Source organism: Rhizobium sp. BK112, from assembly GCF_014193215.1.
Classification (GTDB): Bacteria; Pseudomonadota; Alphaproteobacteria; order Rhizobiales; family Rhizobiaceae; genus Rhizobium; species Rhizobium anhuiense.
In genome coordinates this window covers 286870-343982 of record NZ_JACHYZ010000007.1, presented here as the reverse complement: position 1 = coordinate 343982, position 57113 = coordinate 286870, and the positions used below count along the sequence as shown (strand labels likewise).

Sequence of the window (57113 nt, the reverse complement as noted above, 5' to 3'; positions counted from 1 at the left end):
CACATTGACGGCGAACATGGCGTCGAAGAGCTCCGGGCTGGTATCGAGAATGGTGCCGCGATCGGTAATGGCGGCGGCATTGACCAGCGCGTCGACACGGCCGAAGGCCTCATCGCAGGCGCGCACGACATTCTGCGCCTCCTCGACCTTGCCGAGGTCGGCCTTCACATAAACGACCCTGGCGCCGGTCACGTCCGAAATCTCCGCGGCCTTCGCATTACCTTTGGCTTCGTTGCGGCCGCAGATGACGATGCCCTTTGCGCCGCGCTCGGCGAAGAGGCGGGCGATGGTGGCGCCCAAGCCTTGCGTGCCGCCCGTAATGATGGCGATCTTGCCGTCGAGACGGCCGTGGTCTGTGCTCATGTGGTTCCTCCGTTGTGATGATGTGCGAATGGCCTCCCGCGGATGCGGGAGGCTTGTGTCAGTACGGATACAAGAGACTTACGCTTCCAATCAGCTCAGCTTCTTCTGCGCCTGCGCCGCAAGTGCTGCGGTAAAGGCCTCGTCGCTCCAGCCTTCCTTCAGCGCCTCGTGCATCAGTTGCGCCTGTGTCTTCGGCGCCAGTCCGCCGAGCGGCGGGTCGCGGTCGAGATTGGTCGGGAAGGAATAACCTTCGGCGCAGGCGGCGACGGCGTTGGCGATTTCATCAGGCGAGAGCTTTTCCTGCAAGCTCTTCAAGGCGGGAAACAGCCTGGCGCTCATCTTCTCGCGGTTGACGGTTTCCATCGCCCGGCCGAAGGCGGAGGAGACTTGCAGGAGGTTGGCGACACGCTTGATGTCGGCCGAGCGGTTGGTGCCGGCGGCATGGAAAAGGGCGGGATTGAAGAAGACGACGTCGCCTTTTTCGAGCGGCATCTGGACATGATGGGTTTCGAAATAATCGCGGAACTCCTGCCGTTTCAGCGCGAGATAACCGGGCACATAGGTTTGGCTGTGCGGCAGAAAGAGCGTCGGGCCGCTTTCGAGCGGCATGTCGCAATGGGCGACCGCGCCCTGCAGTGTCAGTACCGGCGAGAGCCGATGCACATGCGCCGGAAACTGCTCGATCACCGCAGACGACTGAAAGCCGAGATGGTAATCGCGATGCGCCGACTGCGCCGCGCCGCCCGGATTGACGCGATTGACCTGCGCCGTCATCTGGTAGCTCGGGCCGAGCCAGGCTTCGCTTGCCAGCACGATGATGGGATTGCCGTAATATTCGGCGAAATTTGCCGGATCGGCGAGGCAATGTTTTTCCAGCGAATTCCAGATGCGATCGTTGGCGCCAGGCTTGGCGAAGTGATCGCCGCCGCCGGTCGCGGTGCGGTGCTGCTCCTCGATGATCGCATCGAAGATCGTGCTGGCGCGGTCGATGATGCCGGTGTCTTCGTAAGCGCGCTTGAACACGACGACCCCAGGACCTTCGCCGAAGACCTCGCAGATTTCCGCCAACACGGCGCGCCGGCCTTCCGGCGTTGCGGCGGCTGCCATCACCTTGCGGCTGTCATAGATCAGCACGTTTTTTTCGACCGCAGACGCTGCGGGGTAATCGGCAAGCACCGTCGTTTTTTCCGCAAGGTCGCGAAAATCGTCGAGATCGCAGGCCTCTTCGGTCAGCCAGACGCGGTCGGCGCGCAGTTTCTGCGGATTGTCGGTTTTCATGGCGGGCTCCTCCCTCTTTCCGATGGAGGCACTATACGCCGCGATGCCAGGTGATATAGATCAGAAATCCATCAAAAAACCATCAAGGCCCGGCCATGGTCCATCGCTTTCTCGTCAAGGACATCGCCTTCCAGGCAGGCCTGAGCACCGCGACCGTCGACCGGGTGCTGAACGGCAGGCCGGGCGTGCGTCGGCAGACGGAGATGCGGGTGAAGGCGGCGATCGCTGAGCTGGAGAAGCAGCAGGCGGGGGCGATGGGCAGCGGGCGTGTGCTGGCGATCGATATCGTCATGGAGACGCCACAGCGTTTCAGCGATGCGGTGCGCAATGCCTTCGAAGCGGAGATGGCGGCCTTCCTGCCCGGCGTCTTCCGCTGCCGGTTCCATTTCGCCGAGGTGATGAAGCCGGCCGAACTGGTGCAGCTTCTCGATCGCATCCGGCTGCGTGGTACGCACGGCATTGTGCTCAAGGCGCCTGACGTTGCCGAGGTGGCTGCTTCAGTTGCGCGGGCGGATGCGGCGGGCATTCCCGTGGTGACGCTGGTGACCGACCTGCCGAATTCGGCCCGCATCGCTTATGCCGGCGCCGACAACCGGGCGGCGGGAGAGACCGCCGCCTATCTGATCGGCGAATTCCTCGGGGACAATGGCGGCAAGGTGCTGGTGACGTTGTCGAGCGGGCGGTTCCGCGGCGAGGAAGAGCGCGAAATCGGCTTTCGTCGCAGCATCCGTGCCCATTATCCCGACATCGGCATTACTGAAATCAGCGAGGGGCACGGCACCGATGCCGCCACGGGAACGCTTGCGGCGGCGGCGCTTGCCGCCGATCCCGCCATCAACGCCGTCTATTCGATCGGCGGTGGCAACCGGGCGGTGCTTTCGGCCTTCGATGCGGCCCAACGTCCCGTCCGCGTCTTCGTCGCCCATGATCTCGATGCCGATAATCGCGCCCTGCTTGCCGCGCGTCGGATCGGCTTCGTGCTGCATCACGATCTCAGAACCGATGCGCGCTCGGCCTTCAGGGCGATCATGAGCCGGGCACAAGCATCGGGGCGGGCGGTTTCGCCCTCGCTTTCAACGGTCGAAATCATCACGCCCTACAATATGCCCGCGGGCAATTGAGCCAATTGACTTTCCTTCCATGCCGAATTCGGGCTACAGCTCAGACCAAGCACGAGTGAAGGTGAGCGCCATGGATTACAGCGACGTCAGCACGATTGCAGCCTGGGTGACCGAGCAGGGACTGAAGGGCGTTTCCGAAGCCGAGCTCATGACCGGTTTCTGCGCGGCCTGTCGTAATGCCGGCCTGCCGCTCGACCGCGGTCTGGCGCTGATGGATACGTTGCATCCGGTGCATGAGGGCCGTGCTTTCCGCTGGGACAGCGTCGAGGAGATCCAGACAGAGTTCGAATATGGTCCGACGAGCTCGGGGGAAGCGGCGTCGAACTGGCAGCGTTCGGCTTTCTATCATCTTTGGTCTCGCAACGAGCGGGAGATCCGCCGGCGTCTCGGTTTCGGCGATCCGATCGATTTCAGCCTGCTCGATACGATCGCTGAAGCCGGCCACACGGATTTCGTGGCGATGATGCATCGTTTTTCCGAGGCTGGCACGATCGGCGAGATGGATTGCTTCTTCTCGCATTTCGCGACGAAACATCCTGAGGGCTTTTCCGATCACGACCTTGCCATCCTGCGCAAGCTGGTGCCGGTGTTGGGGCTGGCGATCAAATGCATCGCGCTTGGACGCATCGCCCGCACCATCGCAGAGGTCTATCTCGGCGAAGACGCCGCGCGCCAGGTGATGGAAGGCAAGATCAGCCGCGGCAAATCGGAGCGGATTTCCGCAGCACTCTGGTTTTCCGATCTGCTGAACTACACCAAGATCTCCGACAGCGTGCCGCCGGAGGAGATCATCCCGCTGCTCAACGACTACAGCGAGGCTGTGATCACGGCGATCCACGCATCCGGCGGCAACGTGCTGAAGCTGATCGGCGACGGCGTGCTGGCGATCTTCAAGGGCGAGGTTCCGGCGGAGGCTTGTTCCGCGGCCCTACGCGCCGAATCCCTTCTGCGGGAAAAGCTCGGCACGTTGAATGATGAACGCCGGGCGGCCGGCCGGGCCGCGACCGACGTCTATATCGGCCTGCATATCGGCGACGTCTTCTACGGCAATATCGGCAGCCAGGACCGGCTGGACTTTACCGTCATCGGCCCTGCCGTCAACGAGGTCAGCCGCATCGCCTCGATCTGCCGCTCGGTCGATCTCAACCTCTTGATGTCCTCCGATTTCGCCTCGGCGATCCCGGAGGAGGAGCGCGCGACACTCGCCTGCATCGGGCGTTACGCATTGCGCGGCGTACAGCGCGCCCAGCAGCTCTATACGCTGGAAAGCGCCCGGCTGAACGGCTGACCGCGGCAGAATCGGCAAGGACTATCGCAGCAGACCCTGACCGCCGTCGATCCAGATCGGCGTGCCGGTGATGTGTCGGGCGCGGTCGGAGGCGAGGAAGAGGATGGTTTCGGCGACGTCCTCGCTCTTGCCTGCCCTGCCGCCGGCGATCGGGATATCCCCCTGCGGCCAGATGACCGGCACCTCGGTCTCTTCGCGATGGCGGCTGTTCGTGTTGGCGCCGATATTGGTCTCGATCTCGCCGGGGCAGACGGCATTGACGCGAATGCCGTGCCGACCAAGTTCGAGGGCGAGCTGCTGGACCATGGCGACCTGGCCGGCCTTGGTTGCGGTGTAGGCGGTGGCGCCCGGCGTGGTGAAGGTACGGGTGCCGTTGATGGACGAAACGACGACGATCGAACCGCCGCGGCGCTTCAGATGCGGAACCGCCAGATGCAGGGTCAGATAGGTGCCGCGCAGATTGACGGCGATGGTCTTGTCCCATTCATCCGGCTGCAGATCATCGATCGGCGCCCAGACTCCGTTGATCCCGGCATTGGCGACAACGATGTCGAGGCCGTCGAAGGTGTTGGTCAGTTGCTTCACGGCGCCCCGCATTTGAGCTTCGTCGCTTGTATCTGCCGTCAACGCCATCGACTGGCCGCCGGCGGCCTCGATCTCGGCGCAGGTTTTCTCGACTTCTTCCGCTGTGCGGCTCAATGCTGCGACCCTTGCTCCCTCGGCGGCAAGCCGCAAGGCGGCGGCTTTGCCGATGCCCGAACCGGCGCCTGTCACCAATGCGATCTTTCCTTTCAGTTCCATGGGCTCTCCTTGCCGTTTTGCCGGTAAGCCAATGTTCGGCGCGGTTGTTTGGTTCCGCAAGGAGCGCCGGTCGTTCGGGCTATCTGAGGAGGCTGTGGTTCAACGCCCATTTCTCCGGCCCATGGACGGCGGCAAAGAGCAGGCCGGCGAGGAAGGTAAAGTGATCGATGAAGAAGCCGAACTCGGCCTGGTTCTGCTGCCAATGGGATGGGCCGTGGAAGGCGAAGGCGAGGAAGATCACATAGATGCCTGCGAGCAGGCTGGCCTCGGTGAAGAAGGCTCCCGATATGAGGGCAAGCGCCAGCGCGATCTCGAAGAAGGCGGCGACCCAGGCCAGGAATGTCGCCATCGGAAAGCCTGCGGCGGTGATATAGCCCGCCGTCGCGGCGATATCGGCGAATTTGAAGCCGGCGGCCATGAAGAACACAAAACTGAAGATGATGCGCGCGACGATGATTGCGATTGCTCTGGCCATCATGAAATCTCCTCTTTGAGTTTCCACTATGACGGAGGAGACACGCGATATCCTACACGGTGAACGAAAAAAGGCCGCTTTGAGCGGCCCAATCACTTTGAGTGGCGCATAATCCTTTCCGAAAATCGGTTCCGATTTTCGGGGTTATGCGCTCTCACCACTCGGCGAAGCTGCCGTCGGCGTGCCGCCAGATCGGGTTGCGCCAGCGATGGCCCTCCTTGGCGCGTTCGATGACATAAGCCTCGTCGACCTCGATGCCGAGGCCGGGACCCTGCGGGATCGAAACGAAACCATCGGCATAGTGGAACACCTCCTTGTTGGAGATGTAGTCGAGGATGTCGTTGCCCTTGTTGTAGTGGATGCCGAGGCTCTGTTCCTGGATGAAGGCGTTGTAGCTGACGGCATCGACCTGCAGGCAGGCGGCGAGCGCGATCGGGCCGAGCGGGCAATGCGGCGCCAGCGCCACGTCATAGGCTTCGGCCATCGCCGCGATCTTGCGGCATTCGGTAATGCCGCCGGCATGGGAGAGATCCGGCTGGATGATGTCGACATAGCCGTCGGACAGAACCTGCTTGAAGTCCCAGCGCGAAAAGAGCCGTTCGCCGAGCGCGATCGGCGTCGAGGTATGGTTGACGATATCGCGCAGCGCTTCCTTGTTTTCCGAAAGCACCGGCTCCTCGATAAACATCAGCTTGTAGGGATCGAGCTCCTTGGCGAGAACCTTCGCCATCGGTTTGTGCACACGGCCGTGGAAATCGACGCCGATGCCGATATGCGGGCCGATCGCTTCGCGGATGGCGGCGATGGTTTCGACTGCCTTCTCCACCTTCTCGTTGGTGTCGACGATCTGCATCTCCTCGCAGCCATTGAGTTTGATCGCCTTGAAACCGCGGGCAACCACCTCCCTGGCATTGTTGGCGACATCCGAGGGACGGTCGCCGCCGATCCAGGAATAGACCTTGATACGATCACGGAGCTGGCCGCCGAGGAGCGAATGGATCGGCTGGCCGAGCGCCTTGCCCTTGATGTCCCAGAGCGCCTGGTCGATGCCCGAGATCGCGCTCATATGAACGGCGCCGCCGCGATAGAAGCCGCCGCGATACATCACGGTCCAGTGGTCCTCGATCAGGAAGGGATCCTTGCCGATCAGATAGTCTTCCAGTTCGTGGACGGCCGCCTGAACAGTCAGCGCCCGGCCCTCGACGACCGGTTCGCCCCAGCCGACGATGCCCTCGTCGGTCTCGACCTTCAAAAACAGCCAGCGCGGCGGCACGATATAAGTGGTGAGTTTGGTGATCTTCATCGCTGTCTTTCAGTCTCTTCCCGGGTTTGCGATCGGCATGTCCGCAGGTGGTGATCCATCATTTCGTTCTGCCGATCGCCTTTTCGGCGGCGGCAAGGTCGCGCACCGCAAGATCGAGCATGCGGTTGGCGCATTCGCGGGCGCCCGCCTTGTCGCGCATGCGCAGGGCCTCGACCAACTGGCCGTGAACGATGACCGCATCCTCGCGATTCTCGACGGCGATGTTGGAGGCATGCAGCGCATATTTCAGCGCCGCATGGATGGCGCTCGACAGGCGGCGGAAGACCTGGTTGTGGCTGGCGGTGAGCAGCACCGTATGGAACATGACATCGGCCTCGGTGAAGCTTTCCGGGTCGCGGGCACTGTCGCGCATCTGCCGCCAGGCCTTGTCGAGATCGGCGATCTCCTGGGCGCTGGCCCGCTCGGCGGCATATTCCGCAGCTGCCGGCTCGATGGTGCGGCGGGCTTCGAGAATGCAGCCGAGCAGGTCGAAATCCTTGATGTAAGGGCCGATCCACTCGAGCACGTCGGCATCGAGTATATTCCAGTCGTCCCGGTCGCAGACGGTGGTTCCGACCCGCGGTTTGCCGCGGACGAGGCCCTTTGATTCCAGCACCTTCAGCGATTCGCGAATGACGGTGCGGCTGACGCCGTAGAGCTCGCACAGGTCGTTCTCGCGCGGCAGCGGCGTGCCTGAGGGATAGCGGTCCGCGCAGATATCCTGAGCGATCGCCGCCGTGACGTTGCGGCCTACGCGCGGTCGGCGCTTTTCGGCCGCGTCCTGTCGCTCGATTGTTTCCAACTCACCTCTCCGCTCTATCTCCGGCGCGAAGCAATCGAACCTCATTATCCGAATTCGATCCGCTTTGCGACGCTTCCTCCCGGCCTCTCGTCAATAATCCTATTATTCCAATCATCATACATTGGCAATTGACTGGTATGATGATTTATCATAATTCATAGGGCGCTGCCGGGGAGGCAGCTGCTCGGTTTTTAGAGTTCAGGGAGAGAGACATGCGCTTGTTCAAAGCAGCCATCCTGGCTGGCACTTTCGCCATTCTGGCGGCCGGCTCGGCATTTTCCGCAGACGTCAAGATTGGGTTCATCGTCAAGCAGCCCGAGGAGCCGTGGTTCCAGGACGAATGGAAATTCGCTGACCAGGCCGCCAAGGAAAAAGGCTTCACCGTCGTCAAGATCGGCGCCGAAGACGGCGAGAAGGTGCAGTCGGCGATCGACAATCTCGGCGCCCAGGGTGCGCAGGGCTTCATCATCTGCACGCCCGACGTCAAACTCGGCCCCGGCATCGTCGCCAAGGCTGAAGCCAACCAACTGAAGCTGATGACGGTCGACGACCGCCTCGTCAGCGCCGATGGCAAGCCGTTGGAAGACGTACCGCATATGGGCATTTCTGCCACCAAGATCGGCGAGACCGTCGGCCAGGCCATCGTCGACGAAATCAAGAAGCGCGGCTGGGATATGAAAAATGTCGGTGCGGTGCGGGTCTCCTACGACCAGCTACCGACTGCCGTCGACCGCGTCGAAGGGGCGATCTCGGTGCTGAAGTCCGCCGGCTTCCCGGCCGAGAACATCTATGACGCGCCGCAGGCAAAGACCGACACGGAAGCGGCGCTCAATGCGGCAACCACCGTTCTCAACAAACATGCCGATGTGAAATATTGGGTCGCCTTCGGCCTCAACGACGAAGCCGTTCTCGGCGCCGTCCGTGCCTCCGAGTCGGTCGGCATTCCGGCGGCCAACGTCATCGGTGTCGGCATCGGCGGCGCGGAATCGGCGATCAACGAATTCAAGAAGCCGGCTGCGACGGGCTTCTTCGGCACCGTCATCATCTCACCGAAGCGTCACGGCTATGAGACGGCGCTCAACATGTATGACTGGATCGCCAACGGCAAGGAGCCGGCAAAACTGACGCTGACCGCCGGTTCCCTGGCGCTGCGCGGCGATTACGACAAGGTTCGCAAGGATCTTGGCATCGAGTGATCGTCCTTTGAGGATGATATATGCCCGGCGGCCGCTCAGCGCCGCCGGGTCTTTCTCGACGGAGCGACGATGGCTTTCCTCGAATTCAACAATATTTCCAAGGGTTATCCCGGCGTGCAGGCGCTGGCGGATGTTTCCTTCCCTGTCGAGAAGGGCGCCGTCCACGGCCTGATGGGCGAAAACGGCGCCGGTAAATCGACGCTGATCCGGGTGCTGTCAGGCGACCAGGCCGCCGATAGCGGCACCATCCTCATCGACGGCGAGGAGCAGAAATACGGCTCCGTCCGCGACGCCTTCCATGCCGGCGTCATCGTCATCCATCAGGAACTACAGCTCGTTCCGGAGTTGACGGTCGCCGAAAATCTCTGGCTTGGGCGCTTTCCGGCCAAGGGCGGCGTCATCCATTCGAAGACGTTGATCGAGACGGTGCGCACGAAGCTGGAAGAGATCGGCATCGAAGTTGATCCCGCGGCCAAGGTTGCCTCACTTTCGATCGGCGCGCGGCAGATGGTCGAGATCGCCAAGGCCGTCATGCTCGATGCACGGGTAATCGCGCTCGACGAGCCGACCTCCTCGCTTTCCTCACGCGAAAGCGAGATCCTGTTTTCTCTCATCGAGACACTGAAGGCGAAGGGAACTGTCATCCTCTATGTCTCGCATCGTCTCGACGAAATTTTCAGGCTTTGCGACAGCCTGACGGTGCTGCGCGACGGCAAGCTTGCCGCCCACCATCCTCAAATCGGCGAAACGACGCGCGAACAGATCATCTCGGAAATGGTCGGACGCGAGATCAGCAATGTCTGGGGATGGCGCGAACGTCCGCTCGGCGCCGTTCGGCTAGAGGTCAAGGGCCTGTCGGGGCCGAGGCTGCGCCACCCGATCAGCTTTTCGGTCCGCCAGGGCGAGATTCTCGGCTTCTTCGGTCTGATCGGCGCCGGCCGCAGCGAGATGGCGCGGCTGCTTTACGGCGCCGATGCCCGGCATCAGGGCCAAGTGACGATCGACGGCGTCGCCGTTTCGCCGAACAATCCGAAAGCGGCGATCAATGCCGGCATGGTGCTGTGCCCCGAGGACCGCAAGTTCGACGGCATCGTCCAGGGCCGATCGATCGAAGAGAATATCGCGATCTCGTCGCGCCGGCATTTTTCGCCCTTCGGCATTCTGAGCCTGAGACAAGAGGCGGCGCTCGCCGACCAGTTCATCGCCAAGCTTCGGGTGCGAACGCCGTCGCGCAAGCAGGACATCATCAATCTCTCCGGCGGCAACCAGCAGAAAGTCATTCTCGGCCGCTGGCTGTCCGAGCAGGGCATCCAGGTTCTCGTCATCGACGAGCCGACGCGCGGCATCGACGTCGGGGCGAAATCGGAAATCTACGAAATCCTCTACGAGCTTGCCGCCGGCGGTATGGCGATCGTGGTGATTTCAAGCGAGTTGCCCGAAGTCATGGGCATCTCCGATCGCATCATGGTGATGTGCCAGGGCAGGGTGGCGGCCAATGTCGCCCGCCAAGATTTCGACGAGCGCAGCATCCTGACGGCGGCGCTCCCCGACAAGAATGCCGCAGGCACCATTTAAGACTGGGAACACGGACGATGCATTCGGTGAAAAAAATCCTTCTCGGCGAACAGGGGCTGGTGGTGATCTTCACTGCTGCCTTCGTGATCGTCTCGCTCTTCGTGCCGAACTTTCTGACCGAGCGAAACATGCTGGGGCTGCTTCAGTCGGTCGTCACGATCGGCATCGTCGCCTGTACGATGATGTTCTGCCTGGCGTCTCGCGATTTCGACCTTTCGGTCGGATCGATCGTCGCCTTCTCCGGCATGATCGCGGTGATGGTCTCGAATGCGACGGGCTCCATTCCCCTCGGGCTGCTCGCCGCCTTGTTGTGCGGGGCCCTCGTCGGCTTCGTCAACGGCATCGTCATCGCCCGCTTTCGCATCAATGCGCTGATCACCACGCTGGCGACCATGCAGATCGTGCGCGGGCTGGCGCTGATCGCCTCGGATGGTCGCGCCGTCGGCATCAACGATCCTGCCTTCTACCAGCTTGCCCTGTCGCGTTTCCTGACCGTGCCGACGCCGATCTGGATCATGCTGATCCTTTTCATCCTCTTCGGTTTCGTTCTCAACCGCACCGTCTTCGGCAAGAACACCCTGGCGATCGGCGGCAATCCCGAGGCCTCGCGGCTTGCGGGCGTCAACGTCGTCAACATGCGCATCTGGATCTTTGCGCTGCAGGGTCTCGTCTGCGGCGTTGCCGGCATCCTGCTTGCCTCGCGCATCACCTCCGGCCAGCCGAATGCAGCGACGGGACTCGAACTCTCGGTGATTTCGGCCTGCGTTCTCGGCGGTGTTTCGCTGGCCGGCGGCAGGGCGGCGATGAGCGGTGTGATCGTCGGCGTGCTGATCATGGGCATTGCCGAAAATGTCATGAACCTCTTGAATATCCAGGCATTCTATCAATATGTCGTACGTGGGCTGATCCTGCTGATCGCGGTGCTGCTCGACAATTTGAGGTCTTCAGCTGCGGGGCGACGCGGATGAACCAAGGAAGAGCCGGCGACGAAATCGAATTGCGGCACGGCGACCTCGTCGTCCGGGTCAGCCATCGGGGTGCCGCCGTCACCGCCGCAACATATCGGGGCGTGCCCTTTCTCGTTGCGGCCGGCGGGCCTGAAGAAACGATGGCAAATTTCGCGATGGTGCCGTTGGGCAACCGCGTGGAAGGCAATGTCATGTCCTTTGCCGATCGCGACTATACCTTCCAGCCGAATACTGCCGATCCGCTCTATCGGCATGGCGATGGCTGGCTCAGCCTCTGGCAGCTTGAAGACTCGAGCCCGGAGCACGCGCAGTTCTGCTTTTCCCGGGGCGCCGACAGTGTTTCACCTTATGCCTATCTCACCCGGCAGGAGATCCGTCTCGCCGGCAATGCGCTGGTGCTGACACTTTTCGTGGAAAACCGGGGCGAAACCGCTCTTCCCTTCGGGCTCGGTCAGCATCCCTTCTTCGCGCGGACGCCAAAGACGAGGCTGATGGTTGCGGCCGATCGTTACTGGAGCGAGCGACCCGACCATCTTCCCGATATGCCCGGCCCCGTGCCCGATGATTTCGATTTCAGGTCCGGCAGGCTGTTGCCGCAGAAATGGATGAACAATGCCTTCGAGGGTTGGAACGGACGGGCTGCTATCACCTGGCCGGAACTTGGAATTCAGGCGGCGCTCGAAGCCGATGGTGCGCTCGATCGCTTCATGCTCTATATGCCCGTCACCCGCGGCGACTTCTTCTGCCTCGAGCCGATGAGCCACTTGCCGAACGGCCACCACCTGCCCGATTTCGGTGGGCTCAGGCGGCTTGCGCCGGGGGAGGCTCTTGCCGGCACGGTGACGATCCTGATGTCGGAACTGCCGGTTCAATCGGAGGTGAGATAGATGGGCAGCCGCCTGCATGGCAAGAACATCCTGATCACGGGTGCCGCGCAGGGTATCGGTCTTGCGATGGCAAAGGCTTTCATGCGGGAGGATGCCGCCGTTTTTCTCGTCGATCGCGATGCGGCGCGGCTGGCGAAGGCAGCGAAAGCGCTTCAGAGCAGTGGCGGCCGGCTTGGTTATCTGCCGGCCGACATTACCGATGCCGGAACGATCACGACGTTGGTGGCCCAGGCGAAGGAAGAGATCGGAGAGCTGAACGCGCTCGTCAACAATGCCGGGGTGAATGTCTTTGCCGAACCACTCGAGACGACGGACGAGGAATGGAACCGCTGCTTCGACATCAATCTCAAGGGCGCCTGGAACTGCTGCAAGGCGGTGCTGCCCGGCCTGATCGAACAGGGCGGCGGCGTCATTCTCAACATTGCCTCGACGCACGCTTTCACCATCATCCCGCACACATTTCCCTATCCGCTGGCAAAACACGCCCTGCTCGGGATGACGAAATCCCTGGGTCTCGAATATGCGGCCCGCAATATCCGCGTCAACGCACTGGCGCCGGGCTATGTCTCGACACAGAAGGTGATCGATTACTGGAACAGCTTCCCCGATCCGGAAGCGGCAAAGGCCGAAACGATGAGGCTGCATCCCGGCGGGCGCATCGCGACACCGGAGGAGATCGCCATGGCGGCCGTGTTCATGATTTCGGACGAATGCCCGTTCATGAATGGCACTTGCCTGACGATCGACGGTGGTCTCAGCGTCTTGCAGCATCCCGGCTGAAAGGGCTTCGATTTTCGCTGATTTTTACAGGCCTGTCGTCTTCTCCGGATAGAGCATTATATTGCCCTTCGGGAAGGCTATTTGATCTCCCGCGGGCATGGAGCGGCGCCCTGCCGCTTGCTCGAAAGCACAATCGAAACAGGAGGACGGCATGCAGATCAATCGTACGGCTTCGGCCCATTGGACCGGTGGCCTCAAGGACGGCAAAGGCCTGATCTCGACGCAGAGCGGCGCCCTGAAGGACTATCCCTACGGCTTCGCAAGTCGCTTCGAAGGCATTGCTGGCACCAACCCGGAAGAACTGATCGGCGCAGCCCATGCCGGTTGCTTCACCATGGCGCTGTCGTTGATCCTCGGCGAAGCCGGCTTTACCGCCGAGCATATGGAAACCTCCGCCAAGGTAACGCTGGAAAGCGTCGAGGGCGGCTTTGCCATCACCGCCATCCATCTTTCGCTCTCTGGCCGTATTCCCGGTGCCGATGAGGCGACCTTCACCGAGCTTGCCAACAAGGCCAAGGCCGGTTGCCCTGTGTCCAAGGCGCTCGCCTCCGTTCCGATCACGCTCGACGTCAAGCTCGCCTGATTTCCGGCCGCCGATGAGGTGCCGCGCGCGTTTCGCGTCGCGGCACTTTTCAATTGCGCCCGACCGCCATCGTCCATCTGCTTCAGAAAATCCCTCACACGACCAAATGGCCGTCCTGCCGAGAGCTGTACTGCGCTCAGGGATGTTGACAAGTGACGCCTGATATTTTACGACTGACGAAATTCAAAATTCGTCAGTCGTAATTCGAGGCATCGAAAATCATGGACGAGATTGCGGAAAACACGCTCGACATCACTCGGCAGGAGAATGTCACCCGCATTCTTGATGCGGCCGAGCGGCTGTTTCGGCATTATGGCTACAGCAAGACGACGGTGGCCGACATTGCCCGCGATCTTGGCATGTCGCCCGCCAATATCTATCGTTTCTTCGCCTCCAAGGTGGAAATCCACCAGGCGCTCTGCGGGCGCATGCTCGCCACCGCTTATCAGATCGCCTACGACATCCGCCATCAGCCGATCAGCGCCAGCGAGCGGTTGCGCCGCTATGTCGAGACCCAGCATCAATTGACGCTGGATCTGATGCTCGATGAGATGAAGGTGCATGAGATGATCATCGTCGCGATCGAGCGCGACTGGCACGTCATCGAAAAACATATCGACCGCGTCCATGATCTCATTGCCGAAATCATTGCCGAAGGCATTGCCGCCGGCGAGTTCGTCGAGCAGGACCCGGTCGTTGCCTCGCGCTGCTTCGGCGCGGCGACGATCAATCTCTGCCATCCGCAAATGGTGGCCCAATGCCTTGCCAAAACCAACCGCGCAAGCGTCGACGAACTGATCGACTACGTGATCAGGGCGCTGAAGAAATAATGGACGGCAGCCGCCGTCGAGACCCCCGAAACGATCCAGGAGTGCGGAAGATGTTTTCGCTCAAGACCCTCAGCTACCGCATGCCGTCCGTCACCAGTCTCGCGCTCGTCGGCGCGATTGGCATCGGCGTTTCCGCGTGCTCGGAAGAGAAGGCTGAGGTCAAGCAAGTCGTCCGGCCGGTGAAGGTCGTCGAGATCGCCAAGGCCGGCGACACGCGCAAGCTCGATTATTCCGGCTCGGTCAAGGCGCGCACGGAGATGAACCTCGGTTTCCGCGTCGCCGGCAAGATCACAGAACGCCTCGTCGATATCGGCGACCGGGTGACACCGGGCGATGTTCTTGCCCGCGTCGACGCCACGGATTACCAGCTGGCGGTCAGGACGGCCGAAGCCAATCTCGCCGCGGCCGAAAGGGGTGTCGAAACCACCGATCTCGTCAACAAACGCGCCGAGCAGCTTTTCGACAAGAGTGTCGCCCCGAAGTCTCAGGTTGAACAGGCCTCACTCAGCCATGACCAGGCGATCTCGCAGCGCGATGCCGCCCTTTCGGCGCTCGACCAGGCGAAAAACCAGGTGAGCTACACCGAGCTCAAGGCCGGTCAGAACGGCATCGTCACCGCGATCAATGCCGATACCGGCCAGGTCGTCGGCTCCGGCACCGCCGTCGTCACCGTTGCCGTCGACGGCGAGAAGGAAGTGCAGATCGCGGTTCCGGAAAACGACATTGCCGAATTCAAGCCGGGCAAGACAGTCAAGGCCAGTTTCTGGGCCGACGACAGGCTGGTGCTCGACGGCAAGGTGCGGGAGGTTTCCGGTAGCGCCGACCAGCAATCGCGCACCTTTGCGGTTCGCGTGAGCTTGCCGAACGATCCGCAGGTGCTGCTCGGCATGACGGCGACGATCGAGGCCGATGTCAGCAATGGCAACAGCTATGTCTCGATCCCGCTCAGCGCGCTCGCCGAGAAGGACGGCAAGAAGATGGTCTGGACCGTCGATCGCAATACGTCGACTGTGCATGGCCGCGACATCAAGGTCGCCGATTTCACCGGCGACGGCGTGCATGTGATCGAGGGCCTCGACAGCGGCGATCTCGTCGTTGCGGCCGGCACGCAGTTCATGAGCGAAAACCTGAAGGTGAAGGTGCCGGACCAGCAGTCGGCCCTGGCCGCCACGGACCAGACCGTCCGCTGATCGGGCCATAGGATAGGGAATAAGACCATGGACGCCACCACCACCGAGAAGCGGCCCTTCAACCTGTCGCGCTGGGCAATCGGACATCCGAGCATCGCCCGCTTCCTCTTCGGGCTGATCATCATCACCGGCGTGCTCGGGCTGATGCGCATGGGCCAGCGCGAGGATCCCGAATTCACCTTCCGCGTCATGGTCGTTCAGGCGATCTGGCCGGGCGCTTCCATACAGGAGATGGAAGATCAGGTCGTCAACAAGATCGAGCGCAAGCTGCAGGAAACTCCGCATATCGACTGGGTCAAGTCCTATACGCGGGCGGGCAGTGCGATCATCACCCTGCAGGTCAAGGGCGATACGAATTCGAAGGATGTGGCGGACGCTTTCTACCAGGTGCGCAAGAAGGTCGGCGACATCTCCAGCGAGCTGCCGCAGGGCCTGCTCGGCCCCTATTTCAACGACGAGTTCGGCGACACGTTCATCACACTGCATTCGATCAGCGGCGACGGCTATTCCTATCCGGAACTGAAGAAATTCGCGATCCAGGCGCGCGACATGCTGCTGACGACGCCGGGCGTCGAGAAGGCCGTGATCATCGGCGACCAGCCTGAGAAGATCTATATCGACGTCTCGTCCAAGGCGCTCGCCGAGCGCGGCCTGACGATCCTCGATCTGCAGAATGCCATCAAGGGCCAGAACAATGTCGATCCGGCCGGCTCCGTCGATACCGGCTTGCGCTCGGTGCGCATATCCGTCGAAGGCGACGTGAAGAAGGCGACCGATATTCGCGAGTTGCGCCTTCGCGCCGGCGGCCAGGTGACGCGGCTTGGCGATATCGCCACCGTCAGTTCCGGGCTCGAAGATCCCTATCAGCGCAAGTACCGTTTCAACGGCCACGAGAGCGTTCAGGTCGGCGTCGTCATGGCCAAGGGCTTCAACGTCACCGATGTCGGCAAGGATGTGGAGGCGACCTATCAGCGCTTCGAGGAGGCGCTGCCTTATGGCGTCTCGGTCGATCAGATCGCCAACCAGCCCGACGTGGTGACGGACGCGATCAGTGAATTCATGCATGCGCTCGGCGAAGCCCTCGTCATCGTGCTGGTTGTCTCGTTCCTGTCGATCGGCTGGCGTTCGGGCCTCGTCATTGCCATCGCCATTCCTCTGGTGCTCGCAGCCACCTTCGCGCTGATGTACGAACTCGGCATCGACCTGCAGCGCATCTCGCTCGGCGCGCTGATCATCGCGCTCGGCCTGCTCGTCGACGATGCGATGATCGTCGTCGAGATGATGGAGCGAAAGCTGGAGGAGGGGCTCGTCAAGATCGAAGCGGCGAGCTTCGCCTATTCCTCGACCGCCTTCCCGATGCTGACGGGTACGCTGATCACCACGGCCGGCTTCATCCCCGTCGGCTTTGCCGCATCGACGGCCGGCGAATATGTGCGGTCGCTGTTCTATGTGGTCGGTATCGCGCTGGTGACCTCGTGGTTCGTCGCGGTCTACTTCACGCCGTGGCTCGGCTATATGATCCTCAAGCAGCGCCATCACGCCGGCGAGCATCACGATGCCTTCGACACCGGCTTCTATCGCCGGCTGCGCGGCACGGTCGGCTGGGCGGTGCGCCACCGGGTCATCGTGCTGCTTCTGACGCTCGGCACCTTCGTCACCAGCCTCTGGGCCTTCCAGTTCATCCCGCAGAATTTCTTCCCGCAGTCCTCGCGGCCGGAAATCCTCGTCGATCTCTGGCTGCCCGAGGGCACCAGCATCAAGGAAGTCGAGGTGCAGGCAAAGGCGCTCGAAGCCAAGATGATGGACGACCCCGACAAGAAGTTCATCGCCACCTATATTGGCGAAGGCGCGCCGCGTTTCTTCCTGCCGCTCGACCAGCAGCTGCGCAATCCGAACTTCGCCCAGTTGCTCGTCATGGCCAATGACGAACCGGCGCGCGAGCGGCTGATCACCAAGCTGCGGACGATCCTGGCGGAAGACTTCCCCGACATTCGCGGCAAGGTCGACCGCCTCTTCCTCGGCCCACCGACTGGCTGGCCCGTCCAAATGCGCGTCATGGGGCCGGACCGCGGGGAAGTCAGGGCGATCGCCGATCAGGTGAAGGCGCGTTTCCAGGCCAATCCGATGCTCGGCGCCATCCATGACGATTGGCTGGAGCAGGTGCCGGCGATGAAGTTGGTGATCGACCAGGATCGCGCCCGGGCACTCGGCGTCACTTCGCAGCGCGTTCGCCAGATGTTGCAGACTGCCATGTCGGGTGCGGCGCTCGATGATTTCCGCGACGGCGAGGAGACGGTCTCGATCGTCGCCCGCGAGCCGGATGCCAGCCGTTCGCTGCTGTCGGCGGTCAACTCTGTCTATGTGCCGACGGACTTCGGCGGCTTCGTGCCGGTCTCGCAGGTCGCCAAGGTCGTGCCGGTCATGGAGCAGGGCATCGAATGGCGGCGCGACCGCCTGCCGACGATCACCGTGCGTGCGACGCTGCCCGACGATGTGCAGCCGAACGATGTGGTGATGAAGATGTATGCCGACATGAAGGACCTGCGCGACAGCCTGCCGGCCGGCTATAAAGTCGAGATCCAGGGCGGCGCCGAGGATGCGGCGGAAAGCCAGATGTCGATCGCCGCCAAGGCGCCGATCATGCTCGCCGTCATCATCGTGCTGCTGATGATACAGCTGCAGCATTTCGGCAAGGCGATGCTGGTGCTCGCCACCGGGCCGCTCGGCATTATCGGTGCGGCGGCGGCACTGCTGATCAGCGGCGCGCCCTTCGGCTTCGTGGCGATCCTCGGGGTCATCGCGCTGCTCGGCATCATCATGCGCAACTCGATCATCCTGGTTGACCAGATTGACCAGGATATCAAAGCCGGCATGCACCGGCAAGAGGCGATCGTCGGCGCGGCCGTGCGGCGTTTCCGGCCGATCATGCTGACGGCGCTGACCGCCGTGCTGGCGCTTATCCCGATCTCGCGCGGCGTCTTCTGGGGTCCGCTCGCCTACGCGATGATGGGCGGCATCCTGGTTGCCACAGTGCTCACCATTCTGGTTCTGCCCGCCGGTTACGCCCTTTTCTTCGGCCGGGAGCCGAAGGCGAAGGACGAGCCAGGCCAGCATGCCGACGCCATCCAGGAAGAGGCGGATGACAGACATCCGCCGGCGTTGGCCGCAGAGTGAGGACGGCGCGGCGAAAGCCGCGCCGTTTTCCTTGCAGGCCCGCAGATCCCGACCAAGATGCACCGCTGTTGAACCCGTAGAGCCTGGTTGGAAGGCTTTGAACGGTTTTCATGCTGCAGCCCGCCCTGAACCTGCGCGCCGATTCCATTGCCGCCTCGAAAAAGCTAAGCTGCGAAAGCACGCCGGGAGTCCAGTCGCGATCCCGGTCACTCATCGACGGGGCAGGGCACGACCATGGCCGATTACCATCTGGAAGCAACCTGGAGCCCGATCGAGGGCAGCTTTGGGCGCTTGACCTTCACGCTGTTCAATCTTTCGGCCGAGCCGCTCTCCGGCTTCTCGCTGGCCTACACCTCGGAAACGCGCGTTGCCGACAAACATGTCTGCGATGGCGGCAGCCTGAAACAGCAGCTCGCGCATTTCCACGAATTCCTACCGAGCGACGGCCTGAGCGTGGCGCCCGGGGGGCGCTGGCGGTTCACCGTCGAGGGCCTGACCAGAGAGCCGAAACATGCGACATCAGGTATCAAATCGGCCTATCTGACACTTGGCGACGGGCGCCATGTTCCCGTCGGTTTCGGCGATCTCATGCTCGAAGGCCGGGAAGGCGGCGTGGCGCCGCCGCTTCTGCCGCCGGGTCGGGCCGAGGAGCCCTATGCGCTGCTGCCCTGGCCGCTGGCTCTCGGGCTGAAGGCAGGAGAGCTGCCCGTCGTCCTTTATCCGGCCGAGCGGACGCGGCCCGATGCGGTCAAGGCGCTCGCCCTGGTTCTGGAACTCTACCAGCGGCTCTATCCGGCCGACAACGTCCCGTTCTCCCTCAGTGCCGTCAAAGGCGGACGGGCCATTCGTTTCGTCACCGAATCCTCGATCGCCGCCTTTGCCTATGAATTGCGTTTCACCGCGCATGAGATCGTTCTGTCGAGTGCCGATGCCGCTGGGCGGCAATACGGGCTGATCAGCCTGGCGCAGCTGCTGCATGGCGGCCGCGCCGATCGTGAGAGCTTCAAATTCCCCAATTTCGGCACGATCGCCGACCAGCCGCGTTATGACTGGCGCGGTTGTCATCTCGACGTGTCCAGGCAGTTTTATCCGGTGGCCGATATCATGCGGCTGATCGATATTCTCGCTTGGAACAAGCTCAACATCTTCCACTGGCATCTGACCGACGACGAAGCCTGGCGGCTGGAGATCAAGGCCTATCCCGCACTGACGGAGATCGGCGCGCGGCGCGGGCCTGATGAAGTGCTCATGCCGCAACTCGGCGACGGGGCGGAACCGCGCTCCGGCCATTACACCCAGGACGATGTCAGGCGGATCGTTGCGCATGCGGCCTCTCTGCACATCGACGTGGTGCCGGAAATCGATATTCCCGGCCACAGCAGCGCGACGCTGCTGTCGCTACCCGCGCTTGTCGACGGGCAGGAGGCGCCGGACAGCTACCGCTCGGTGCAGGGTTATCCCAACAATGCCCTCAATCCGGCTGTCGAATTCACCTATGAATTCCTCGGCAAGGTGTTCGACGAGATGGTGGCGCTGTTTCCCAGCGAATATCTTCATATCGGCGGCGACGAAGTGGCGCAGGGCTCCTGGCTTTCCTCGCCGCTCTGCAAGGCATTGATGGAGCGGGAGAAACTTGCCGGCACCGCCGAGCTGCAATCCTATTTCCTGAAACGTATCAAAGCCATGCTGTCGGAGCGCGGCAGGAAGCTCGCCGGCTGGAACGAGGTCTCGCATGGCGGCGGCGTCGAGCGCGACGGCACGCTGCTGATGGCCTGGGAAAAGCCTGCCGTCGGCATCGAGCTGGCACAGGAAGGCTACGACGTGGTGATGACGCCGGGCCAGGCCTATTATCTCGACATGGCGCAGGCCGAAGCCTGGGCCGAACCCGGCGCGGGCTGGGCGGGGTTCAACCCGCCGGAACACACCTATGCTTATGAGGCCGAGGGCGAGCTGCCGGAGGCGCTGCAGCAGAAGATGCGTGGCATCCAGGCCTGCATTTGGACCGAGAACTTCCTGTCCTGCGCCTATTTCAACCGGCTGGCTTTTCCGCGCCTTCCGGCCGTTGCCGAGGCTGCCTGGACGCCTTTGGCGCGCAAGGACTGGGATCGGTTCGCAGCGATCGTGCGGATGTGGCCGGTGCTTTAGGGAGTCCTCTGGATTTAGGCCGCCTCGGCCTTCAACCCCAGCAGGGCTGCGCCGATCAGGCCGGGCTCGATGCGGCATTCGCTGCGCACCACCAGCGGGCGCTCGAACTTGCGCAGGATGCGGGCGCGCACGGCGTGGTCGAGTTCAGCCAGCAGCGGCTCGACATTGGAAAGCCCGCCGCCGACCGGGACGATGGTCGCGCCGGTGATGTTGATCGTTAGCGCCAAGGGCGAGGCGACGAGATCGACATAGACGTCGATCGTGCGTGTCGCCTTCTCCTCGCCCTGGCGCCACTGGGCGATGATCTCCTCACTGGAAAGGTCGAGATTGTGCAGCGTCTGATGCAGCCGCTCCAGGCCGCGAGCGCCGCCGACGGTGTCGACGCAGCCCTTCTGGCCGCAGCCGCAGGCATAGGCGGGAATGGCGACGGGTGGATTGCCTGCTGCGGATGCGATGATCGGCCCGTGACCCCATTCGCCGGCAAAACCGCCGGCCTCATTGACGAGGCGTCCGTCGGCAACCAAGCCGCCGCCGACGCCGGTGCCGAGGATGGCGCCGAAGACGATGCGGTGGCCGCGGCCGGCGCCGAGGCCGGCTTCGGCCATGGCGAAACAGTCGGCGTCGTTGGCAATCAGCACCGGAAGGCCGAGCTCGGTTTCGAGGTCGGCCGCGAGCGTGCGGCCGTGAATGCAGGGAATGTTGGCGCAGATCAGGCGCTGGGTATCGGGATCGACGACGCCGGCGATGGAAAGCGCGATGCGGCTCGGCCGTTCGCCGGTTTCAGCGATAATGTCGCGCAGGGTCTCGACGAAAGCGGCGAAATCATCCTTCGGCGTCGGGCGGCGGCCGAGGGGAACGATGTCTGTCTCGGAGCGGGCGATGCCCCCTTTGATGGCGGTGCCGCCGATGTCGAATGAAATGATCATTGCACTCTGCCGTTTCTCTGGTCTCCGCGTCTGCTTGCATTGTTGGCGGGGAATTTCAAGCGCTCATTCGGCGGCGGTGTTGGCTGCTTCAGGGGCGTGCCGTGTGGCACCCCGCTGTTCTGTCGGATATCTCGCCCACGGGTGGGGCGATTGGATAGCCGGGATCGGCTCCGATCGCAGCTACAATTTCTAACCCGCAAGTCATTCAATTGGCATATTGCATCGCCAGAATCCGGCCCTACACTTTCATCAACCGCCGGATCCACGATCATCGATACGAGAGAAAACAGTACCATCCGAAGACCACGTCCCAAAGGCCGCCGCCTCTCATCCATTTTACGGCAGATGGCCGCCGACCAGAGCCGTGAGCGGATCTCGATCGGTGATCTATTCGACACGATGGGCGACAGGGCGATCAGCGCGTTGATGCTGATCTTCGCGCTGCCGAACGCCTTTCCCACGCCGCCCGGCACTTCGGCCGTGCTCGGCGCGCCATTGGTCTTCCTGGCCGCGCAATTGACCTTCGGGCTGAAACCCTGGCTGCCGAGGGTGATTGCCGACCGTTCGATGCGGCGGGAGGATTTCGAGAATATCGTCGGCCGCATTCACCGCTGGCTCGCCTGGGCCGAGCGCATGCTGAAGCCGAGGCTTGCGATCTTTGCCGAGCCGCCGGCGGAATATCTCGCCGGGGCCGCATGTCTGCTGCTGTCGATCGTGCTGCTGCTGCCGGTCCCGCTCGGCAACATCCTGCCGGCGATCACGATCTCGGTCTTCGCTTTCGGCATATTGGGCCGTGACGGTCTCTTCGCGCTCATCGGCTTCGTGATGACGGCCGTGTCGCTCGTCATCGCCGGCGGGGTGATCTACGGGCTGGTGAAGGCGGCGATCTATCTCGTCGTGCAATGGTTCGCCTGAGTGGGGTTTGGCTAAGTGCGGGTTGCCTAAGCGGGGTTGCATGAGCGGAGTTTGCATCGGTGATAGCGGTTATTTGGCGGGGCTCTTTGCAACAGGCTCGACATTTGCCGGAATTTTGTTTTGATCTGGCGCGATACAAATTCAAATCATGTTCGGCGGCGGCACGCCGGCTCACTTTGCGCGGTAGGCATTAAATGGCAAAAAGATCAGAGACCCCTGCACGGCTCGACGATGCGGCTCGGGCTGGCTGGCTCTATTACGTCGCCGGGCGCACGCAGGATGAAATCGCCGCTGCGATGGGCATCTCGCGCCAATCGGCGCAGCGGCTGGTGTCGCTGGCGGTCGCCGAGCGCCTGATCAAGGTGCGGCTCGATCATCCGATCGCCGCCTGCCTGGAACTCGGCAGTCAGTTGCGCCGGAAATTCGGGCTGAAACATGTTGAGGTGGTGCCGAGTGATCCCGCGTCGTCATCGACGACGGTCGGTATCGCCGAGGCGGCGGCCGCCGAGATCGAGCGGTGGCTGAAACGGCCGGAGCCAATCGTCCTCGCCATCGGCACCGGCCGCACGCTGAAAGCGGCCGTCGACCAACTGCCGGCGATCGAATGTCCGAATCACCGCATCGTTTCGCTGACCGGCAATATCGCCCCGGACGGGTCGGCGGCCTATTACAACGTCATCTTCAGCATGGCCGATGCGGTGAAGGCGCGGCACTATCCGATGCCGTTGCCGGTGCTCGTCACCTCGGCGGAGGAACGGGAGCTGCTGCACGGCCAGCAACTGGTGCGTTCGACGCTCGACATGAGTGCGCAAGCCGATGTTACCTTCGTCGGCATCGGCGAACTCGGCATCGACGGGCCGCTCTGCGTCGACGGTTTTCTCGAGAAGGACGAGATGATGGAGCTGATGCGCGGCGGCGCGGTCGGCGAGATCTGCGGCTGGATCTTCGATGTCGACGGCAGGTTGCTCGACAACCCGATCAACGAGCGCGTCGCGTCGGCGCCGATCCCGTCCCGCGACGCGTCGATCGTCATTGGACTGGCCAAGGGCAAGCGCAAATTCAAGGCGATCAGGGCTGCCATTGTCGGCCATCAAATCAATGCTCTGATCACCGATGAAGAAACTGCTGAGTTTTTGCTCAGGAATTGAGCAAAAAATATTCTAGTTAAATCAATGAGATGACTATCGCCTTCGGCATCGCAGCAACGATTGCCGATTGACATTCTTTGTTGATTGTTGAGTAATTGCCCATGAGCAAAGCGAATGCTCACACTCCATCTTCTGGGAGGAAGATATGACATTGAGAACTTTTCTGCTGGGCGCCTGCTCAGCACTGGCGTTTGCCGGCATGGCTTCGGCCGAGACGCTGACAATCGCGACCGTGAACAACGGCGACATGATCCGGATGCAGAAGCTGACGGATGATTTCAAGGCAAAGAATCCCGGCATCGACCTTGAATGGGTAACCCTCGAAGAAAACGTGCTGCGCCAGAAGGTCACGACCGACATCGCGACCAAGGGCGGCCAGTACGACGTCTTGACGATCGGCACCTACGAAGTTCCGATCTGGGCAAAGCAGGGCTGGCTGGTGCCGCTCGACAATCTCGGCGCCAACTACGACGTCGACGACCTGCTGCCGGCCATCCGCAGCGGCCTGACCCTGGACGGCAAGCTCTATGCGGCGCCGTTCTACGGCGAAAGCTCGATGGTCATGTACCGCAAGGACCTGTTCGACGCCGCCGGCCTGAAGATGCCCGACGCCCCGACCTGGGACTTCATTGCCGACGCCGCCCGCAAGATCACCAACAAGGACAAGGAAGTCTACGGCATCTGCCTTCGCGGCAAGGCCGGCTGGGGCGAGAACATGGCCTTCCTGACGGCCATGTCCAACTCCTTCGGCGCTCGTTGGTTCGATGAAAGCTGGAAGCCGCAGTTCGATCAGCCCGAGTGGAAGGACACGCTCGACTTCTATGTCAAGCTGATGAAGGATGCCGGCCCTCCGGGCGCCTCCTCCAACGGCTTCAACGAGAACCTGGCGCTGTTCCAGACCGGCAAGTGCGGCATGTGGATCGATGCGACCGTTGCTGCATCCTTCGTCAGCAACCCGAAGGAATCGACCGTCGCCGACAAGGTCGGCTTCGCGCTCGCTCCGGATAAGGGCCTCGGCAAGCGCGGCAACTGGCTGTGGGCCTGGAGCCTCGCCATCCCGGCAGGTTCGCAGAAGGCCGAAGCGGCCGAGAAGTTCGTCGCCTGGGCCACGAGCAAGGATTACACCAACCTCGTTGCCGAAAAGGAAGGCTGGCTGAATGCACCTCCTGGCACCCGCAGCTCGCTCTATGCGAATGCGGAGTATCAGAAGGCGGCCCCCTTCGCCAAGACGACGCTCGACTCGATCAACTCGGCCGACCCAAGCAAGCCGACTGTCAAGCCGGTCCCCTATGTCGGCGTCCAGTTCGTGGCGATCCCGGAATTCCAGGGCATCGGCACGGCGATCGGTCAGCAGTTCTCGGCAGCCCTTGCCGGCCAGATTTCGGTCGACCAGGCCCTGCAGAGCGCACAGCAGCTCGCCACCCGCGAAATGACCAAGGCCGGCTACATTAAATAAAAGCCTCCCGAGCAAGAGGCGGATCCTTGACAATCCGCCTCTCTGGGCCGCCGATTGCCCGAACTGCATCGGCGGCCTCTTTTTTCAGACAAAGCTGCCTTGCGGCCGCTCCCCGCTTCAGTCCAGATCGGTGATTGCCATGGCGACCTTACATACCCGCTCCGCTGCGCGCCTGATGATTGCGCCCTCCGTGCTGCTGCTCTTTGCGTGGATGATCGTCCCGCTGGCGATGACGATCTATTTCTCGCTGCTGAACTACAATCTGCTCAGCCCCGGCATGGAAAGCTTCGTCGGTTTTCTGAACTACGAATATTTCCTGTCCGACCCGGCCTTTATCGCGGCGCTGATCAACACGCTGCTGCTCGTCGCCGGCGTGCTGTTGATCACCGTCATTGGCGGCATCGCCTTTGCACTGCTGCTCGACCAGCCGATGTACGGCCAGGGCATCGTGCGGATCCTGGTGATCGCGCCGTTCTTCGTCATGCCGACGGTGGCAGCCCTGGTCTGGAAGAACATGTTCATGAACCCGGTCAACGGGTTGTTTGCCCATCTTGCCAAGGCGCTCGGCCTGCAGCCGATCGACTGGCTGGCCAATGTGCCGCTGTTTTCCGTCATTCTCATCGTCGCCTGGCAATGGCTGCCCTTTGCCACCCTCATCATGCTGACGGCGCTGCAGTCGCTCGACGAGGAGCAGAAGGAGGCGGCCGAGATGGACGGCGCCGGGCCGATCTCGAAATTCATCTACATCATCCTGCCGCACATGGCGCGCGCCATCACCGTGGTGATCCTGATCCAGACGATCTTCCTGCTTTCGGTCTTCGCCGAAATCCTCGTCACCACCAATGGCGGGCCGGGCACCGACAGCACCAACCTCACCTATCTCGTCTATGCCCAGGCGCTGCTGCAGTTCGATATCGGTGGCGCATCGGCCGGCGGCATCGTGGCGGTTATCCTCGCCAATATCGTTGCGATCTTCCTCGTGCGCCTCGTCGGCAAGAATCTGGAGGCTTGAGATGGCCAGAAAAGTCACAACGAAGCGCAAGCTCATCGTCACCGCAATCGCCTGGACGCTCGGCATCCTGATCTTCTTCCCGATTCTGTGGACCTTTCTCACCAGCTTCAAGTCGGAAGCCGACGCCATCGCCTCGCCGCCGCAGTTCCTGTTTTTCCATTGGACGACGGAAAACTATGCCGAGGTGCAGAGCCGGTCGAACTATCTCAGCCACTTCATGAACTCGGTGATCATCTCCTTCGGCTCGACGCTGATCGGCCTGATCATCGCCATTCCGGCCGCCTGGGCCATGGCGTTTTCGCCGACCAAGCGGACCAAGGACGTGCTGATGTGGATGCTGTCGACCAAGATGATGCCGCCGGTCGGCGCACTGATCCCGATCTATCTGATGTTCCGCAATTCAGGTCTGCTTGACACGCGCACCGGCCTGGTGATCGTGCTGACGCTGATCAACCTGCCGATCATTGTCTGGATGCTCTACACCTATTTCAAGGAAATCCCCGGCGAGATCCTCGAAGCGGCGCGCATGGACGGGGCATCGCTGATGAAGGAGATCGTCTACGTGCTGACGCCGATGGCGGTGCCCGGCATTGCCTCGACGCTGCTTTTGAACATCATCCTGGCCTGGAACGAGGCGTTCTGGACGCTCAACCTCACCGCTTCGAAGGCGGCGCCGCTGACGGCCTTCATCGCCTCCTATTCCAGCCCCGAGGGCTTGTTCTATGCCAAGCTGTCGGCGGCATCGACGATGGCGATCGCGCCGATCCTGATCCTTGGCTGGTTCAGCCAGAAACAACTCGTCCGCGGCCTGACCTTCGGCGCTGTGAAATAAGATAAAGGGAGAGAAACATGGGCAGCATTACCCTTCAGAAGGTTTCGAAGGTCTTCGGCGAAGCCAAGGTCATCCCGTCGATCGATCTCGACATCAAGGACGGCGAGTTCGTCGTCTTCGTCGGCCCGTCGGGCTGCGGCAAGTCCACCTTGCTTAGGCTGATTGCCGGGCTCGAGGACGTCTCCGGCGGCAAGATCGTCATCGACGGCAGGGACGCCACCGAAAAGGCGCCCTCGGAGCGCGGCCTGGCCATGGTGTTCCAATCCTATGCGCTCTATCCGCATATGAGCGTGCGCAACAACATCGCCTTCCCACTGAAGATGGCGGGTGTCGACAAGGCGGAGATCGACCGCAAGGTGACGGATGCCGCCCGGGTGCTGAACCTGACCGACTATCTCGAACGCAAACCGCGCCAGCTGTCCGGCGGCCAGCGCCAGCGCGTGGCGATCGGCCGCGCCATCGTGCGCCAGCCTTCGGCCTTCCTGTTCGACGAACCGCTGTCGAACCTCGATGCGGCACTGCGCGTCAACATGCGCCTCGAAATCAGCGAGTTGCACCAGCAGCTGAAGACGACGATGGTCTACGTCACCCACGACCAGGTCGAGGCGATGACCATGGCCGACAAGATCGTCGTGTTGAACAGGGGCAATATCGAGCAGGTCGGCTCGCCGCTCGAGCTCTATAGCCGCCCGCGCAACCTGTTCGTCGCCGGCTTCATTGGCTCGCCGAAGATGAATTTCATCAAGGGCCAGAATGCGGCCCAGCTCGGAGCCCATACGATCGGTATCCGTCCCGAGCATGTGCTGCTGTCGATGGAGAGCGGCGACTGGAAGGGCAGGGTCGTGGTCGCCGAACATCTCGGCTCCGACACTTTCCTGCATATCGATGCCGAGGGCATCGGCATGGTGACGGCGCGCGGCAGCGGCGATTTCGCGGCCAAGGCGGGCGATACGGTCTATCTGACGCCGGACCGTTCACGCATCCATAAATTCAACGAGGGCGGCCTTGCCATCTGAGCAGGCGGCCGGGGGGCAGGCATGCGAGCCGGACGATGACGCCCGGCCGTCTCGGCAAGACCTTCAAGAGGACTGAAACATGACGTGCAAATTATCGCTGGCAACGCTTTCGGATGTGGCCCGCACGGCGGCTATCCCTGGATATGACAGGGCATCGCTGAAAGCCGGCATCGTGCACTTCGGCGTCGGTAATTTCCACCGCGCCCACCAGGCGATCTATCTCGACGATCTCTTCAATGCAGGCACGGATCACGATTGGGCGATCGTCGGCGCCGGCGTGCTGCCGTCGGATGCCGCCATGCGCGAAAAACTTGCGGCGCAGGATTTCCTGACGACGGTGGTCGAGCAGGACAACAACAAGACGGCGGCGCGCGTTACTGCGCCGATGATCGACATCCTGCCGGTCGGCGATGCGAGCGCCATCATCGCCAGGCTCGCCGATCCCGAGATCCGGATCGTCTCGCTGACGATCACCGAGGGCGGCTATTTCATCGACGCATCGGGCAGGTTCAATCCGGCTCATCCGGCGATCGCTGCCGACGGACAGAATCCCGATGCGCCGAAGACGGTGTTCGGCCTGATCGTCGCCGGCCTGAAGGCGCGCAAGGCCAGGGGCATCGGACCGTTCACCGTCATGTCCTGCGACAACATTCCCCACAACGGCGTTGTCACCGCCAATGCCGTCGTCGGCACGGCCGCACTTTCAGACCCTGCCCTTGCCGACTGGATCAGGGCGAATGTCGCCTTCCCGAACGCCATGGTCGATCGCATCACGCCGGCGACCAGCCAGCGTGAGGTCGATTTCCTCCGCGACAATTTTGGGATCGAGGACAATTGGCCGGTTTATTGCGAGGAATTCAAGCAATGGGTGCTGGAGGATAAGTTCACTGCCGGCCGGCCGGCGCTGGAAAAGGTCGGGGTGACCTTCGTTCTCGATGTCACGCCCTACGAGCATATGAAGATCCGCATCCTCAACGGCGGGCATGCCGCGATCGCTTATCCGGCGGCGCTGATGGATATTCATTTCGTTCACGATTCCATGGAAGAGCCGCTGATCCGCGCCTTCCTCGCCAAGCTCGAAAAAGATGAGATCATCCCGATCGTCCCGCCGGTGCCGAACACGTCGCTGACGGATTATTTCGCCCTGATCGAGCACCGCCTGCTCAATCCGAAGATTGCCGACACCATTCCGCGACTGGCGCAGGACGGCTCGAACCGCCAGCCGAAATTCATCCTGCCGTCGACGCTCGACAATCTGCATCAGGGCAGGGACGTCGTCGGCCTGGCGCTGGTTTCAGCACTCTGGTGCCGTTATTTCGCCGGCAAGACCGACAGTGGCAAGGATATCGTCTTCAACGACGCCAGTGCCGATCGCCTGCATGCGGCGGCGCTGAAAGCCAAGGACGATCCGTCAGCCTTCCTCGCCTTCGACGATATTTTTGGCGAAGTGGCAAAATCCGAACTTTTCCGCAAGCGTTTCGCCCATGCACTCAAAACCCTGTGGGAAAAGGGCACGCGGGAGACGCTGCAACTCTATCTCGACGGCAAGCTCGCAGTGTAAGGGAATGGGATGGCGGCACGCTGTTGTCACCATCCATCCGGCCTTGCGAGCAAAGCGGGACGGTCATGCGTCCGAATTGAACTCAGGTTGGGTCTTCCATGGCTGATGCTGAAACACGGCTGGTCATCTTCGATTGCGATGGCGTGCTTGTCGACAGCGAGCCGATTTCGATCAACGTGCTCGTCGGCGCCATGAACGATCTCGGCGTCTCGATCACCGAGGACCAGGCCTATGAGCGGTTTCTCGGCCGTAGCCTGTCGACCCTCATCGATACGCTCGAAACCGAATTCAACGTCCATGCCGGCGAGGAATTCCTCGAGCGCATCCGCACCGATCTCTATGCCCGTTTCCGCACCGAGTTGAAGCCGATAGAGGGTGTCGCCGCGACGATCGACGGACTTGGCGTGCCCTGTTGCGTTGCCTCGTCCAGCCAGATGGAGCGAATCCGCCTGTCGCTGTCGGTGACCGGACTTCTGGGCAAGCTGCCCGACATCTTCAGCGCGACGATGGTCAAGCGCGGCAAACCGGCGCCCGATCTTTTCCTGCATGCGGCGCGTGAAATGCGGGTCGAGCCGGCACATTGCCTTGTCGTCGAGGACAGCCCGGCCGGTATTGCTGCCGCCAAGGCGGCGGGCATGACGGTCTTCGCCTTCACCGGTGGGTCCCACGCCAATTTCGCCGGATACCGCGCCGAACTCGATCGTCTTTCGCCTGAGGTGGTGTTTGACGCCATGCCGGATTTGATACACCTTGTCCGCAACCATAAGCTGGACGGGACCAAGATTTGATGCGTGATCATGTGGTTGCGGTGGATATCGGCACGGGCAGCGCGCGCGCCGGCGTCTTCGACGCACGCGGCCGCTTGCTCGCCAAATCCGAACATCCGATCGTGATGAACCGGCCGCGTGAAAACCATGCCGAGCACGATTCCGAAGATATCTGGTCGGCCGCCTGCACGGCAGTGCGCAGGGCGATGGAGCAATCCGGCATCGCCGCCGCCTCGGTTGGAGCGATCGGCTTCGACGCCACCTGTTCGCTGGTGGTCCGCGACGTCGAGGGCCGTCAGCTCAGCGTTTCCACCGGCGGCGAGCGGCGTTTCGATACGATCGTCTGGCTCGATCACCGGGCGCTGAAGGAAGCCGATTTCTGCACGGCGACGGAGCACAGGGTGCTCGAACATTCCGGGCATGTGATGTCGCCCGAGATGGAAATGCCGAAGCTGATGTGGTTGAAGAAGAAGCTGCCGGCCACATGGGAAAAGGCCGGCTACTTCTTCGATCTCGCCGATTTCATGACGTGGAAATCGACCGGTTCGCCTGCCCGTTCACGCTGCACGCTGACGGCGAAATGGAACTATCTCGCCCATCTCGAAAAGGGCTGGCAGCAGGATTTCCTGGAGCGGATCGGCCTCGAGGACCTTCATGAGCGCGGCCATCTGCCGGACGAGACCACGCCTGTCGGAGACAGTGTCGGGCAGTTGACACCGGAAGCGGCGGAAGCGCTGGGGCTGACGACGGATTGCCATGTCGCTGCCGGGATGATCGACGCTTATGCGGGTGCACTGGGCGCGCTCGGCGGCTATGCCGCCGATCCTGTAAAACGCGAGCACCAACTGGCGCTGATTGCCGGAACGTCGAGCTGCATCGTTACCTTCTCCCGGGAACGCAAGCCGAGCCATGGCATGTGGGGACCCTATTACGAGGCGGTCTTCCCGCAATCCTGGCTGGTGGAGGCCGGGCAATCGGCGACCGGCGCGCTGCTCGACCACATCGTGCGTATGCATGCGGCCGGCGGCGAGCCGACGGCGGCGCTGCATCAGAGGATCGTCGCGCGCATCGCCGAATTGAGGGCCGAGGAGGGCGATGCCTTCGGTGCGCGGATTTTCGTGCTGCCGGATTTCCATGGCAACCGCTCGCCGCTCGCCGATCCGCATGCCGTCGGCGTCGTCAGCGGGCTGACGCTCGATACGTCCTTCGACGGGCTCTGCGCGCTCTATTGGCGCTCTGCGGTGGGGATTGCCCTCGGGATCCGCCATATCCTGGAAATGATGAAGGAATACGGCTACATGCCCGATACTCTGCATATTGCCGGCGGGCATGTGAAGAACCCGGTGCTGATGGAGCTTTATAGCGATGCGACCGGCTGCAAGGTCGTGGTGCCGAAAATGAACGAGGCGGTGCTGCTCGGCACGGCGGTCGCCGCATCCGTCGCCTGCGGTTTGTACAAGGATCTGGCGGCGGCCGGCGAGGCGATGTATCCAGGCGGCGACGAACGGCTTCCCGACAAGGCGAAACAGGCGCTCTACGACCGCGACTACCGCCGTCTTCTCGCCATGCACCGCCACCGCGCCGAACTGGAAACGATGCTATAGGGCGCCGCTCGTCTTTTGAGACGCGCTAAGGACGTCAGTGGTTTGCGGCCTCGCCGAGCACGGTCGCGAATTCCATCATGCGGCGACGGCGAAGGGCCGCTTCTTCTCCGACTTCGAGGATAACGGATTCCGACAGGCAATCGAGCAGGGCGATCAGCGGCGGAAGGTTGTCGAGATCGGGCGCGCGCGCTGGCGGCAAGGGCAGCATGACGTTCGACTGGTCCGCCATCCAGTCCGCCTGTTGCGGCGAAATGAGCACGACCTTATAGCCGTAGCGCCGCGCCGTCCTGGCCAGCAGTCGCGCCTTGGCGAAGCGGCGACAGTCGATAATGACAAGCAGCGCGTCATCGACCGCCAGCCGGGCGAAGAGCTCGGCAAAACGGTTGTCGGCGGCGTCGAGCGTGCGCACGCCGTCGCGGGCCTGTGTCAGCCGCTGGCAGAAATGATTGGCGAGGCTCGCGAGCCGCGCATGCGTGGCGATTGATACTTCTCGGGCCGTGCTGATCAAGCCGACGGCTTCTGACCAATGCGGCTGCGCCGTCAGATGATAGATATGATGGAGCGCCTGGATCTGTTCGGCAACCAGCACGGCGAGCGGTTTGCCCTCCGCGGCGTCCTGATGCAGCTCGCTCATGGCGCTCTGCAATTGCGCCGGCGATGTGGTCACGGTCTCGCGAATCTCGACCTTGACGCTGTCCAACCCTTGATAGCCGAGCGCGCGCAGGAACCGGCCGACGGTCATCGGCGAGAGATCCAGCCTGTCAGCGACGGATGCAGCTGTCTCGAACGGCAGGTCATTCAGGTGTTCGGTGAAATATTTCGCGATACGGCGTTCGGCTGGTGTGCCGTTTTTTGCGTATTGCCTGAGTTTTTGCACAAAGTCTTCCACATCGGCCTCCCCGTCTTCCCTCAGAGGCGTTCCGTGGATGCGCTGTTGCGACCCCTTGTCTTTGCAACTATTTCGGAAGCTGCTTCTCAGGCCCGTGCGTATTTCATATACGTCACAATATTATATTAGTATTTAGTTTTCGACAAGTTTTCTATTACTGCATGTAATTTTATTCTCTTGTCGGCGACCCCCACCTTTCCTACATCTTGCGCGCAACCGGAGACGCCTGAGACATGATTCTTGACGCCGCTCGACTATCGCTCACCAATCTCTTCGCGGCGGAAACGCGCTCGGTCTTCTGGAAGGTGCTCGGCCTGACGATTCTCGTGCTCGTCGGCCTCTGGTTTGCGCTGCGCGGGGCCTTCGTGGCCTTTCTCTTTCCATGGCTCACGAGCTTCTTTCCCGATGTGCCGGATTGGGCGGGGTGGTTCGCTTTCGTCTTCGCGATCCTTGCCGGTATCGGCCTCGCCCTGATGCTGGCGCTGTTGCTTTCGCCGGTCACGGCGCTGATCGCCGGCCTGTTTCTCGACGATGTCGCCGACGTCATCGAAAAACGCGACTATCCCGGGGATGCGCCGGGCACCGCCATGCCGCTCGGTCCGGCGATGGCAAGCTCGATCAAGTTCCTCGGCGTGGTGATCCTCGGCAATACCGTCGCCTTGCTGCTGCTGTTCATCCCCGGGGTCAATCTGGTCGCGTTCTTTCTGGTGAACGGCTATCTGCTCGGACGGGAATTCTTCGAATTCGCCGCCATGCGATTCCGTTCGCCTGAGGAGGCACGGCTCTTCCGCGCCAAGCATGCTTCCACCGTCTTTCTCGGCGGGCTGGTGATCGCCCTTTTCCTGGCGATCCCCTTCGTCAATCTTCTGACGCCGCTCTTTGCCGCCGGCATGATGGTGCATCTGCACAAGCTGGTTTCCGCCAGGGATGTCGCGTTGCACCACCCCTGAGGCTCAGCCGGGCAGGGCGGCGGTGTCGTACATCGCCGCGAATTCGGCGCTCGGCGGGATCGGCTTGATGATGTCGATCAGGACGCCGTTCGGATCTGCGGTGATGAAATGCCGCTGGCCGAAATCCTCGTCACGGATCTCTCTCAGTATAGGCAGGCCGGCGCTCCGGCAGGCGGCATAGATCGCATCGACGTCGGCGACCTCGAAATTAAGGAGCAGGCCGGACACCCTGCCGCGGGCCATGGCCGGGATGGTTTCGTGGCTGCCGTCAAGGATGGCAAGCGCGATATGCTCTTTCTCTATCGATTGCAAGTGAACGTACCAGTCGCTTTCGAACAGCGCCTTGAAGCCGAAATGCCTGCAATAGAAGCTGGCAGTGCCGGCGACATCGCCAGTCATGATGACAGGATAATAGCTCGTCGATTTCATCTTTTTCCTCCATCTTTCCATTTACATGCATTCTGTATGTTTTTCCATTAGCATACATTCTGTTTGTATGTAAAGAAAACGCATGAGCCGCAGCAATCGCGAGAGAACGGAACAGACGAGGCAGGCGCTGATCGATGCCGGTCGGCGTCTTTTCGTCGAGAAGGGTTATGCCGAGACCGCGACGCCGGAGATCGTGGCGGCGGCGGGTGTGACGCGAGGCGCGCTCTATCATCATTTTGAAGACAAGAAGGCGCTTTTTCGCGCGGTGATCGAATGCGAGGCGCGCGCAGTGGCCGGGACGATCGAGGCGCATTCGGCGTCGCACGACGCGCCGCGTGCCGCGCTGATCGCCGGTGCCTCGGCCTATTTCGACGCGATGATGGCAGAAGGGCGCACACGGCTGCTGCTGATCGAGGCGCCTGCCGTTCTCGGCCTGCCGGCGACCGCGACGATCGACGCAGAAAATGCGGAAGCGACGCTGCGGGCAGGGCTTGCAGCCATGCTTCCGCAAGCCGGTGCTATGCTCGCACCGCTGACCTTGCTGCTATCGGCAGCCTTTGACCGCGCGGCGATCGCGATCGAGGCGGGTGGGGAAAGGCGGGAATACGAGCAGGCGATCGCTGTTCTACTCGACGGCCTCGCCGATCACCTGCGGCGGTAGCGTGACCAGCGCCGCCGGTATATCCGAACTCTTCTCCGGCGACTTACAGAGATCGGCGATGATACAGCGTTCGCATTCGGGGCGGCGCGCCTTGCAGGTGTAGCGGCCGTGCAGGATCAGCCAGTGATGGGCGTGATAGAGGTAATGTTTCGGGATCACCTTCATCAGCCGTGCCTCGACCTCATCGGGCGTCTTGCCGGGGGCGAGCCTGATGCGGTTGGCGATGCGGAAGATGTGCGTATCGACGGCCATCGTCGCCTGGCCGAAGGCCATGGAAAGCACGACATTGGCGGTCTTGCGGCCGACGCCCGGCAATCTGACCAACTCCTCGCGCGTCTCAGGCACCTTGCCGCCGAATTGCTCGACCAGCATCTGTGAGAGCGCGATGACGTTTTTCGCCTTGTTGCGATAGAGGCCGATCGTCCTGATATAGTCGCGCAGCCGTTCCTCGCCGAGATCGAGCATCTTTTCCGGCGTATCGGCAATCCTGAAGAGCGCGCGTGTCGCCTTGTTGACGCCGACATCGGTCGCCTGCGCCGAAAGTGCCACGGCGACGACGAGTGTGAAGGCGTTGGTGTGTTCGAGCTCGCCTCTCGGTTCCGGCCGCTGAACGGAGAAGCGGCGGAAGATCTCCTCGCGCTCGGCCAGTGAATAGACCGTGCGCACCGCTGCCGCCGGTTTGCGGCGGGCGATCACATTCGCACCCTGAGGCATCTTGGTAACGGATTTGAGTTTCGGATTTGCCATGGAAACTCTATACTCAGCAGCCATGATGGAAAGCAACGCCGACAGCTCCAACGAGCAGCCTGTTTTCGCCGCCGAGCTCTTTCCCCACCGGTCACTTGGCCGTCGGGGCTTCAAGGTGCTGCTTGCTTTGTCCGGCGCCGTCTGCTTCCTCTACGGCATGTTCTTCGTCGTGACAGGCGCCTGGCCGATCGGCTTCTTCTTCGGACTGGATTTCGTGCTTTTGTACGGCGCCTTCTGGCTGAATTACCGCTCCGGGAAAGCGCGCGAACAGGTGACGGTGTCGCGCATGGACGTGTCGGTGCGCAAGTTTGCACCATCGGGACGGATGGTGGAGCATCATTTCAATCCGTTCTGGGCGCGTTTCCTCGTTCGCCGGCACCAGGAGATCGGCATCCTCTCCATGCATATCTTCGGCGAGGGGCGGCGCACGGATATCGGATCCTTCCTCAATCCCGACGATCGGGAAAGCTTCGCCAAGGCCTTCAAGGGCGCACTCGCGACGGTCAAGCAGCGGATCTGAGACTATCCGGCGGATGCGCAAGAATCGGGTGGTTTGCTCACCCCCTATTGACTATCTCCTTGTGACAAGGAGAAAGACGATGAATATGATTGCCAACCTTCAGACAGACATCACGCCTGACGGCCCTGATTATGACATTGTCCGTCGGGTAATCGAACTCATCACCGAGGATTACCGCGATCAGCCTTCGCTGGAGGCGATCGCGGCGCGGCTCAACCAGTCGCCGACCCAGCTGCAGAAGACCTTCACCCGCTGGGCCGGCCTGTCGCCCAAGGGCTTCCTGCAGGCGGTGACGCTCGACCATGCCAAGCGGCTGCTGCGTAGCGAAGACATGCCGTTGCTCGAGACGTCGATCGAGGTCGGCCTCTCCGGGCCGAGCCGCCTGCACGACCTTTTCGTCACCCATGAGGCGATGTCGCCCGGCGAATGGAAGGCCAAGGGTGGCGGCCTCACCATCCGCTACGGCTTCCACATCTGCCCCTTCGGTGTCGCGCTGATCATGGCGACCGACCGCGGCCTTGCCGGCCTCGCCTTCAGCGATTCCGGCGACGAGAAGGCCTGCCTCGAGGATATGACCTGCCGCTGGCCGAACGCCTCTTATGTCGAAGACCTGCAGGCGACGGTTCCCTATGCGGCCCGCATCTTCGAACCCGGCAAATGGTCCTCGGAGCAGCCGCTGCGCGTCGTGCTGATCGGCACGGACTTCCAGGTGCGCGTCTGGCAGAGCCTGCTGAAGATCCCGTTCGGCAAGGCCGTGACCTATTCCGATATCGCCAACGATATCGGCCGGCCGACGGCGCAGCGCGCCGTCGGTGCGGCGGTGGGGGCTAACCCGATCTCCTTCGTGGTGCCATGCCATCGGGCGCTCGGCAAGAACGGCGCATTGACGGGCTACCATTGGGGCCTCACCCGCAAACGGGCGATGCTCGGCTGGGAATCGGCGCACGCCTGATGGCTTCCCGGGCGGAGCGGCGGGCCGTTCAACCCCCGACCCGTTCATCTTGCTCCGCTCGCTATCGCTCCTGCGCTTCTCCCCACTGGGGAGAAGGCGCGGACGGCGATGTCTCCGCCAGTTCCAGCAATGCCCGCGCAGCCCTTTCGTCGGTGATCAGCGTATTGCAGCCAATGCGCTTGATCGTGGCGCGGATCGCCACGGCCCGATGAGCGCCGCCGGAAGAGAGCACGATATGTTTGGCCTCCTTCAGCGTGTCGAGATCGACGGACATGACGCGCCGATTGATCGAGTGGTCGACCGAATTGCCGTCCTTGTCGAGGAAGTTGAACATGGTGTCGCAGACGCAGCCAGCATCGATCAGTTCCTGCAACTCGGCCTTGGAGATCCAGCCCTCCGACAGTGAGGTCGAATGCGGGCCGATATCGCCGCAGCTGACGATCGCCAGATCGAGGTTCTCGGCGAGACGATAGATCGTGTCCAGCCCGCATTTTTCGATCAGATTGCGCTTGGTCTCGATGGAATCGACGAGAAGCGGCGCCAGGAACATGTAGCATTCGGCGCCGAGCTGATTTGCCAGCCGCCATGTGTAGTCGATCGGGTTGGTCTGGTGCACGGCGACGATGCCGCCAAGCAGCGACACGACCTTGCAATTGGTGCGGCGCGGCGGCCGGAAGCTTGACAGCGAGGCGGTCATGGTGCGGCCCCAGCCGACGCCGATCGTATAGTCGTCGGGAATGGCTTCGGAGAGGAACTGGCCAAGCGCCAGGCCGACATTTTTCGCCAGCGAATTCACATCACAGCTGATCGGTGCGGGTACGACGATCGCCTCGTCGAGGCCGTAGGCGCGCTCCAGCTTCACCGAAAGTTCAACGCAATCGCCGATCGAATCGTTGATCCAGATCTGGACTTCGCTGCGTTTCATCGCCTCGTCGAGCAGGCGGATCACGGTGGTGCGGCTGATGCCGAGCTGTTCGGCCACGTCTTTCTGGGTGAGGCCCTCGTTATAATAGAGCCATGCCGCCCTCAGCCGCAGCGAGGATGCTTCGGAATAGGCCGTGTGCGTGCCGCGTTTGAGCTTGACCACATCTCCTCCGCAGGATGCCCGCCCTCAATCCCCCATGGGATGAAGGGCCGTAACGACGCTTTTGTTGGGGGATAATGACGGGTGTGACACTTATGTCAATTGAAATGCACAAATGTCCTTGACTTTTCCTTGGGTGAGTGGCGATAGTCCGGGTGACACAAGTCGTTCTTGTCCGTCGAGGAGGACATAGTGCGGGCATGCCGAAAGTCACGACCGGCCTTCCAGCCGCAGGCGGCATCGCTTGCGTTCGAGCCGTCGTTCGTTGGCGGCTGGAACACGGCGACTGTCCTTCACGTTTATAAATCATCCGTGACGGATGCGCGCATTTTCGCCTGCAGCATGCAAACAACCTGCCGGTAGATCACCTTTGCCGGGCGGAACTCGCGCCGGTCGCAGCCCAAGTTCAACAAGGATTATTGACCATGACATCCAAGCTTGACCAACTTCGCGAGATTACCACCGTCGTCGCCGATACCGGCGACATCGAGGCCGTCGCCCGCCTGAAGCCGGTTGATTGCACGACGAACCCGAGCATCGTGCTGAAGGCACTCGGCACGCCCATGTTCGCCGACGCCATCAAGGAAGCCGTCGCCTGGGGCAAGAAGCAAGGCGGCAATCCCGAAGCCGTTTCATCCGCCGTCGCTGATCGCCTCGCCATCTCCGTCGGCGCTGCGCTTTCCAAGCTTGTTCCGGGACGCGTATCGACCGAAGTCGATGCCGACCTTTCTTTCGATACACAAGCTTCGATCGACAAGGCTCACAGCATCATCGCCGGGTACAAGGAACGCGGCATCGAGAAGGATCGCATCCTGATCAAGCTCGCCTCCACCTGGGAAGGCATACGCGCTGCCGAAGTGCTGCAGAAGGAAGGCATCGATTGCAATCTGACGCTTCTCTTCTCGAAGGCACAGGCCGTTGCCTGCGCCGACGCCAAGGTGTTCCTGATCTCGCCCTTCGTCGGCCGTATCCTCGACTGGTACAAGAAGTCGACGGGCAAGGATTACACGCCTGAGGAAGACCCGGGCGTCATTTCGGTTCGCGACATTTACAATTATTACAAGGCCAACGACATCAAGACGATCGTCATGGGTGCTTCGTTCCGCAGCGCTGGCGAAATCGAAGCGCTGGCCGGTTGCGACCGCCTGACGATCGCTCCGAACCTGCTCGACGAACTCTCCAAGGACGAAGGCAAGCTCGAGCGCAAGCTTTCGCCCGAGATCATCAAGCCGGCTGCGAAGATCACCGTCGACGAGAAGACCTTCCGCTGGCTGATGAACGAAGATGCGATGGCGACGGAAAAACTCGCCGAAGGCATTCGCGCCTTCGCCAAGGATCTGGGGACGTTGCGGACCATGGTGCAGAAGGAACTGCAGCTCGCCGCCGCCTGATCGGCACGGCATGCAATCGGAGGCGCGGCTGCCGGCTGGCAGGCGCGCCTTTTTCGTGCTGTTATCAAGGGCATATGCTGTCGGAGACCGATATGGCGGATGAGGAAAGGACGAATTCGCTTGCGGCATTTGTCTACAAGCATGCGAGCTTCATCATCGCCACTCTTGCTGGACTGGCGGTCTTCCTGGCTGTGACCTCGCGCGAGGTCAGCGCCGGCAATATCCTGTTCGGCTGGAATGTCAGCGCTGGCGTTTTTGTCGCGCTGAGCTGGCGCAAGATGCTGCGGGCGACGGTTGACAGCATCCGAAAACGCTCCGCGGATCTTGATTTCTCCGATACCGTGCTCTTGGCCCTTTCGATCGGTGCCGCACTTGCCAGCATCGCCGGCATCGGCATCGAGCTTCATTCGATCAAGGAGGCGGCACCTGACGTCGCGCTGGCACGGGCAAGTGCGGCGATTTTGACGATCCTGATCTCCTGGTTCTTCCTGCATACGCTCTTCACCATCCACTATGCCCATTATTTCTACGGCGGGGCGGACGAGGAGGGCGGGCTCAAATTTCCCGATGGGATCGAAGAGCCCGGCTACTGGGATTTCCTCTATTTCTCCTTCACCATCGGCGTTGCCGCACAGACCGCGGATGTCGCGGTCAGTTCGACCAGCATGCGCAAGCTGACGCTGTTGCATGCCGTGCTGTCGTTCCTCTTCAATACGACGATCCTGGCGCTGGCGATCAATGTCGGGGCAAGCCTGCTATAATGCATCTTGCCAGAGCGGCTGCGAGGATCTGAGGAGCCGAAGGCATGAGCGGGCCGCGCCGCCTGCTCTTCAAACCGGAGGCTATGATGGAAAGCGCCTCAAGCCGGTCCCGACCGGCCGATTTCGTTCTGCTCCTCGGCAGGTTTCTGCTGGCGCTGATCTTTCTGCATGAGGGCTGGTCCCTTGCGGCAGATCTCACTGCGACCATCGACACTTTCGCAAAACTGGGGCTGTCGACGCCGATGGCACTTGCTACCATCGCCCTTCAGATCGGCGCCGGCCTTTCCGTCGCGGCAGGTTTCCTCACCCGGCTTGGCGCACTGGCGCTGGCGCTCTTCTGCCTGGCGACCGCCTTGCTCTTCCATACGAATTTCGCAAGCCAGAACGAGTTGCTGCATTTCGAGAAGGACCTGGCGATTGCCGGCGGCATGTTCGTGCTTTCGGCTTCCGGCGCGGGATCGATATCGATCGACAGGCTGCTCAGAAAGAGGGCCTCGATGCATCCCTGGCTCAGGGCAGCGTTGTCGTAAATAGCGAGGTCCGCCGCGCTTGCCTGAACTTCGCGGGCGCTTCGCGGCGCAATAAAACCGAATAAAACCGAACAAACAGCAGCGCCGATGCGGGCTAAACTTCTGGCGACAGGTCAGGAGTATGCCAGTGATGTCATCAGTGCAAAGCAACCAGCAAAAGCCAATTCTCGTCTTTCTCGGCAAAGGCGCTGCCTGCGGTATCGTCTCGAAGCTGAATGAGAACGGATATGCCGCGACGGCTGTATCTTCCATACCGGAGCTCTTCGACGCTTTGCGCTCGGACCGATATTGTCTGGCGGTAACGATGCGGGCGGATATCGACCTGGTGCGAAACATCAAGCCGATACCAGTCATCAATCTGGAGGTGTTTTTCCATGCCATCCAGCCGACAGCAAAGTCGGTTCCTTCCTCGAAAGAATTCGACAGCGATGCCTTTCTGAGAAGGATCGCGGCGCTCACGGAGTCAAAGACAGCCAGGATTGCTGCGGTCCAAAGAACGCCAACTCTCAATGAGACGGTGATTGCAGCCGCGGCGAAGGCATCCCGGTGGCGTGCCGCCACATCTCTGCTTCTAAGTCGCCGCGCCTCGCCCCGCGCAGAGCGAGCCGACTAGCGGTGGCCGAATTCCCGTCGCAGAACCGGACTTCGCTGGGCCTGGATCCGGACCATCCGGCCCCGCCTTGCCGGCCGATCACGCGCCTTGCGGACGGATCTCATCGGCGTCGTTCCATCGGGTTTCGTCGGTTTGAAGGCGTCATTCCAAAACGCGAAGTCTTCACTTGGTGCGGGTGTCTTTTGATGTTCCAGTTATTGGGGGCGGCCTCGGCAAGCGGGTACATCATTACGGCACTGTTTCTGCTCGTGGCGATCGGTCGTCTCGCCAGAAACGCCCTTCATAAACTCACCGCCCGGCTCCCCAAGCGTTCCGCGTTGAAGCACTATGCGACGGCGAGCCTCTCGCTGTTATTCTTTTGTCTGCTGGTCATCCGCGTCTGTTTCGTCGCCACGGTTATCATCGACAGCACAATCCGAGATGACCATGTGAAAGTCAGTGGCGATCCCGAAAGGCAGTTTTGATACCGGGCGCCGTGTCGGCGACGTTGGCATCCCTGTTCGCAACATTTCGCAACATTATCGAACATAGCATTGCACGAGACCTGATAAGGCGGAGCCGTATCGGTGTGGCAGCTGATATCGTACGGAGAAAAATGCCTGGCGACACGACATTGGAGATTTTAACCACCGTGATCGATGGCGGATGAGGCCGCCTGATTGATAAAGGCGGAAACGTGATAATTTCGCGCCGACAGGACTCCTGGCAAGAGAGCAAATGACGATGGCATATGAAATGGCAGTTCCCAATCAGGCTCATATCCTCATCGTCGAAGACGATTCCGCGATCGCCGATATGCTGGTGGACCTCGTCCGGACCAGCGGCTTCGAAGCCTCGTCGGTGGAGAGCGGCGCGGCCATGGACCGAATGATGGCGCGACAGCAATTCGATCTCATCGTCCTCGATGCGATGTTGCCGGGGGAGGACGGCTTCAGCATCTGCAGGCGGCTTCGCGCTTCGCGCTCGGTGCCGATCCTGATGCTGACGGCGCTCCAGGAGGATATCGACCGCATTCTCGGCCTGGAGCTCGGTGCTGACGACTATGTCACGAAACCATTCAACTCACGCGAGCTGCTGGCCCGGATCAAGAGCATTCTCCGCAGATCGTCATATGCGCACCATCACGAGGAAACGCTTGGGCCCATGACGTTTTCGGGATGGCGCATCGATCCGAAAAGCCGTCAACTTCTCGACGCGGACGGCGCGCAGGTTTCCCTGACAACCGCGGAGTTCGATATCCTCCTGGCATTCTGCTGCAATCCCAATAAGGTTTTGACGCGCGAACAGCTTTTGTCGATGACACATGCAGGGTCGGCAGGGCCGGTGGAACGCAGCATCGACGCCCACATCAGCCGGGTCAGGCAAAAGATAGAGCCAAATCTGAAAGACCCGACGTTCATCAAGACGGTGCGCTTGGGGGGCTATCTTTTCGCATCCAAGGTAGAGCGGCTCTCGTGAGAAATTTCCGGCGCGCTTCGATCCAGAGCCAGATCCTCATATTGGCGACCTTCCTTGTCGTGCTGGTTTCCGTCGTGGCGACCGCGATGGAGCCCTATATCTACGGCCGTCATGATCGCGGCTTTCAAAACGGCCTGTTTGCCGGCAGGGCGGCGATGGTCGCCGAGCAATTTGCGCAGGCAAGGTCAGTCGAGGACGAAGCCGCGGTTCTCAAGAGAGCAGCGGCACTCGGCGTTGGGGTCGAAAAATTGTCCCTGGATCAGCCGCTTGCCGGCAAACAGCCGATGGTAGCTGCAAGCGAGATCGTGGCGCGCATCGACGCGCTGCTCGCCGACAATATTTTCGCGGCATTTCATCGTTTCGTCATGGGTCAATCGCATCCAGACGTGCTGACTGTCGGAATTGACGACAGGCGTGCTCTCATCTTTCAACTGCCGGTTTTTCCCAGCTATCTGTGGTTCGTTCCGGCAGCTGCAAGCGGATTTTTGAAAATCGTCATTCCGTTGGTGCTGCTCGCATATTTCAGCAGCCGGCTTATTACCGAACCTCTGAGGCGCTTTGCTGCCGCTGCCAAACGCGCGAGCATGGAAGGCAGCCTGGAAAAGCCTTTCGAACCGGATGGCGCAGCCGAGATCCGAAGCCTGGCGGAATCGCTCAACGTCATGAGCGATCGCATCCAGAGCATGGCGGAGGATCGAACAAGAGTGCTGAGCGGCGTGGGTCATGATCTCAGGACACCGCTGACGAGATTGCGGATGCGTGCCGAGCGTTCCTCAGAGCCGGAACTTCGCAGCCTGATGCTCGCCGATATCGCCACTTTGAATTTCATGATCGACGAGTGCCTGGCCTATTTCAAAGATCCATCGGTGAGGGCGGTCGATCGAAAGGTCGATATCTCAAGCCTGCTGCAGACGATTACGACCGATTTCTCCGACACCGGCGTCGATGTGCGGTTCACCGGTCCGCGGCGACTGGCGTTTGTCTGCAAACCTCAGGCGCTGACCCGCGCGATGACCAATCTGGTCGAAAACGCGTCCCGTTATGCAACGCAGGTCGAAATCGAGTTGCAAGGCCGTGACGATGGCGGGATCCGGATAGAGGTGAGGGACAATGGTCCCGGTCTGACGGACGAGCTCAAGGCGAAGGTTCTGGAGCCATTCTTCAAGGGGGACAAATCGCGGCAGATCGCCGCCGCAGGCGGTTCCGGGCTTGGGCTTGGTCTTCCGATCGCCCAAGGGATCGTCACCAAAGCGCATAACGGACAATTGACGTTGTTGGACGGAAAACCACGCGGCCTGGTCGTCGTGATCGATCTGCCCGCTCGTCAGGTGATCCAGCCCGAAGGCTCGCCGTCGATCCCTTCATCACACTGACTGCCGGCCGACCGACGGCGTGGTCATGCGTCGCGTCGCGCTGGTTGGTCGCAAAGAGGGTTTGCGAACATTTCCGCATATCATAACAAACACAGCAACATCCGAATTCCATAAAACCGGTGCCAGCAGATGCCGTTCGGCATTTCCAAAGCTGGAGCCAAGCCATTGATAAAAAATTTGAAAATCGGCGCCGCACTGATGCTCGCCTGCTTGGGCGTTGCCGCATGCACGACCCCTGACCCGACGGTGTATTCCGGACTTGCTTCGGCATCACAGCTTCGACCGAACATTGAGGATAAGACCGGCCGCGTGCCATATCGCTATCAGACGAATGCCAACTGGAGCCAGTACAACAGGATCATCGTAGATCCCGTTACGGTCTATAACGGCCCTGACAATCAGTTCGGCAAGGTTTCCGAAAAGGACAGGATTTTCCTCGCCAATTACATGCAGCAGCAATTCACGGAAAAATTGAAGACACGCTTTGCCGTCGTCAGCACGCCTGCTCCGGCAACGCTCAGATTGCATCTGACGCTGACGGGCGCGAAGGCAACAACTGCGGTGCTCGGAACGGTCACGCGCATCGACGTCGCCGGCGGATTGTACAACACCGTCCAGGCGGCGCGCGGCCGAGAAGGCTCGATGACCGGTTCGGTGAACTATGCCGTGGAGATCTATGATGCTGCGAGCAATCGTCTCCTGTCTTCCTATGTCACCAAGCAATATCCGAATGCGATGAATATCGGTGCAAGCTTCACGGCGATGGATGCCTCGATGGTTGGCGTCCGGAAAGGCGCCGACGCGCTCCTTGCGGAGTTGAAATAGCCGGTTGGGTCAATGAGCGTGGACATGTTCTACGTCCACGCTCATTGCCGCTGCGTTTCCGCTCACAAGATCGCCTGGCCGGCCATCAGCGCAAGGACGAGGAAAATCAGGAAGATCACCAGCGCGATGCCAAAAAGAACGCGGGCGATCGTCGCGGTTGCTGCCGATACGCCGGAAAAACCGAAGAAGCCGGCGATGATCGAAATCACGAAAAATATGAGAGCCCATTTCAGCATGGCGTCATCCTTTGCGTTTTGCCTGGGAAGACGCAGCAACCGGGAAAATGTTCCAGATCGTCGGTATGGAAGGCGCTGATCTTCGGCCTGCCCCTCCCGGTGCTGCTGATGGGTGTAACGTCGAATTTCGTATCCTTGCCTTCTCCCGATCAGCCGTGATTGATCATCACGTGGCGCACGGCGGTGTAGTCCTCCAGCGCGTAGACCGACATGTCCTTGCCGTAGCCCGACTGTTTGAGGCCGCCATGCGGCATCTCGTTGACCAGCATGAAATGGGTGTTGATCCAGGTGCAGCCATATTGCAGGCGGGCGGCGGTCTTCATGCCGCGGCCGATATCCCTCGTCCAGACGGAGGAGGCGAGGCCGTAATCGCTGTCGTTTGCCCAGGCAACGGCATCGTCGGCATCGGAGAAGCGGGTGACCGAGACGACCGGGCCGAAGACTTCGCGGCGGACGATCTCGTCGTCTTGCAAGGCGCCTGCTATGACGGTCGGGGCGAAGAAGAAGCCTTTGTCGCCGGAAACCTTGCCGCCAGTGGTGATCTCCATATGCTTGTGTTCGGAAGCGCGGGCGACGAAGCTTTCGACACGGTCGCGCTGGCGCCTGGAGATCAGCGGCCCGATCTCATTTTCGGTATCGTCGGCCTGGTTGAAGCGGATGCTTCCGACGGCTGAGGAGAGATCGGCGACGAAATTGTCGTAGATCCTGGCGTCGGCATAGATGCGGCAGGCCGCGGTACAGTCCTGACCGGCGTTGTAATAGCCGAAAGTGCGGATGCCGGCGACGACGGCATCGATATCGGCGTCGTCGAAGACGATGACCGGCGCCTTGCCGCCGAGTTCCAGATGGGTGCGCTTGACCGTCTTGGCGGCGGCCTGCAGCACCTTCTTGCCGGTGGCGACATCGCCTGTTATCGAGACCATGCCGATCTTGGCATGGTTGATCAGGGCGTTGCCGACGCTTTCGCCGCGCCCGAGGATGACGTTGACGACACCTTCGGGAAGGATTTCGGAGAGCAGTTTCGCCATTTTCAGCGACGTCAGCGGCGTCTGTTCCGATGGTTTGAAGACGACGGTGTTGCCGCCGGCGATCGCCGGCGCCAGCTTCCAGGCCATCATCATCAGCGGATAGTTCCATGGCGCGATGGAGCCGACGATGCCGATCGGATCGCGGCGGATCATCGAGGTGTGGCCAGGCAGATATTCGCCGGCGGCCGGGCCGTGCAGGTTGCGCACGGCGCCGGCGAAGAAGCGATAACAATCGACGATCGCCGGGATTTCGTCGTTCAGCACCGCATTGATCGGCTTGCCGCAGTTCAGCGCTTCCAGAGTCGCGAAGCCGACCGCATCCTTCTCGATGGCGTCGGCGATCTTCAGCAGGTAGCCGGAACGCTCGCCCGGCGTCGTCTGCGACCAGCGTGCGAAGGCCTTTTCAGCAGCGTCGACGGCGGCGTCGATCTGGGAAAGCGAGGCTTCGGGAAGGTCGATCACCGTCTCGCCCGTCTTCGGGTTCAGGATGTGCTCTTCCGTCTCCGTGCCTTTTTCGAAGCGGGAACCGATCAGCATTTGGGTATCCATGATGTTCTCCCTGTTATTTGCCGGCGCCGGCGATCTGGTCGCCGTCGCGGGTGAGGTAGTAGGCTGCCAGGATCGGCAGGAAGGTGACGAGCACCACGACCATGGCGACCACGTTGGTGACCGGGCGCTGGCGCGGGCGGATGAGTTCTTCGAGCATCCAGATCGGCAAGGTCGATTGCTGGCCGCCGGTGAAGGTGGTGACGATGACCTCGTCGAAAGACAGGGCGAAGGCAAGCATGCCGCCGGCAAGAAGAGCGGTGCCGATATTCGGCAGGATGACATGGCGGAAGGTCTGGAAGCCGTCGGCGCCGAGATCCATTGAGGCTTCGATCAGCGAGCCGGAGGTGCGGCGGAAGCGGGCGACGGCATTGTTGTAGACGACGACCACGCAGAAAGTGGCGTGGCCGAGCACGATGGTCCAGACCGAAAACGGGATGTCGAACAGGCTGAAGGCGGAGCGCAGCGCAATGCCGGTGATGATGCCGGGAAGGGCGATCGGCAGGATGACCAGCAGCGAAATCGCCTCGCGGCCGAAGAATTTCGTCTGGCTGACGGCGGCCGCACAGAGCGTGCCGAGCACCAGCGCGATCGCCGTGGCGATGACGGCGACCTGTACGGAGAGGCTGAGCGCCGACCAGACATCCGGCCGGTTCCAGGCAACGGGGAACCATTGCAGGGTCAGTCCCGGCGGTGGCCACTGATAGCTTTTTTCCTCGGTCGTGAAGGCATAGACGAAGATCAACAGGATCGGCAGATGCAGGAAGAGCAGTCCGACGGCTGCGGCGATCTTCAAAGCCAGCGGCGATGTCTTGAGGTCAGAGCGCATCGAAGGCCCCCATCTTCTTGGCGAGCGACAGGTAGAGCGCCATGATGACGATCGGCACGACGGAGAAGGCTGCCGCCAGCGGCACATTGCCGGCCGTTCCCTGCTGGGCATAGACCGCCTGGCCGATGAACAGCCTGGACGAGCCGATGATCTGCGGGATGATGTAATCGCCCAATGTCAGCGAGAAGGTGAAGATCGAGCCGGCGACGATGCCGGGCAGCGCCAACGGCAGCAGCACGGTGCGGAAGGTCTGGCGCGGCGTGGCACCGAGATCCGCCGAGGCCTCGATCAGGTTGCCGGGCACGCGCTCCAGGGCCGCCTGCGTCGGCAGGATCATATAGGGAAGCCAGATATAGACGAAGACGATGAAGGTGCCGAGGTAGCTCACCGACAGCGAATTGCCGCCGATGACGGGCAGATTCAGGACGGCGTCGAGCAGCCAGGAGAGATGGAGCCTCTCAAAGATCCAGGTGAGGATGCCTTCCTTGGCGAGGATCAGCTTCCAGGCGTAGATCTTGACGAGATAGCTCGACCAGAGCGGCAGCATGACGCCGAGATAGAAGAGCGCCTTCCATTTGCCTTGCGCATAACGCGCCGCGTAATAGGCGATCGGAAAGGCGATCAGGGCGGAAGCGACGGTGACCAGCGCCGCCATGACGACGGTGCGGATGATGATGTCGAAATTCGCAGGATTCAGCAGCTGGGCATAGGTCGAGAGGGTGAATTCGTAATTCACCAGGCCGGAGAAATCGTCGATCGAGAAGAAGCTCTGCAGAAGCAGGGCGATCAGCGAGCCGATATAGATGATCCCCAGCCAGAGCAGCGGCGGCGTCAGCATCAGCAAGAGCAGCAGCTTCGGGTGCCGCCAGAAGGCATCCGACAATTGGCCGAAGAAGCCGCCGCGCCCCGGAAGGATCGATGTCTTGCCGCCTGACATGGTGAGTGCCGTCATGCCGCATCGTCCATATAGTGGATATCGGCCGGCTGCCAGGCGAGGTGGATGCTCGCTCCGACATCCGGCACCGGCGTGCCTGCCGGCAGCATGACATGCAGCCGGCTGCCCTTGAGGTCGACGCTGAGACGCGTGGCTGCGCCGAGGAAACTTGCGTTTTCGACTTTCGCCTCGACGCCGTCGCCTGTCAGCCGGATCGCCTCGGGACGCAGGCTCGCCCAGCGTTTCTCACCGCCGAGCAAGGCCATGAGATCAGGCGCGATGACGTTCGAGGAGCCGACGAAATCGGCGACGAAGCGGGTCTTCGGGCAGCGATAGATATCCTGCGGCGTGCCTTGCTGGACAATATTGCCATCGTTGAAGACGGCGACGCGATCGGCCATCGACAGCGCCTCGCCCTGATCGTGGGTGACGAAAACGAAGGTGATGCCGAGCGCGCGCTGCAGGCTCTTCAATTCCTCCTGCATCTGCTCGCGCAGCTTCAGGTCCAGCGCGCCGAGCGGCTCGTCGAGCAGCAGCACTTTCGGCTTGTTGACCAGCGCGCGGGCGAGCGCCACGCGCTGCCGCTGGCCACCGGACAGCTGACCGGGGCGGCGGGCGCCGTAGCCCGGCAGCTTGACGAGTTCCAGAGCATCGCCCGCCGCCTTCATCCGCTCCGCCTTGCCGATACCCTTGACCATCAGCCCATAGGCAACATTGTCGAGGATATTGAGGTGCGGAAAAAGCGCGTAGTCCTGGAATACGGTGTTGACGTTGCGGCGATAGGGCGGAACGCCGTCGGCCGTCTCGCCGAAGATCTGGATATGGCCCGATGTCGGCTGTTCGAAGCCGGCGATCAATCTCAGGCAGGTCGTCTTGCCGGAGCCGGAAGGTCCGAGCATGGCGAAGAATTCGCCGGGCGCGATCTCGAGATCGACGCCGTCGACGGCGCGAACCTGGCCGAAATGGCGAGATACCTGCTGGAAGCGGACGGCTGACGTCATGGGAGCTCCGGGTCGTGTGTGTTCAGAGAGAGGCTCGGTCTTGGTCAATAAAGACCCGGCCCCAAACCCCTCCCCCACAAGGGGGAGGGGCTTAACCTGCCGTACCCTTTCGCAAATACCTTGGTGTTTCGGCAGGATTCGGCGGTGCCGTTCAGCACCCCTCTCCCTTATGGGAAGGGGACCTTATGCGCGCGGACCGGCCCGGTTCATCGCCCGCCGATCACGCCGATATAATCCGACACCCAGCGATGATAGGGCACGCATTCGCTCTGCGTCGCGCATTTGGCCACGGGCGTCTTCCAGAACTTGATCTTGTCGAAATGATCGAAGCCGTTGGTGGCGCAGCCGGTTTCGCCCATCAGTTCGTTGCCCTTGCAGGCGGCGGGAACCGAGGGCACGGCGCCGAACCAGGCGGCGGCATCGCCCTGGACCTTGGCCTTCAGCGAATGTTCCATCCACATATAGGCGCAGTTCGGATGTTCGCTGTCGGCATGCAGCATGGTGGTGTCGGCCCAGCCGGTGACGCCTTCTTCCGGAAAGGTGGAGGCGATCTTCTGCTTGTCGGCCTGCAGCAGGTTCACCTGGAAGGGCCAGGAGCCGGAAGCGACGACGCCTTCGTTCTTGAAGTCGTCGATCTGGATCATTGCGTCGTGCCAGTAGCGCGAGACGAGCTTGCGCTGGCCGCGCAATAGGTCGAGGGCGGCCTTGTACTGGTCCTCGGTCAATTCGTAGGGATCCTCGATGCCGAGATCCGGCTTGTGGGCCATCAGATACATGGCGGCGTCGGCGATGTAGATCGCGCCGTCATAGGCCTGGACGCGGCCCTTGTTCGACTTGCCGTCGGGCAGCGTCTGCTCCTCGAAGACGACGCCCCAGCTGGTCGGCGCCTTGTCCTTGAAGGCATCGGTATTGTACATCAGCACGTTCGGGCCCCAGAGATAGGGCACGCCGTAATGGACGCCGCCGACCGTATACCAGGGGCCATTCTGCAGACGCTCGTCGACGGTCTTGAAGCTCGGGATCAGATCGGTGTTGATCGGCTGGACGCGCTTGCCGGCGATGAGGCGCAGCGAGGCGTCGCCGGATGCCGTGACAAGATCGAAACCGCCTTCGTTCATCAGCGAGACCATTTCATCCGAGGTGGCGGCGGTCTTGACGGAAACCTTGCAGCCGGTCTCCTTTTCGAAATCGGTGACCCAGTCATAGTTCTTGTCGGTTTCGCCGCGTTCGATATAACCGGCCCAGGCGACGATGCTGACCGCACCTTCACCCTTGCCGAGCGCCTTCAGCGGTTCGGCGGCGATCACCTGCGTCGCGACGCTGAGGCAGGCAAGCGCTGCCGTGCAGGATTTCAAGAGATTCGTCATCATCGTCTCCCGGTCTGATGCCACTTCTGTGGCGGTTTGTTCCCGGATGAAAAGGTGACGCGAAAAGGTCGCTTTCGCAAATTCATTTATCAGAAGGGCGTTATCGGAAATTCCGATATCAGCGGATGCGACCGGAACGCAGGCTTTCGGCGATGCCGACGAAATCGCGCGCCGCCTGCGGCAGGCTGGAGCCCTTGCGCCAGACCATGCCGACCTGGACGACCGGCAGCGAACCGGAGACGTCGCGGCTCTCGATGCGGTCGCCTTCGAGCGACCATGGTCGGTAGACGAGATCGGGAAGCAGCGCCACGCCGGCGCCCGTTGCGACCAGGCTGCGTACTGCCTCCACCGAGCGGGTGCGGAAGGCGACATGCGGGCGGGCGCCGAGTGCCGAGAGCAGTTTGCCGGTATTCTCCTCGATTTCGTCGACCGTCAGCATGATCAACGGTTCGCGGGCGATGTCGGCGACCGAGATGATGTCGGCCGACACCAGCGGATGGCCCATCGGCAGCCACAGTCGATAGGGCGAGGTTTCGAGGATTTCCGCCTGCAGCGCCATGCGGTCGCGCAGGTTTGAGATCACCATGACGGCGACATCCAGTTCGCCGCCGACCAGGAGATGTTCGAGGTAACCGCCATTGTCCTCGATAGCGCTGACCTCGATGCCCGGGCAGGCGCGTCGGTATCGCGCCAGGAGATCGGAGAGGACGTAGCCGGCGACGAGCGAGGTGACGCCGATGTTCAGCGTGCCGGAAAGGGTGCTTTGCTGGCCGGAGAAGCTGGTTCGCGCATCGGAGACGGAAGCCAGGATCTTCGTCGCGTGACGCAGGAACTGGTGGCCGTTGTGAGTGATCGTCAGGCCGCGTGGATGGCGCTCGAACAGCTCGACGCCGAGGTCGGTTTCGAGCTCCTTCAGCGCTTCCGTTACCGAGGATTGCGAGATCGAAAGGTTCTGCGCGGCGCGCGTTACCGAACCCTGTTCGGCGACGGCGACGAAATATTGAACCTGACGAAGCGTGAAGGCCATGGGCGTTTAGAGCATGGCGGAACAGGCCGTGGCAAGCGGCCTAAAAAAGTGGACCTTTTTTGGTGTTTTTCCAAAATGGCGCAGGCTTTACGCGCCCACTTAAACTTTCTGAAACGTCATTTCCTTAGCGTTCTCAGCACTAGTCCTGCGTTGGAGTTTCAGATGGCGGAGCAGTTGGCGTGAAGGCCTTACTGCGCATCTTCCGGCCTTCCCGGAAATTGGCAATCATCATCGGTGGAGTCGCTCTTCTGGCGGGCGTTTCCGGCGGCGCGGCGGTCTATGTCGGCAAGGACAGGCTGATCGGTGCAACTGGCGGTGGCTACGGGCTCGAATGCAGCGACGTCAACCTCGTGACCATCCGCAAGCAGAACCACATCTGGATACGGAAATACATCAAGACCGAACCGACCGACGGGATGACACGCGTCAAGACAGCACTTCGTGTCGCCCAGGCCGTCTACGCCGCGCAAAAGCCGGATCTGGTGCAGGTGGTGGTGCTCGACGAGAACGGGCCGACGCTGCGTGCCGACATTCGCGGCCGGGCGATCGGCGCCGATGTCGTCTATATCCCGCATCCCGATCAGACCGTTCCCGGCCTCGACGACAAGTCCTATACGGCGCGCTATTATGACGGCAAGGCCAGCGAAAACGGGCTGTTCTTCGGCGAACGGATAGAGATGCCGTCCGAGGAGGTCGCCATGATCAGCGCTGCCTTCAAGGACCCCGAGGATTGTGTCGATCCGGTCGCGGTGGGCTCGACGAAGAATGGGGAAAAAGTCAAGGAAACGAAGGCCGCCGGCGGCGGCCATGGTGGCGCACCGGCGGGCGAAAGCGAAGCTGCGCCTGCCACAGAGGGCGGGAGTGCCGATGTGGTGGCGGAAGCCCCGGCCGAAGAGCCGCCCGAGCCCGCGCCTGCCAAGGCACACTGAACAAACGGCATGAAAACAGCGGAGCGCCGGCGACAGCACCGCGCGGCTTTCAGACGCGCAAAGGACGCTATAGCACTTTGAATCGCTGCATAATTTTATTCTTGAATCGATTCCGATTTAAGGAATTATGCAGTCGCACTCCGCTTCGTTTCTCTACGTCTTTTTCCGTCAGTCGGCCTTGTTGCGGCGGGCCGGGAAGAGGATGACGTCGCGGATCGACGGCGCGTTGGTGAGAAGCATGATGAGGCGGTCGACGCCGATGCCGAGGCCGCCGGCCGGCGGCATGCCCTGATCGATCGCGTCGAGGAATTCCTCGTCCAGCTGCTTTTCCTTTTCGCCGCGGGCATGCGCCTGTTCGAGCTGCTCGACCATGCGGCGGCGTTGCTCCTCGGGATCGTTGAGTTCCGAAAAGGCGTTGCCGAGTTCCCAGGCGTTGCAATAAGTCTCGAAGCGTTCGACCAGGCGCGGTTCGCCCGGCACTTCCTTGGCGAAAGGCGAGATGTCCTTCGGGAAATGCGTGACATGCGACGGCTGGATCAGTGTCGATTCAACCTTTTCCTCGAAGATGAAGGCGAGGCATTCGCCCCAGGTCCAATCCTTCTCGACCGCGAAGCCGGCAGCCTTGGCGGCGGCGCGTGCCTCTTCATCGGTCTTGATGGCGCGGAAATCGATGCCGGTGGCTTCCTTGACGGCGTCGGGCATCGGCACGCGCTTGAACGGTCCCTTGAAGGAGATCCGCTTGTCGCCGAAGTCGAATTCCGTCGTGCCGTGAATGGAGAGCGCCAGGGTCTCGAACAGCCGCTCGACGAGGTCCATGACGTCCTCGTAATCGGCATAGGCCCAGTAGCACTCCATCATGGTGAATTCGGGATTGTGCCGGGTGGAGACGCCTTCGTTGCGGAAGTTCCGGTTGATCTCGAAGACCTTGTCGGTGAGGCCCGAGACCAGCGTGCGCTTGAGGAACAGTTCCGGCGCGATGCGCAGGTACATGTCGAGCTTCAGAGTGTTGTGATGCGTCTTGAACGGCTCGGCGGTGGCGCCGCCATAGACCGAATGCAGCATCGGCGTCTCGACTTCCATGAAGCCGTCATTTTCCATGAAGCGGCGGATGCCGGAGACGATCTTCGAGCGCTGCTGGAAGCGGAGCTTCGAATCCTCGTTGGTCATGATGTCGAGATGGCGCTTGCGGTACCGCAGCTCGATGTCGGAGAGGCCGTGCCACTTCTCGGGCATCGGCAGCAGCGACTTCGTCAGCATTTCGATCTTCTGCGCATTGATCGTCAGCTCGCCACGCTTGGTGCGGCGGACGATGCCCGTGACGCCGATGATGTCGCCGATGTCGATCATCGGCAGCAGGGCGCGGGCCTCCTCGCCGGTGACGTCCTTGTGCGAGAAGATCTGGATCTTGCCGGAGGCGTCATGGATATCCATGAACATGCCGGAGTTGCGCGAGGAATAGACGCGGCCGGCGACGGTGACGACATCCTGCGTCTCTGTATCCGGCTCCAGGCTCTCGTATTTCGCGGTGAGCTCGGCATTGCCCATCGTCCGATGAAAATGCGCCGGATAGACCTCGCCGATCTGTTCGCGCAGCAGCTTCAGCTTCTGGGCGCGCACCTCAGTCGCGTCGGAGGAGAGGGTGTTTTCGGTCTTGTTGTCAGCCACTGTCGAAATCCTCTGACTGTTCTTACTTCGAGCCGACGAGGGCGGCGACCGCCTGTGCGGCGAGCTTCAGGCGCTGGCGTACGACGGAGCGGCCGAGGATCGCCATGGAATCGAAGAGCGGCAGGGACCGCGACGAGCCGGACACGGCGACGAAGAGCGGCGAGACCACGACCTTCAGTTTCTTGCCCATGCGGTCGGCGATCGCGCGCAGCTCCGCTTCGATCGTCTCGACATTCCATTCCAGGATCTTTTCGAGATCCGGCTGAACGGTGTTGAGGATCTCGAGGATCTCCTCCGGCGGCGACTTGATCTTGGCAAAGTCGGAAGGCTGCAGGCCGAGATCGGACTTCAGCAGGAAGCCGGCGAGATCGGGCAGCTCGCCGAGCTTGGAAATGCGTGTCTGCGACAGCCGCAGGCCTTGCTTCAGACGATCGTTTTCCATCGCCCAGGTCAGCACGCGCGCCTGGAATTCTTCTTCCGACAGCTTCTCGCGGATCCAGCGGCCGTTCAGCCAGTCGAGCTTCTGAATGTCGAAGATCGCACCGGCCTTGGAGAGGTTTTCCGGGTCGAATTTTTCGGAGAGCTCGTCTATCTCAAGCAACTCTTCGCCTTCGGCGATCTGGATGAAGAACAGGCCGAGGAAGTTCATCAGCGCTTCCGGGATGTAGCCGAGCGCCGAGTAATAGGAGATCGAGGTCGGGTTCTTGCGCTTCGACAGCTTCGACTTGTCGGCATTGCGCATCAGCGACAGATGCATGAAGACCGGCTGATCCCAGCCGAAGTAGCGATAGAGCAGGATGTGCTTCGGCACCGAAGCCAGCCATTCCTCGCCGCGCGCCACATGGGTGATCTTCATCAGATGGTCGTCGATGACGTTGGCCATATGATAGGTCGGCATGCCGTCGGCCTTGATGAGGACCTGCATGTCGACCGAATCCCACGGAATGGAGACATCGCCGTAGACGCCGTCCGTGAAGTCGCATGAGCCTTCGGCCGGAATCTTCATGCGGATGACGGTCGTTTCGCCGGCGGCCATGCGCGAGGTGACTTCCTCGGCCGTGAGGTTGAGGCAGAGACCATCGTACTTCGGCGGCTTGCCGGCGGCGCGCTGGGTTTCGCGCATCTGCTCCAGCCGAGCGGGCGTGCAGAAACAGCGGAAGGCATGGCCCTTGTCCAGCAATTCCTGCCCGTAAGGCTGGTACATTTCCTTGCGGTCGGATTGGCGATAGGGGCCGTAGGGGCCGCCGATATCCGGGCCTTCCTTCCATTCCAGCCCGCACCATTTCAGTGCGTCCAACACCTTCGTTTCGAATTCCGGGGTCGAGCGCGTCGCATCGGTATCCTCGATGCGCAGGATGAACTCGCCGCCGTGCTTCTTGGCGAAAAGATAGTTGAAGAGAGCGATGTAAGCGGTGCCGACATGCGGCTCGCCGGTCGGCGAGGGAGCGATGCGGACGCGGACGCCGGTGGCTGTCCCGGAAACTGTCATTGTGTGTGCCCGTCAATGAATGCCAAACGGCTTTCATGGGGAAAGCGACGTTCGGCCGGAAGGATGCAGATATCTTCATCGGCAAACCGGCCGGAAAAGGGCATGCGCCCGCACTCTCCGCCGATCGTCCGTTCGGCTGGCCTTAGGCCATATTCAACCGGGCGCGTCAAGAAAAACCACGTTTGCAAAGGCCTGATGGCGGCGGGTGAGGGCGCGGCGGTTCGGCCGCGCCCTCCAGCACAAGCCTCAATGGGCGGCGTCGCGTTTTCGCTTGCGGGCGTTGCGCGCGAACATATTCAGCACCTCGACCAGCGCCGAGAAGGCCATGGCGGCGTAGACGTAACCCTTCGGCACGTGGAAGCCCATGCCTTCGGCGATCAGCGTCGTGCCAATCATCAGCAGGAAGGCGAGCGCCAGCATGACGATCGTCGGGTTCCTCTCGATGAAGTTGGCCAGCGGGGTCGCCGCAACCAGCATGACGGTGACGGCGGCGACGACTGCGACCACCATGATCGGCAGATGCGGCGTCATGCCGACGGCGGTGATGATGCTGTCGACTGAGAAGACGAGATCGAGCAGCAGGATCTGGCCGATGGCCGATGCAAAGCCGGTTGTTGCCGACGTGGCGATGAAATCCTCCTGATGGTCTTCCGGGTCGACGGTATGATGGATTTCCTTGGTGGCCTTCCAGACGAGGAACAGGCCGCCGGCAATCAGGATCAAATCCTTCCAGGAGAAGCCGTGGCCGAAGGCTTCAAATAGCGGTTCGGTCAGTTGCACGATCCAGGCGATGGTGCCGAGCAGAGCCAGGCGCATGACGAGCGCAAGGCCGATGCCGATTTTGCGGGCCTTCTCCCGGTGCTCGGGCGGCAGCTTGTTGGTG

General features: G+C 61.6%; 55 protein-coding genes (2 of these 55 only partly in view). 34 read left to right on the top strand and 21 right to left on the bottom strand.

The genetic code is table 11. From position 1 onward, the window contains the following. Together FHT75_RS21120 and FHT75_RS21115 are read right to left on the bottom strand one after the other, a co-directional pair. Positions 1–363 carry the beginning of an SDR family oxidoreductase gene (locus FHT75_RS21120; RefSeq protein WP_063475262.1) on the bottom strand. 459 nt of this gene lie to the left of the window's left edge, so 363 of the gene's 822 nt are visible here — the first part of the coding sequence; it begins with the start codon at positions 361–363; its stop codon lies beyond the left edge, outside the window. A 90-nt stretch (positions 364–453) separates the two neighbouring features. Further along, positions 454–1641, bottom strand: a complete 1188-nt coding sequence (locus FHT75_RS21115) for a phytanoyl-CoA dioxygenase family protein (protein ID WP_063475263.1) — start codon at positions 1639–1641, stop codon at positions 454–456. A 95-nt stretch (positions 1642–1736) separates the two neighbouring features. On the opposite strand from FHT75_RS21115, the gene FHT75_RS21110 reads away from it, so the two are divergent. Together FHT75_RS21110 and FHT75_RS21105 are read left to right on the top strand one after the other, a co-directional pair. Next, complete coding sequence (locus FHT75_RS21110) at positions 1737–2762, top strand: LacI family DNA-binding transcriptional regulator (protein WP_063475264.1); 1026 nt, start codon at positions 1737–1739, stop codon at positions 2760–2762. Positions 2763–2832: 70 nt separating this feature from the next. Continuing rightward, positions 2833–4050 carry an adenylate/guanylate cyclase domain-containing protein gene (locus FHT75_RS21105; RefSeq protein ID WP_063475265.1) on the top strand — a complete coding sequence of 406 codons (1218 nt, stop codon included), beginning with the start codon at positions 2833–2835 and terminating at the stop codon, positions 4048–4050. A gap of 21 nt (positions 4051–4071) precedes the next feature. On the opposite strand, the gene FHT75_RS21100 is transcribed toward FHT75_RS21105, so the two are convergent. From FHT75_RS21100 to FHT75_RS21085, 4 genes are all read right to left on the bottom strand, one after another. Continuing rightward, entirely contained in the window at positions 4072–4851 is a 780-nt protein-coding gene (locus tag FHT75_RS21100; protein WP_047616659.1) for an SDR family oxidoreductase, read from the bottom strand. Positions 4852–4930: 79 nt separating this feature from the next. Continuing rightward, the gene (locus FHT75_RS21095) at positions 4931–5326 is read right to left on the bottom strand and encodes a DoxX family protein (RefSeq protein WP_063475378.1); all 396 of its coding nucleotides are present in this window, start codon (positions 5324–5326) and stop codon (positions 4931–4933) included. Between the two features lie 154 nt (positions 5327–5480). Further along, positions 5481–6629: a galactonate dehydratase gene (gene dgoD / locus FHT75_RS21090; protein ID WP_047616194.1), complete on the bottom strand. Its 1149-nt coding sequence runs from the start codon at positions 6627–6629 to the stop codon at positions 5481–5483. Between the two features lie 58 nt (positions 6630–6687). Next, positions 6688–7431, bottom strand: a complete 744-nt coding sequence (locus tag FHT75_RS21085; protein ID WP_047616196.1) for a FadR/GntR family transcriptional regulator — start codon at positions 7429–7431, stop codon at positions 6688–6690. Positions 7432–7643: 212 nt separating this feature from the next. On the opposite strand from FHT75_RS21085, the gene FHT75_RS21080 reads away from it, so the two are divergent. From FHT75_RS21080 to FHT75_RS21035, 10 genes are all read left to right on the top strand, one after another. Next, complete coding sequence (locus FHT75_RS21080; protein ID WP_063475266.1) at positions 7644–8627, top strand: arabinose ABC transporter substrate-binding protein; 984 nt, start codon at positions 7644–7646, stop codon at positions 8625–8627. Positions 8628–8696: 69 nt separating this feature from the next. Continuing rightward, positions 8697–10202: an L-arabinose ABC transporter ATP-binding protein AraG gene (araG, locus tag FHT75_RS21075; protein WP_063475267.1), complete on the top strand. Its 1506-nt coding sequence runs from the start codon at positions 8697–8699 to the stop codon at positions 10200–10202. Between the two features lie 17 nt (positions 10203–10219). Next, positions 10220–11170: an L-arabinose ABC transporter permease AraH gene (gene araH, locus FHT75_RS21070; protein ID WP_047616201.1), complete on the top strand. Its 951-nt coding sequence runs from the start codon at positions 10220–10222 to the stop codon at positions 11168–11170. Further along, positions 11167–12057: an aldose 1-epimerase gene (locus tag FHT75_RS21065; RefSeq protein WP_063475268.1), complete on the top strand. Its 891-nt coding sequence runs from the start codon at positions 11167–11169 to the stop codon at positions 12055–12057. Before araH ends, FHT75_RS21065 begins: the two co-directional genes overlap by 4 nt. After that, positions 12058–12837, top strand: a complete 780-nt coding sequence (locus FHT75_RS21060; protein WP_047616204.1) for an SDR family oxidoreductase — start codon at positions 12058–12060, stop codon at positions 12835–12837. A gap of 151 nt (positions 12838–12988) precedes the next feature. After that, a complete protein-coding gene (locus FHT75_RS21055; protein ID WP_047616206.1) occupies positions 12989–13420 on the top strand; it encodes an OsmC family protein in 432 nt (143 codons plus the stop codon). A gap of 221 nt (positions 13421–13641) precedes the next feature. Next, positions 13642–14250, top strand: coding sequence for a TetR family transcriptional regulator (locus FHT75_RS21050; protein ID WP_047616208.1), 609 nt, complete (start codon positions 13642–13644; stop codon positions 14248–14250). A gap of 50 nt (positions 14251–14300) precedes the next feature. Beyond that, positions 14301–15440, top strand: coding sequence for an efflux RND transporter periplasmic adaptor subunit (locus FHT75_RS21045; RefSeq protein WP_063475269.1), 1140 nt, complete (start codon positions 14301–14303; stop codon positions 15438–15440). 27 nt (positions 15441–15467) lie between these two features. After that, positions 15468–18614, top strand: coding sequence for an efflux RND transporter permease subunit (locus tag FHT75_RS21040; RefSeq protein ID WP_047616212.1), 3147 nt, complete (start codon positions 15468–15470; stop codon positions 18612–18614). Between the two features lie 234 nt (positions 18615–18848). Then, positions 18849–20759, top strand: coding sequence for a beta-N-acetylhexosaminidase (locus FHT75_RS21035; protein ID WP_063475270.1), 1911 nt, complete (start codon positions 18849–18851; stop codon positions 20757–20759). Between the two features lie 14 nt (positions 20760–20773). Here the strand turns inward: FHT75_RS21035 and FHT75_RS21030 are convergent, their stop codons facing one another. After that, positions 20774–21685: an ROK family protein gene (locus FHT75_RS21030; protein ID WP_063475271.1), complete on the bottom strand. Its 912-nt coding sequence runs from the start codon at positions 21683–21685 to the stop codon at positions 20774–20776. A gap of 345 nt (positions 21686–22030) precedes the next feature. Here FHT75_RS21030 and FHT75_RS21025 point away from each other — a divergent pair, with 345 nt between their 5' ends. The 9 genes from FHT75_RS21025 (at position 22031) to FHT75_RS20985 (ending at position 31996) form a co-directional block, all read left to right on the top strand. After that, a complete protein-coding gene (locus FHT75_RS21025; protein ID WP_244604804.1) occupies positions 22031–22600 on the top strand; it encodes an exopolysaccharide biosynthesis protein in 570 nt (189 codons plus the stop codon). Between the two features lie 194 nt (positions 22601–22794). Continuing rightward, positions 22795–23748 (top strand): sugar-binding transcriptional regulator, encoded by a 954-nt coding sequence (locus tag FHT75_RS21020; RefSeq protein ID WP_047616217.1) that lies wholly within the window; start codon positions 22795–22797, stop codon positions 23746–23748. A gap of 145 nt (positions 23749–23893) precedes the next feature. Beyond that, positions 23894–25204, top strand: coding sequence for an ABC transporter substrate-binding protein (locus FHT75_RS21015; protein ID WP_047616219.1), 1311 nt, complete (start codon positions 23894–23896; stop codon positions 25202–25204). Between the two features lie 139 nt (positions 25205–25343). Further along, positions 25344–26216 carry a carbohydrate ABC transporter permease gene (locus FHT75_RS21010; RefSeq protein ID WP_047616221.1) on the top strand — a complete coding sequence of 291 codons (873 nt, stop codon included), beginning with the start codon at positions 25344–25346 and terminating at the stop codon, positions 26214–26216. A gap of 1 nt (position 26217) precedes the next feature. After that, positions 26218–27048, top strand: coding sequence for a carbohydrate ABC transporter permease (locus tag FHT75_RS21005; protein WP_018483649.1), 831 nt, complete (start codon positions 26218–26220; stop codon positions 27046–27048). Between the two features lie 17 nt (positions 27049–27065). Further along, a complete protein-coding gene (locus FHT75_RS21000) occupies positions 27066–28064 on the top strand; it encodes an ABC transporter ATP-binding protein (protein WP_047616223.1) in 999 nt (332 codons plus the stop codon). Between the two features lie 79 nt (positions 28065–28143). Next, on the top strand, positions 28144–29625 hold the full coding sequence (locus tag FHT75_RS20995) for a mannitol dehydrogenase family protein (RefSeq protein WP_047616225.1): 1482 nt from the start codon (positions 28144–28146) through the stop codon (positions 29623–29625). Positions 29626–29723: 98 nt separating this feature from the next. Further along, positions 29724–30413 carry an HAD family hydrolase gene (locus FHT75_RS20990; protein WP_063475272.1) on the top strand — a complete coding sequence of 230 codons (690 nt, stop codon included), beginning with the start codon at positions 29724–29726 and terminating at the stop codon, positions 30411–30413. Then, a complete protein-coding gene (locus FHT75_RS20985) occupies positions 30413–31996 on the top strand; it encodes an FGGY-family carbohydrate kinase (protein WP_063475273.1) in 1584 nt (527 codons plus the stop codon). Before FHT75_RS20990 ends, FHT75_RS20985 begins: the two co-directional genes overlap by 1 nt. 34 nt (positions 31997–32030) lie before the next feature. On the opposite strand, the gene FHT75_RS20980 is transcribed toward FHT75_RS20985, so the two are convergent. Beyond that, the gene (locus tag FHT75_RS20980) at positions 32031–32885 is read right to left on the bottom strand and encodes a MurR/RpiR family transcriptional regulator (RefSeq protein ID WP_047616230.1); all 855 of its coding nucleotides are present in this window, start codon (positions 32883–32885) and stop codon (positions 32031–32033) included. Between the two features lie 233 nt (positions 32886–33118). On the opposite strand from FHT75_RS20980, the gene FHT75_RS20975 reads away from it, so the two are divergent. Then, complete coding sequence (locus tag FHT75_RS20975; protein WP_063475274.1) at positions 33119–33835, top strand: sulfate transporter family protein; 717 nt, start codon at positions 33119–33121, stop codon at positions 33833–33835. 3 nt (positions 33836–33838) lie between these two features. Here FHT75_RS20975 and FHT75_RS20970 read toward each other — a convergent pair whose 3' ends face one another. Further along, complete coding sequence (locus FHT75_RS20970) at positions 33839–34264, bottom strand: VOC family protein (RefSeq protein ID WP_063475275.1); 426 nt, start codon at positions 34262–34264, stop codon at positions 33839–33841. A gap of 82 nt (positions 34265–34346) precedes the next feature. Between FHT75_RS20970 and FHT75_RS20965 the strand changes: the two genes are divergently transcribed. Beyond that, entirely contained in the window at positions 34347–34925 is a 579-nt protein-coding gene (locus FHT75_RS20965) for a TetR family transcriptional regulator (RefSeq protein ID WP_047616671.1), read from the top strand. On the opposite strand, the gene nth is transcribed toward FHT75_RS20965, so the two are convergent. Beyond that, positions 34890–35696 (bottom strand): endonuclease III, encoded by an 807-nt coding sequence (nth, locus tag FHT75_RS20960; RefSeq protein ID WP_174824461.1) that lies wholly within the window; start codon positions 35694–35696, stop codon positions 34890–34892. The genes FHT75_RS20965 and nth overlap by 36 nt on opposite strands. On the opposite strand from nth, the gene FHT75_RS20955 reads away from it, so the two are divergent. Then, positions 35695–36192: a DUF2244 domain-containing protein gene (locus tag FHT75_RS20955; protein WP_047616676.1), complete on the top strand. Its 498-nt coding sequence runs from the start codon at positions 35695–35697 to the stop codon at positions 36190–36192. The two genes, nth and FHT75_RS20955, sit on opposite strands and share 2 nt — an antisense overlap. Before the next feature lie 79 nt (positions 36193–36271). Further along, positions 36272–37144, top strand: a complete 873-nt coding sequence (locus FHT75_RS20950; protein WP_063475276.1) for a methylated-DNA--[protein]-cysteine S-methyltransferase — start codon at positions 36272–36274, stop codon at positions 37142–37144. Positions 37145–37205: 61 nt separating this feature from the next. Here the strand turns inward: FHT75_RS20950 and FHT75_RS20945 are convergent, their stop codons facing one another. Further along, entirely contained in the window at positions 37206–38231 is a 1026-nt protein-coding gene (locus tag FHT75_RS20945) for a sugar-binding transcriptional regulator (RefSeq protein WP_063475277.1), read from the bottom strand. Positions 38232–38653: 422 nt separating this feature from the next. On the opposite strand from FHT75_RS20945, the gene tal reads away from it, so the two are divergent. From tal to FHT75_RS20905, 8 genes are all read left to right on the top strand, one after another. After that, positions 38654–39619 (top strand): transaldolase, encoded by a 966-nt coding sequence (tal, locus tag FHT75_RS20940; RefSeq protein WP_047616243.1) that lies wholly within the window; start codon positions 38654–38656, stop codon positions 39617–39619. 92 nt (positions 39620–39711) lie between these two features. After that, a complete protein-coding gene (locus tag FHT75_RS20935) occupies positions 39712–40380 on the top strand; it encodes a DUF1345 domain-containing protein (RefSeq protein WP_047616601.1) in 669 nt (222 codons plus the stop codon). Positions 40381–40463: 83 nt separating this feature from the next. Beyond that, positions 40464–40910: a DoxX family protein gene (locus FHT75_RS20930; RefSeq protein WP_047616603.1), complete on the top strand. Its 447-nt coding sequence runs from the start codon at positions 40464–40466 to the stop codon at positions 40908–40910. A gap of 121 nt (positions 40911–41031) precedes the next feature. After that, positions 41032–41523: a hypothetical protein gene (locus FHT75_RS20925; RefSeq protein WP_063475278.1), complete on the top strand. Its 492-nt coding sequence runs from the start codon at positions 41032–41034 to the stop codon at positions 41521–41523. Positions 41524–41525: 2 nt separating this feature from the next. Next, complete coding sequence (locus FHT75_RS35935) at positions 41526–41987, top strand: hypothetical protein (protein ID WP_244604805.1); 462 nt, start codon at positions 41526–41528, stop codon at positions 41985–41987. A 253-nt stretch (positions 41988–42240) separates the two neighbouring features. Further along, positions 42241–42981 carry a response regulator gene (locus tag FHT75_RS20915; protein WP_063475279.1) on the top strand — a complete coding sequence of 247 codons (741 nt, stop codon included), beginning with the start codon at positions 42241–42243 and terminating at the stop codon, positions 42979–42981. Further along, the gene (locus FHT75_RS20910; RefSeq protein WP_063475280.1) at positions 42978–44354 is read left to right on the top strand and encodes an ATP-binding protein; all 1377 of its coding nucleotides are present in this window, start codon (positions 42978–42980) and stop codon (positions 44352–44354) included. The genes FHT75_RS20915 and FHT75_RS20910 overlap by 4 nt, the downstream gene beginning before the upstream one ends. A 165-nt stretch (positions 44355–44519) precedes the next feature. Beyond that, positions 44520–45179, top strand: a complete 660-nt coding sequence (locus tag FHT75_RS20905) for a DUF3313 domain-containing protein (protein ID WP_088930353.1) — start codon at positions 44520–44522, stop codon at positions 45177–45179. Between the two features lie 62 nt (positions 45180–45241). Here FHT75_RS20905 and FHT75_RS20900 read toward each other — a convergent pair whose 3' ends face one another. The 7 genes from FHT75_RS20900 to FHT75_RS20870 all read right to left on the bottom strand — a co-directional run bounded on the left by FHT75_RS20900 (position 45242) and on the right by FHT75_RS20870 (position 52147). Continuing rightward, on the bottom strand, positions 45242–45415 hold the full coding sequence (locus tag FHT75_RS20900) for a DUF1328 domain-containing protein (protein ID WP_003552965.1): 174 nt from the start codon (positions 45413–45415) through the stop codon (positions 45242–45244). A 149-nt stretch (positions 45416–45564) separates the two neighbouring features. Continuing rightward, on the bottom strand, positions 45565–46992 hold the full coding sequence (locus tag FHT75_RS20895) for a gamma-aminobutyraldehyde dehydrogenase (protein ID WP_063475282.1): 1428 nt from the start codon (positions 46990–46992) through the stop codon (positions 45565–45567). Between the two features lie 13 nt (positions 46993–47005). Next, a complete protein-coding gene (locus FHT75_RS20890; protein WP_063475283.1) occupies positions 47006–47818 on the bottom strand; it encodes an ABC transporter permease in 813 nt (270 codons plus the stop codon). Further along, entirely contained in the window at positions 47808–48770 is a 963-nt protein-coding gene (locus tag FHT75_RS20885) for an ABC transporter permease (protein ID WP_063475284.1), read from the bottom strand. The genes FHT75_RS20890 and FHT75_RS20885 overlap by 11 nt, the downstream gene beginning before the upstream one ends. Beyond that, entirely contained in the window at positions 48767–49753 is a 987-nt protein-coding gene (locus tag FHT75_RS20880; RefSeq protein WP_063475285.1) for an ABC transporter ATP-binding protein, read from the bottom strand. The genes FHT75_RS20885 and FHT75_RS20880 overlap by 4 nt, the downstream gene beginning before the upstream one ends. Positions 49754–49959: 206 nt before the next feature. After that, positions 49960–51120, bottom strand: coding sequence for an ABC transporter substrate-binding protein (locus FHT75_RS20875; protein ID WP_063475286.1), 1161 nt, complete (start codon positions 51118–51120; stop codon positions 49960–49962). A 118-nt stretch (positions 51121–51238) separates the two neighbouring features. Further along, positions 51239–52147, bottom strand: coding sequence for a LysR family transcriptional regulator (locus FHT75_RS20870; protein ID WP_047616258.1), 909 nt, complete (start codon positions 52145–52147; stop codon positions 51239–51241). A 179-nt stretch (positions 52148–52326) separates the two neighbouring features. Here FHT75_RS20870 and FHT75_RS20865 point away from each other — a divergent pair, with 179 nt between their 5' ends. Then, a complete protein-coding gene (locus FHT75_RS20865; protein ID WP_063475287.1) occupies positions 52327–53076 on the top strand; it encodes a hypothetical protein in 750 nt (249 codons plus the stop codon). A 168-nt stretch (positions 53077–53244) separates the two neighbouring features. On the opposite strand, the gene lysS is transcribed toward FHT75_RS20865, so the two are convergent. The 3 genes from lysS to FHT75_RS20850 form a co-directional block, all read right to left on the bottom strand. Next, positions 53245–54741 (bottom strand): lysine--tRNA ligase, encoded by a 1497-nt coding sequence (gene lysS, locus FHT75_RS20860; protein WP_063475288.1) that lies wholly within the window; start codon positions 54739–54741, stop codon positions 53245–53247. 22 nt (positions 54742–54763) lie between these two features. Next, complete coding sequence (gene gltX / locus FHT75_RS20855) at positions 54764–56230, bottom strand: glutamate--tRNA ligase (RefSeq protein WP_063475289.1); 1467 nt, start codon at positions 56228–56230, stop codon at positions 54764–54766. 246 nt (positions 56231–56476) lie between these two features. Then, positions 56477–57113 carry the 3' portion of a TerC family protein gene (locus FHT75_RS20850; protein WP_047616605.1) on the bottom strand. 113 nt of this gene lie beyond the right edge of the window, so the window shows 637 of its 750 coding nt (coding positions 114–750); its start codon lies beyond the right edge, outside the window; its stop codon occupies positions 56477–56479.

Coding starts and splice junctions, on each gene's coding strand:
- FHT75_RS21115 (WP_063475263.1), bottom strand. CDS start 1,641: ATGAAAACCGACAATCCGCAGAAACTGCGCGCCGACCGCGTCTGGCTG.
- FHT75_RS21110 (WP_063475264.1), top strand. CDS start 1,737: ATGGTCCATCGCTTTCTCGTCAAGGACATCGCCTTCCAGGCAGGCCTG.
- FHT75_RS21105 (WP_063475265.1), top strand. CDS start 2,833: ATGGATTACAGCGACGTCAGCACGATTGCAGCCTGGGTGACCGAGCAG.
- FHT75_RS21100 (WP_047616659.1), bottom strand. CDS start 4,851: ATGGAACTGAAAGGAAAGATCGCATTGGTGACAGGCGCCGGTTCGGGC.
- FHT75_RS21095 (WP_063475378.1), bottom strand. CDS start 5,326: ATGGCCAGAGCAATCGCAATCATCGTCGCGCGCATCATCTTCAGTTTT.
- dgoD (WP_047616194.1), bottom strand. CDS start 6,629: ATGAAGATCACCAAACTCACCACTTATATCGTGCCGCCGCGCTGGCTG.
- FHT75_RS21080 (WP_063475266.1), top strand. CDS start 7,644: ATGCGCTTGTTCAAAGCAGCCATCCTGGCTGGCACTTTCGCCATTCTG.
- araG (WP_063475267.1), top strand. CDS start 8,697: ATGGCTTTCCTCGAATTCAACAATATTTCCAAGGGTTATCCCGGCGTG.
- araH (WP_047616201.1), top strand. CDS start 10,220: ATGCATTCGGTGAAAAAAATCCTTCTCGGCGAACAGGGGCTGGTGGTG.
- FHT75_RS21065 (WP_063475268.1), top strand. CDS start 11,167: ATGAACCAAGGAAGAGCCGGCGACGAAATCGAATTGCGGCACGGCGAC.
- FHT75_RS21060 (WP_047616204.1), top strand. CDS start 12,058: ATGGGCAGCCGCCTGCATGGCAAGAACATCCTGATCACGGGTGCCGCG.
- FHT75_RS21055 (WP_047616206.1), top strand. CDS start 12,989: ATGCAGATCAATCGTACGGCTTCGGCCCATTGGACCGGTGGCCTCAAG.
- FHT75_RS21050 (WP_047616208.1), top strand. CDS start 13,642: ATGGACGAGATTGCGGAAAACACGCTCGACATCACTCGGCAGGAGAAT.
- FHT75_RS21045 (WP_063475269.1), top strand. CDS start 14,301: ATGTTTTCGCTCAAGACCCTCAGCTACCGCATGCCGTCCGTCACCAGT.
- FHT75_RS21040 (WP_047616212.1), top strand. CDS start 15,468: ATGGACGCCACCACCACCGAGAAGCGGCCCTTCAACCTGTCGCGCTGG.
- FHT75_RS21035 (WP_063475270.1), top strand. CDS start 18,849: ATGGCCGATTACCATCTGGAAGCAACCTGGAGCCCGATCGAGGGCAGC.
- FHT75_RS21030 (WP_063475271.1), bottom strand. CDS start 21,685: ATGATCATTTCATTCGACATCGGCGGCACCGCCATCAAAGGGGGCATC.
- FHT75_RS21025 (WP_244604804.1), top strand. CDS start 22,031: ATGGCCGCCGACCAGAGCCGTGAGCGGATCTCGATCGGTGATCTATTC.
- FHT75_RS21020 (WP_047616217.1), top strand. CDS start 22,795: ATGGCAAAAAGATCAGAGACCCCTGCACGGCTCGACGATGCGGCTCGG.
- FHT75_RS21015 (WP_047616219.1), top strand. CDS start 23,894: ATGACATTGAGAACTTTTCTGCTGGGCGCCTGCTCAGCACTGGCGTTT.
- FHT75_RS21010 (WP_047616221.1), top strand. CDS start 25,344: ATGGCGACCTTACATACCCGCTCCGCTGCGCGCCTGATGATTGCGCCC.
- FHT75_RS21005 (WP_018483649.1), top strand. CDS start 26,218: ATGGCCAGAAAAGTCACAACGAAGCGCAAGCTCATCGTCACCGCAATC.
- FHT75_RS21000 (WP_047616223.1), top strand. CDS start 27,066: ATGGGCAGCATTACCCTTCAGAAGGTTTCGAAGGTCTTCGGCGAAGCC.
- FHT75_RS20995 (WP_047616225.1), top strand. CDS start 28,144: ATGACGTGCAAATTATCGCTGGCAACGCTTTCGGATGTGGCCCGCACG.
- FHT75_RS20990 (WP_063475272.1), top strand. CDS start 29,724: ATGGCTGATGCTGAAACACGGCTGGTCATCTTCGATTGCGATGGCGTG.
- FHT75_RS20985 (WP_063475273.1), top strand. CDS start 30,413: ATGCGTGATCATGTGGTTGCGGTGGATATCGGCACGGGCAGCGCGCGC.
- FHT75_RS20975 (WP_063475274.1), top strand. CDS start 33,119: ATGATTCTTGACGCCGCTCGACTATCGCTCACCAATCTCTTCGCGGCG.
- FHT75_RS20970 (WP_063475275.1), bottom strand. CDS start 34,264: ATGAAATCGACGAGCTATTATCCTGTCATCATGACTGGCGATGTCGCC.
- FHT75_RS20965 (WP_047616671.1), top strand. CDS start 34,347: ATGAGCCGCAGCAATCGCGAGAGAACGGAACAGACGAGGCAGGCGCTG.
- FHT75_RS20955 (WP_047616676.1), top strand. CDS start 35,695: ATGATGGAAAGCAACGCCGACAGCTCCAACGAGCAGCCTGTTTTCGCC.
- nth (WP_174824461.1), bottom strand. CDS start 35,696: ATGGCTGCTGAGTATAGAGTTTCCATGGCAAATCCGAAACTCAAATCC.
- FHT75_RS20950 (WP_063475276.1), top strand. CDS start 36,272: ATGAATATGATTGCCAACCTTCAGACAGACATCACGCCTGACGGCCCT.
- tal (WP_047616243.1), top strand. CDS start 38,654: ATGACATCCAAGCTTGACCAACTTCGCGAGATTACCACCGTCGTCGCC.
- FHT75_RS20935 (WP_047616601.1), top strand. CDS start 39,712: ATGGCGGATGAGGAAAGGACGAATTCGCTTGCGGCATTTGTCTACAAG.
- FHT75_RS20930 (WP_047616603.1), top strand. CDS start 40,464: ATGATGGAAAGCGCCTCAAGCCGGTCCCGACCGGCCGATTTCGTTCTG.
- FHT75_RS20925 (WP_063475278.1), top strand. CDS start 41,032: ATGCCAGTGATGTCATCAGTGCAAAGCAACCAGCAAAAGCCAATTCTC.
- FHT75_RS20915 (WP_063475279.1), top strand. CDS start 42,241: ATGACGATGGCATATGAAATGGCAGTTCCCAATCAGGCTCATATCCTC.
- FHT75_RS20900 (WP_003552965.1), bottom strand. CDS start 45,415: ATGCTGAAATGGGCTCTCATATTTTTCGTGATTTCGATCATCGCCGGC.
- FHT75_RS20895 (WP_063475282.1), bottom strand. CDS start 46,992: ATGGATACCCAAATGCTGATCGGTTCCCGCTTCGAAAAAGGCACGGAG.
- FHT75_RS20890 (WP_063475283.1), bottom strand. CDS start 47,818: ATGCGCTCTGACCTCAAGACATCGCCGCTGGCTTTGAAGATCGCCGCA.
- FHT75_RS20885 (WP_063475284.1), bottom strand. CDS start 48,770: ATGACGGCACTCACCATGTCAGGCGGCAAGACATCGATCCTTCCGGGG.
- FHT75_RS20880 (WP_063475285.1), bottom strand. CDS start 49,753: ATGACGTCAGCCGTCCGCTTCCAGCAGGTATCTCGCCATTTCGGCCAG.
- FHT75_RS20875 (WP_063475286.1), bottom strand. CDS start 51,120: ATGACGAATCTCTTGAAATCCTGCACGGCAGCGCTTGCCTGCCTCAGC.
- FHT75_RS20870 (WP_047616258.1), bottom strand. CDS start 52,147: ATGGCCTTCACGCTTCGTCAGGTTCAATATTTCGTCGCCGTCGCCGAA.
- gltX (WP_063475289.1), bottom strand. CDS start 56,230: ATGACAGTTTCCGGGACAGCCACCGGCGTCCGCGTCCGCATCGCTCCC.